Origin of the sequence: Pseudomonas sp. Au-Pse12 (assembly GCF_021341665.1) — a bacterium.
In the GTDB taxonomy this organism is placed as follows: Bacteria; Pseudomonadota; Gammaproteobacteria; order Pseudomonadales; family Pseudomonadaceae; genus Aquipseudomonas.
This window is the reverse complement of record NZ_JAJTTH010000003.1, coordinates 1-57012: the sequence shown is the minus strand read 5'-3', so window position 1 is coordinate 57012 and position 57012 is coordinate 1. Positions and strand designations below refer to the sequence as shown.

The window sequence follows — 57012 nt, the reverse complement described above, 5'->3', positions numbered from 1 at the left end:
TGTGCGAGGTTTCAGGTGACGCGCCATGAATCACCACATTCAGGCCTTCCTCTTCAGTGCCGGAATACTTCTGCTCCAGCGCCTGCTTGCGGTAGTGATCGATGGCCAGGTTGCGCACGATCTGGAACAGGTAGCTGAGCTGGGCCTTGAACGAGGAGGTGATGTGCGGCGCCGATTGCAGGCGGAAGAAGGCGTCTTGAACCACGTCTTCTGCCCGTGACCGGCAGCCGGTAATACGCGCTGCAATCTTCACCAGGATCAGACGGTTGTCGACAAAAGCCTGGAGTAACGGTGAATCGCACCTGCTTGTGGATACTTGTTCCGTCATGGAAATCACCTTGTTGCAAAGAAGTTAGTGGGACGTCAGAAAAATCTGACCCGTCCTACACATCGAGCGACAAATTAGGCTGAATGATAATGATTGTCAATTGAGAAAAAGAACTAATGCTCTTCAGCATTGCAGATTGCGAACGGCTGCTCGTCAGCGGCCTGAATCAGGCCTTGAAGGGCAGGATGCGGACTAATTATTTCAAGACGTCATCCGTTCTCATTGGAGAAAGATTCCGGGTAGCAGACCCGGCCACGGCGCCCTGCGGATGTCCATGATTTTCAGATAACCATTTGATTTTCAAATGGTTGTCGGGGTTGTGGGAGAGCGGGGCCCGCTCTCCATTGCAAGCACAATCCTGGCAGGAAATCCCATGACGGACGCGTTCGAACTCCCCAGCACCCTGGCCCAAGCCCTTCAACGCCGGGCAGTCCTGGCACCTGATCAAGTGGCGTTGCGGTTTCTTGCCCAAGAGCAGGAGCAGAGCGTGGTCCTCAGTTACCGGGACCTGGATCTTCGCGCGCGAACCATTGCCGCCGCCCTGCAAGCCCACGCCGAATTCGGTGACCGCGCGGTGCTGCTGTTCCCCAGCGGCCCGGACTACGTCGCGGCGTTTTTCGGTTGCCTGTACGCCGGGGTGATCGCGGTGCCGGCCTACCCGCCGGAGTCGACCCGCCGCCATCACCAGGAGCGGCTGCTTTCGATCCTGGCCGACGCCGAGCCACGGCTGCTGCTGACCAGCGCCGGGCTGCGCGATTCGCTGATGCAGTTGGACGAACTGCAGGCCGCGGGCGCGCCGCAACTGCTCTGCGTGGACACCCTGGACGCCGCGCTGGCGCAGGACTGGCAGGCCGTGGAGCTCAAGGACCACGACATCGCCTTCCTGCAGTACACCTCCGGCTCCACCGCGCTGCCCAAGGGCGTGCAGGTCAGCCATGGCAACCTGGTGGCCAACGAACTGCTGATCCGGCGCGGTTTTGGCATCGACCTCAACCCGGACGACGTGATCGTCAGCTGGCTGCCGCTGTACCACGACATGGGCCTGATCGGCGGCCTGCTGCAACCGATCTTCAGCGGCGTGCCTTGCGTGCTGATGTCGCCGGCCTATTTCCTCGCCCGGCCCGTGCGCTGGCTGGAAGCGATCAGCGAATACGGCGGCACCATCAGCGGCGGCCCGGATTTCGCCTACCGCCTGTGCAGCGAGCGGGTCAGCGAATCGGCCCTGGAGCACCTCGACCTCAGCCGCTGGCGCGTGGCCTATTCCGGCTCCGAGCCGATCCGCCTCGACACCCTGGAGCGTTTCGCCGAGAAGTTCAGCGCCTGCGGTTTCAGCGAGCAGCATTTCCTCGCGTCCTACGGCCTGGCCGAAGCCACCCTGTTCGTGGCCGGGGGCGTGCGCGGCCAGGGCATCCCGGCCCTGCAGCTGGACGACCAGGCCCTGGCGCAGAACCGCGCCGAGCCGGGGCCGGGCAGCGCGATGATGAGCTGCGGCTTCAGCCAGCCTGAGCACGCCGTGCTGCTGATGGATCCGCAGCAGCTCACGGAATTGCCTGACAACTGCATCGGCGAAGTCTGGGCCGCCGGGCCGAGCATCGCCCACGGCTACTGGCGCAATCCCGAAGCCACGGCCAAGACCTTCGTCCAGCATGCCGGCCGCACCTGGCTGCGCACCGGCGACCTGGGCTTCATGCGCGACGGCGAGCTGTTCATCACCGGGCGCCTGAAAGACCTGCTGATCGTGCGCGGGCACAACCTGTATCCCCAGGACATCGAAAAGACCATCGAGCGCGAAGTGGAAGTGGTGCGCAAGGGCCGGGTGGCGGCGTTCGCGGTCAACGACCAGGGCCAGGAAGGCATCGGCATCGCCGCGGAAATCAGCCGCAGTGTGCAGAAGATCCTGCCCCCCGAGGCGCTGATCAAGGCCATCCGCCAGGCGGTGGCCGAAGCCTGCCAGGAAGCGCCGAGCGTGGTGGTGCTGCTCAACCCCGGGGCCTTGCCGAAAACCTCCAGCGGCAAGTTGCAGCGTTCCGCCTGCCGCACCCGGCTGGCCGATGGCAGCCTGGATCACTACGCGCTGTTCCCCGATGCCAGCCGTGAACCCGCCAGCGTCGCGCCAGGTTCCAGCGACGAACTGCAAGCGCGGATCGGCCGCCTCTGGCAGGAACAACTGCACTGCGCGTCAGTGGCCGCCGACGATCACTTCTTCCTCCTGGGGGGCAACTCGATTGCCGCCACCCAGGTCATGGCCCGCCTGCGGGAAGAGCTCGGCCTGGAGCTGGGCCTGCGGCTGTTGTTCGAAGCGCCGACCCTGGGTGCCTTCACCGCCGCCGTGGCGCGCCAGCAACAGGACGGCGGCGTGGCCCAGGGCAGTATCCAGGCCCTGTCGCGCCAGCAGCCGCTGCCCCAATCCCTGGCGCAGAACCGCCTGTGGATCACCTGGCAACTGGACCCGCACAGCAGCGCCTACAACATTCCCGGCGGCCTGCGCCTGCGTGGCGAGCTGGACGAAGACGCCCTGCGCGCCAGCTTCCAGCACCTGCTGCAGCGTCACGAAGCGCTGCGCACGCGGTTCTTCGAGCGCGACGGCCAGGCCCTGCAACAAGTGGACGCGGCCGGTGAGTTCAACCTGCAGGTGATCGACATCAGCGATCTGCCTGTGGCCGAGCGTGAAGCCCGGGCGCAGCAGATTCGCGAAGACGAGGCGCGCACCCAGTTCGACCTGGAAAAGGGCCCGCTGTACTGGGCGACCCTGATGCGCCTGGACGATGAAGAACACCAGTTGCTGCTGACCCTGCACCACATCATTGCCGACGGCTGGTCGCTGAATATCCTGATCGACGAGTTCTCCCGGCTCTACGCCGCCGCGGTCCAGGGCCAGAGCCTGGAGCTGGCACCGCTGGCCCTGCAATACGCCGACTACGGCAGCTGGCAGCGCCAGTGGCTGGCCCAGGGCGAAGGCCAGCGCCAGCTGGACTACTGGAAGCAGCAACTGGCCGACGAGGCCCCGGTGCTCAGCCTGGCCACCGACCACCCGCGTTCGGCCCAGGTCCGCCACAGCGCCGCGCGCCACAGCCAGCGCCTGAGCGCGAGCCTCAGCGAAGCCGTGCGCCAGGCCGCCCAGGCCCAGCACGCCACGCCGTTCATGCTGTTGCTGGCGGCGTTCCAGACCCTGCTGCAGCGCTACAGCGGGCAGACCGAAATTCGCATCGGCGTGCCCAACGCCAACCGCCCGCGCCTGGAAACCCAGGGCCTGCTGGGCTTCTTCATCAATACCCAGGTGCTGCGCGGCCAGTTGGATGCGCGCCAGACCTTTACCGAGCTGCTGCAACAGACCCGTCGCAGTGTCCTTGAGGCCCAGGCTCACCAGGACCTGCCCTTCGAACAGTTGCTCGAAGCCTTCCCCGAAGCCCGTGAGCAAGGCCTGTTCCAGGTCATGTTCAACCACCAGCAACGCGACCTCAGCGCCTTGCGCCGCCTGCCGGGGCTGCTGGCCGAAGAGCTGCCGTGGCACAGCCGCGAGGCCAAGTTCGACCTGCAACTGCACAGCGAGGAAGACCGCAACGGCCGCCTGAGCCTGGCCTTCGACTACGCCGACGAGCTGTTCGAAGCGGCGACCATCGAGCGCCTGGCCGGGCATTTCATCAGCCTGCTGGAGCACGCCTGCCAGCACCCGGACAGCGCCCTGGGCGACTTGCCGTTGCTCGGCAAGCTCGAAGCGGCGCAACTGCAGCAATGGAGCGTGGCCCCCTGCGCGAGCGCCGAGCGCTGGTTGCCGGAGCGCCTGCAGGAACAACTGCAGCAGGCCCCGGAGCGCACCGCGCTGGTGTGGGACGGCGGGCAACTGAGCTTTGCCGAACTGCACGCCCAGGCCAACCGCCTGGCCCACTACCTGCGGGACAAGGGCGTGGGCCCGGACGTGTGCGTGGCCATTGCCGCCGAGCGTTCGCCGCAACTGCTGATCGGCCTGTTGGCGATCATCAAGGCCGGCGGCGCCTACGTGCCCCTGGACCCGGATTACCCCGCCGAGCGCTTGGCCTACATGCTCGCCGACAGCGGCGTGCAACTGCTGTTGACCCAGACCCAGCTGCTCGGCCAGATGCCCGAAGCCCCAGGCGTCAGCGCCATCGCCATGGACAGCCTCAAGCTCGACAGCTGGCCGAGCCACGCCCCGGGCCTGCACCTGGACGGCGAGCACCTGGCCTACGTGATCTACACCTCCGGCTCCACCGGCCAGCCCAAGGGCGTCGGCAACACCCACCGCGCCCTGATGGAACGCCTGCAATGGATGCAGGACAGCTACCAGCTGCAAGCCGACGATGTGCTGATGCAGAAGGCCCCCATCAGCTTCGACGTCTCGGTCTGGGAATGCTTCTGGCCGCTGATCAGCGGCTGCCGCCTGCTGCTCGCCGCCCCCGGCGAGCACCGCGACCCGCACCGCATCACCCAGCTGGTCCAGGAACACGGCGTGACCACGCTGCACTTCGTGCCGCCGTTGTTGCAGCTGTTCGTCGATGAACCGCTGAGCGCCGAATGCCACAGCCTGCGCCGGGTGTTCTCCGGCGGCGAAGCCTTGCCCGCCGAGCTGCGCGACCGCCTGCTGCAGCAGTTGCCGAATGCGCAACTGCACAACCGTTACGGCCCGACCGAAACCGCGATCAACGTCACCCACTGGCAGTGCTCGCTGGAGGACGGCGAGCGTTCGCCCATTGGCCGCCCGCTGGGCAATGTGCTGTGCCGGGTGCTGGACGCCGAGCTCAACCCGTTGCCGGCCGGGGTTCCGGGCGAGCTGTGCATCAGCGGCCAGGGCCTGGCCCGGGGTTACCTGGGGCGCCCGGCGCTCACCGCCGAGCGCTTTGTCGTCGACCCGCTGAGCGAAGAGGGCGCGCGCCTGTACCGCACCGGCGACCGGGTGCGCTGGTGCGCCGATGGCGTGCTGGAATACCTCGGGCGCCTCGACCAGCAGGTCAAGCTGCGCGGCTTCAGGGTCGAGCCGCAGGAAATCGAAGCGCGGCTGCTGGCCCAGGACGGCGTGGCCCAGGCCGTGGTGCTGGTGCGCGACAGCGTCGCCGGCCCGCAGTTGATCGGCTACTACACCGCCCCTGCCAGCGACGAAGATGAAACCGCACACAGCGCCCGACTGGCCAGCGCCCTGGCCGCCGAGTTGCCGGAGTACATGGTGCCGGCGCAACTGCTGCGCCTGGACGCCATGCCCCTGAGCCCCAGCGGCAAGCTCGACCGCCGTGCCTTGCCGGAGCCGCAATGGCAGCTGCGTGAGCACGTCGAACCGGGCACCGATCTGGAACGGCAGATCGCCGCCATCTGGCGCGAAGTGCTGGGCCAGCCACGGATCGGCCTCAAGGACGACTTCTTCGCCCTGGGCGGGCATTCGCTGCTGGCCACCCAGATCATTTCCCGCACCCGCCAGGCCTGCGACGTCGAGCTGCCGCTGCGGGCGCTGTTCGAAGCCAGCGAGCTGGGGGCCTTTGCCGAACAGGTGCTGCTGGTCCAGCAGTCCGGCGCGCGCAACCAGCAGCCGCCGATTGCCCGGGTCGACCGCAGCCAGCCGGTGCCGCTGTCCTATTCCCAGCAGCGCATGTGGTTCCTCTGGCAGATGGAACCCGACAGCCCGGCCTATAACGTCGGTGGCATGGCGCGGTTGTCTGGGGTGCTCGACGTGGGGCGCTTCGAGGCTGCGTTGCAGGCACTGATCCTGCGCCACGAAACCCTGCGCACCACCTTCCCCAGCGTCAATGGCGTGGCCCATCAGCAGGTGCACGCCGACACCGGCTTGCGCATGGCCTGGAAGGATTTCTCGGCCCTGGCTCCTGAGGCACGACAGCAGCGCCTGCAACAGCTGGCGGACAGCGAAGCGCACCAGCCCTTCGACCTGGAAACCGGCCCCTTGCTGCGCGCCTGCCTGGTCAAGGCCGGGGAGCAGGAGCACTACTTCGTCCTGACCCTGCACCACATCGTCACCGAAGGCTGGGCCATGGACATCTTCGCCCGCGAATTGGGCGCGCTGTACGAAGCTTTCCTCGATGACCGCGAATCGCCCCTGGAGCCACTGCCGGTGCAGTACCTGGACTACAGCGTCTGGCAGCGCCAGTGGCTGGAATCCGGTGAGCGCCAGCGTCAGCTGGACTACTGGACCGGGCAACTGGGCCGCGAACACCCGCTGCTGGAACTGCCCAGCGACCGGCCACGCCCGGCGGTGCAAAGCCACCAGGGCGAGCTGTACCGCTTCGACTTGAGCGACCAGCTGGCGGCCCGGGTGCGCGCCTTCAATGCCGAGCACGGCCTGACCCTGTTCATGACCATGACCGCGGCGCTGTCGGTGCTGCTCTATCGCTACAGCGGCCAGACCGACCTGCGCATCGGCGCGCCGGTGGCCAACCGCATCCGCCCGGAAAGCGAAGGGCTGATCGGCGCCTTCCTCAATACCCAGGTGCTGCGTTGCCAGCTCGACGGGCAGATGAGCGTCGGCCAGTTGCTGGAGCAGGTGCGCCACACGGTGATCGAGGGCCAGTCGCACCAGGACCTGCCGTTCGACCATCTGGTGGAAGCCTTGCAGCCGCCGCGCAGCGCCGCCTACAACCCGCTGTTCCAGGTGATGTGCAACGTCCAGCGCTGGGAGTTCCAGCAAACCCGGCAACTGGCCGGGATGACCGTGGACTATCTGGTCAACGACGCCCGGGCCACCAAGTTCGACCTCAACCTGGAAGTCACCGACCTGGATCAGCGCCTGGGTTGCTGCCTGACCTACAGCACCGACCTGTTCGACGAGCCGCGCATTGCACGCATGGCCGACCATTGGCGCAACCTGCTGGAAGCCTTGCTCAATGATCCGCAACAGCGCCTGTGCGAGTTGCCGTTGCTGCAAGCCGAGGAACAGCAACAACTGCTCGACAGCCTGAGTGTGGAGCCCGGCGAGCAACGCCTGGACCAGTGCATCCACCACCTGTTCAGCGAGCAGGCCCTGGCCCGCAAGGACGCCCCGGCCCTGACTTTTGCCGGGCAGACCCTGAGCTACAGCGAACTGGACAGCCGCGCCAACCGCCTGGCCTGGATGCTCCGCGAGCGTGGCGTGGGCCCGCAGGTGCGGGTCGGCCTGGCCCTGGAGCGTTCCCTGGAAATGGTCGTCGGCCTGCTGGCGATCCTCAAGGCCGGTGGCGCCTACGTGCCCCTGGACCCGGAATACCCGCTGGACCGCCTGCACTACATGATCGAAGACAGCGGCCTCGGCCTGCTGCTCAGTGATGCGCGGATGTTCGCCGCCCTGGGCGAGTTGCCGACGAGCGTCGGTCGTTGGTGCCTGGAGGAGGACGGCGCGCTGCTGGCCGACTACCCGGCCAGCGAGCTGCCTTTCATCAGCCTGCCCCAGCACCAGGCGTACCTGATCTACACCTCCGGCTCCACCGGCCAGCCCAAGGGCGTGGTGGTGTCCCACGGGGAAATCGCCATGCACTGCCAGGCGGTGATCCGCCGTTTCGGCATGCGCCCGGACGACTGCGAGCTGCACTTCTATTCCATCAACTTCGACGCCGCCACCGAGCGCTTGCTGGTGCCGCTGCTCAGAGGCGCGCAACTGGTGCTGCGGGCTCAGGGCCAGTGGGACGCCGAAGAGATCTGCCAGCTGATTCGCCAGCATCGCATCAGCATCCTCGGCTTCACCCCCAGCTACGGCAGCCAGCTGGCCCAGCACCTGGCCAGCCAGCAGCAGACCCTGCCGGTGCGCATGTGCATCACCGGGGGCGAGGCCCTGACCGGCGAACACCTGCAGCGCATCCGCGCGGCGTTCCAGCCGAGCCTGTTCTTCAACGCCTACGGCCCCACCGAAACCGTGGTCATGCCCCTGGCCAGCCTGGCGCCAGAGCACTTGGCCGAAGGCGTGGCCAGCGTGCCGATTGGCAGCATCGTCGGGGCGCGGGTGGCTTACATTCTCGATGCCGATCTGGCGTTGGTGCCACCCGGCGCCACCGGTGAGCTGTATGTCGGCGGCGCCGGTTTGGCCCAGGGCTATCACCGTCGTCCGGGGATGAGCGCCGAACGCTTTGTCGCCGACCCGTTCACCCGCGATGGCGGGCGCCTGTACCGCACCGGCGATCTGGTGCGCCAGTGCGCCGACGGCCAGTTGGAGTACATCGGCCGGGTCGACCATCAAGTGAAGATTCGCGGCTTCCGCATCGAGCTGGGGGAAATCGAAACCCGCCTGCTGGACCATCCAGCGGTGCGTGAAGCGGTGGTGCTGGCCCTGGACACCCCGGCCGGCAAACAGCTGGCCGGTTATCTGGTGAGCGAGGTGGCCGAGCGCAACGAGGTGCAGCAGGCCAACCTGCGGGAAGCCCTCAAGCAGCAGCTGAAAACCCAGCTGCCGGACTACATGGTGCCGACCCACCTGATCCTGCTGGCCAGCATGCCGCTGACCGCCAACGGCAAGCTCGACCGCCGGGCCCTGCCAATGCCGGACCCAGAGCTCAACCGCCAGCAGTACGTGGCACCGAGCAACGCGCTGGAACAGACCCTGGCCGGGGTCTGGGGCGACGTGCTGAACGTGCGGCAAGTGGGGCTCAACGACAACTTCTTCGAACTGGGGGGCGACTCGATCCTGTCGATCCAGGTGGTCAGCCGCGCCCGCCAGCTGGGGCTGCACTTCACCCCGCGCGACCTGTTCCAGCACCAGACCGTGCAGGCCCTGGCGCGGGTCGCCAGCCACACCCAGCGCATCAGCGCCGAGCAGGGCCTGCTCAGTGGCGAAGCGCCGCTGACGCCGATCCAGCACTGGTTCTTCGACGCGGCCATTCCCCAACCGCAGCACTGGAACCAGGCGCTGCTGCTGGAGCCGCTGGGCGTGCTCGATGCCCAGACGCTGGAGCAGGCGCTGCTGGCGGTGCTGGAGCAGCACGACGCCCTGCGCCTGCGTTTCAAACCGGTGGATGGGCAGTGGCGCGCCGAGTACCTGCCGCTGTCCGACGCCCCTGTGCTGTGGCAAGTGCGGGTGCCGTCCATGGCCACCTGCGAGGCGCTGTTCGCCGACGCCCAGCGCAGCCTCGATCTGGAACACGGGCCGCTGCTGCGGGCAGTGCTGGTGGACGGGCCGGAAGGCGAGCAGCGCCTGCTGCTGGCGATCCACCACCTGGTGGTGGACGGCGTGTCCTGGCGCGTGCTGCTGGAAGACCTGCAGAACGCCTACCGCCAGTTGCAAGCCGGGCAGAGCCTGAACCTGCCGGCCAAGACCAGCGCCCTGCGCGACTGGTCGAGCCGCCTGCAGGCCTATGCCGGCAGCGAATCCCTGCGTGAAGAGCTGGGCTGGTGGCAGCAGCAACTGGCCGGCCCGGCCGCGCAACTGCCGGGGCTCAACGCCACTGGCCGCCAGCAGCATCAGCAGGCCCGCAGCCACAGCGTGACCCTGGATGCCGAGCGCACCCGCCAACTGCTGCAACAGGCCCCGGCAGCCTACCGCACCCAGGTCAACGATCTTCTGCTGACCGCCCTGGCCCGGGTGCTGTGCCGCTGGAGCGGGCAGCCTTCGGCCCTGGTGCAACTGGAAGGCCACGGCCGCGAGGCGCTGTTCGACGAGATCGACCTGACCCGCAGCGTCGGCTGGTTCACCAGCGCCTATCCGCTGCGCCTGACCCCGTTGCAGGTGGAGGAAGCGGCCGGGCAGGGCGCTTCGATCAAGGCCATCAAGGAACAACTGCGGGCCGTGCCGCACAAGGGCCTGGGTTATGGCGTGCTGCGCTACCTGGCGGATGAAAGCTGCCGCGAGGCTTTGGCGGTGCTGCCGCTGGCGCCGGTGACCTTCAACTACCTGGGGCAGTTCGACCAGAGCTTCGGCGCCGACGCGCTGCTGCGTCCGCTGGACGAATCCGTCGGCCCGGCCCATGCACCGCAAGCGCCGCTGCCCAACGAACTGAGCATCGACAGCCAGGTGTATGGCGGCGAGCTGGTGCTGCGCTGGACCTACAGCGCCGAACGCTTTGACGCCGAGCTGATCGGCGAGCTGGCGGGCGCCTACCTGGGCGAGCTGCACAGCCTGATCGAGCATTGCCTGAGGGACGAGGCCGGAGGCCTGACGCCGTCGGACTTCCCCCTGGCGCGCCTGACCCAGGCCCAGCTCGATGGCCTGCCGGTGCCGGCGGTGCAGATCGAGGACGTCTACCCGCTGACCCCGATGCAGGAAGGCATGCTGCTGCACACCCTGCTGGAGCCGGGCACCGGCCTCTACTACATGCAGGACCGCTACCGCATCAACAGCGAGCTGGACCCGGAGCGTTTCGCCCAGGCCTGGCAGGCGGTGGTGGCCCGCCATGAAGCGCTGCGCGCGTCCTTCTGCTGGAACGTCGGCGAAGACATGCTGCAGGTTATCCACAAGCCGGGCCGCACCCCGATCGAGTTCCTCGACTGGAGCGCGGTGCCCGAGGCCGAGCAAGAAGCCAAGCTCCAGACTCTGCATAAAGCCGAGCGCGAGGCCGGTTTCGACCTGCTCAACCAGGCGCCGTTCCACCTGCGGCTGATCCGCGTCGGCGCCGCGCGCTACTGGTTCATGATGAGCAACCACCACATCCTCATCGATGCCTGGTGCCGCTCGCTGCTGATGAACGACTTCTTCGAGATCTACACCGCCCTGGGCGAAGGCCGTGAGGCGCAGCTGGCGGTGCCACCGCGCTACCGCGACTACATCGGCTGGCTGCAACACCAGAGCCTGTCCGAGGCGCGGCAGTGGTGGCGGCAGAACCTTGAAGGCTTCGAACGCACCACGCCGATCCCCAGCGACCGGCCGTTCCTGCGCGAACACGCCGGTGACAGCGGCGGCATGATCGTCGGCGACTGCTACACCCGCCTCGACGCCCGGGACGGCGCGCAACTGCGCGAGCTGGCGCAGCAGCATCAGCTGACCGTCAACACCTTCGCCCAGGCGGCCTGGGCCCTGGTGCTGCGGCGCATGAGCGGCGATCGCGACGTGCTGTTCGGCGTCACCGTGGCCGGGCGCCCGGTGCAGATGCCGGAAATGCAACGCACCGTCGGCCTGTTCATCAACAGCATCGCCCTGCGGGTCAAGCTGCCCGAGGAGGGCGAACGTTGCAGCGTGCGCCAGTGGCTCAGCGACTTGCTCGACCGCAACATGCAACTGCGTGAATACGAATACCTGCCGCTGGTGGCGATTCAGGAATGCAGCGAGCTGCCCAAGGGCCAGCCGCTGTTCGACAGCCTGTTCGTGTTCGAGAACGCCCCGGTGGAAGTCTCGGTGCTGGACCGCGCGCAGAGCCTGAACGCCAGTTCGGATTCCGGCCGTACCCACACCAACTTCCCGATCACCGCCGTGTGCTACCCGGGAGATGACCTGGGCCTGCACCTGTCCTACGACCAGCGCTACTTCGAGCAGGCGACCATCGAACGCCTGCTCGGCGAGTTCAAGCGCCTGCTGCTGGCGCTGATGCAGGGTTTGCATGGCGACATGGCCGAACTGCCGCTGCTGGGCGCAGAGGAGCAGGACTTCCTGCTGGCCGGCTGCAACCAGAGCGAGCATGAGTACCCGCTGGAGCGCAGCTACGTGGAGCTGTTCGAGGCCCAGGTGGCGGCCCATCCGCAACGCATCGCCGCCAGTTGCCTGGACCAGCGCTACAGCTATGCCGAGTTGAACCAGCGCAGCAACCGCCTGGGCCATGCGCTGATCGCCAACGGCGTGGGCTTTGATCAGCCGGTGGCCTTGCTGGCCGAACGCAGCCTGGAACTCTTGGGCATGATCATCGGCAGCTTCAAGGCCGGGGCCGGCTACCTGCCCCTGGACCCGGGCCTGCCGAGCCAGCGCCTGGGCCGCATCATCGAGCTCAGCCGGACGCCGATCCTGGTCTGCACCGCGGCCTGCCGCGAACAGGCCCAGGCCCTGCTGGACGAGTTCGCCTGCGCCGGGCGGCCACGGCTGCTGGTCTGGGAAGAACTGCAAGGCGCCGGGCATGCCGAAAGCAACCCGGGGCGCTACAGCGCGCCGGACAACCTGGCCTACGTGATCTACACCTCCGGTTCCACCGGCCTGCCCAAGGGCGTGATGGTGGAGCAGCGCGGCATGCTCAACAACCAACTGAGCAAGGTGCCGTACCTGCACTTAAGCGAGGCTGACGTGATTGCCCAGACCGCCTCCCAGAGCTTCGATATTTCGGTCTGGCAGTTCCTTGCCGCGCCGCTGTTCGGCGCCCGGGTCGACATCGTGCCCAACGCCATCGCCCACGATCCCCAGGGCTTGCTGGCCCACGTCGAGGAACAGGGCATCAGCGTGCTGGAGAGCGTGCCGTCGCTGATCCAGGGCATGCTCGCCCAGGACGCGATAGCCCTCGATGGCCTGCGCTGGATGCTGCCCACCGGCGAAGCCATGCCGCCGGAGCTGGCGCACCAGTGGCTGCTGCGTTATCCACAGATCGGTTTGGTGAACGCCTACGGCCCGGCGGAATGCTCCGATGACGTGGCCTTCTTCCGTGTCGACCTGGCTTCGACCCGGGGCGCCTACCTGCCCATCGGCACGCCCACCGACAACAACCTGCTGTACCTGATGGACGAAGCCCTGGAGCTGGTGCCCCTGGGCGCGGTCGGCGAGCTGTGCGTGGCCGGCACCGGGGTCGGCCGTGGTTACGTCAGCGACCCGTTGCGCACCGCGCAGGCCTTCGTGCCCCATCCGTTCGGTGCCGCGGGCGAACGCCTGTACCGCACCGGTGACCTGGCACGCCGGCGCAGCGACGGCGTATTGGAATACGTTGGCCGGATCGACCATCAGGTGAAGATCCGCGGCTACCGCATCGAACTGGGCGAGATCGAAGCGCGCCTGCACGAACAACCGGAAGTCCGCGATGCGGCGGTGGGCGTGCAGGAAGGGGTCAACGGCAAGCACCTGGTGGGCTATCTGGTGGCCAGTGACTCAAGCCTGAGCCCGAGCGAATGCCTGGAGCGGATCAAGCCGCGGCTGCGCGCCGAACTGCCGGAATACATGGTGCCGCTGCACTGGCTGTGGCTGGAGCGCTTGCCCCTCAACGCCAACGGCAAGCTCGACCGCAAGGCCCTGCCGGCCCTGGAGATCGGCCAGTTGCAGAGCCAGGACTATCACGCCCCGGGCAGCGAACTGGAGCAAACCCTGGCCGACATCTGGGCCGAGGTGCTCAAGGTCGAGCGGGTGGGCGTGCGCGACAACTTCTTCGAGTTGGGCGGGCATTCCCTGCTGGCCACGCAGATCGCCTCGCGGGTACAGAAGACCCTGCAACGCAACGTACCGCTGCGGGCCATGTTCGAGTGCAGCACGGTGCAGGAACTGGCCGCCTACATCGACGGGCTGGGTGCCAATGCAATTAACGAGGAGAAAGTGGACCGGCTGAGTGACCTGATGGCCGAGCTGGAGGGCTTGTAAGCTTTTGTGGCGAGGGAGCTTGCTCCCGCTGGGTGGCGCAGCCACCCCAATGGCTGCCACCTCGTTGCTCCAGGAAGCTTGCGGATTCGGGCATTACGGCCACTGCACAACCGAGCGGTCGTAATGCCTTCCTGTGGCGAGGGAGCTTGCTCCCGCTGGGTGGCGCAGCCGCCCCAATGGCTGCCACCTTGTTGCTCCAGGAAGCTCGCGGATTCAGGCTTTACGGCCGCTGCGCGCCCGAGCGGGAGCAAGCTCCCTCGCCACATTGGGGGGCGGCCACGCCGCTGATCCTTGCTATAGTCCGCCGCGCATTGCCCGACAGCAGCCCTGTCGGGCTTTGTCGTTTCAGACAGTTCAAGGACCGGAACCATGGCAGAACAGCTTTACTGGCACGACATCGAAGACACCCTGGGCAACTGGAGTGGCCTCGGCGTCGAGGTCGGACCGGGCGCCACGGATAAACCGCCGCTGTACCTGCGCACCGGTGCCAATGCCCGGATCAAGCTGATGCACCACGACACACCGTTGTTCTGGGCCACCCTGGCCCGCGACTACGGCGGCGTCTGGCTGGTGCGCAACCCGCTGGCCGAGGGGGCCGAATGCCGGTTGCTGGCACCCATCGACTCACCCACGGTCGAACAGCACGCGGCGCTGGCGCCCGAGCGGCGGATCAAGGCCTGGAGCCGCTATTTCGTCAGCCGCCTGAGTGCAAGTGCCCGGCACTTTCTCACCCCCGGTTACTGGCTGGCCCAGGGCCTGCTGCCGGAGCCGGCCAGCACCGCACGCGGCCTGGATAACTGGCGCTTTTGCTCGCACGACGACGCCCTGACCCACCTGCCCAACTGGCGACTGTATGGCGAGGATTTTCTCGACAACCTGCAACCCCAGGCCCTGGAATGGATCGACTGGTGGCACGGCGGCGGCAAGCTCATCGGCCTGCACCGCGTCGACCCCCAGGCCGGGCGCCTGAAGTGGTGGCGCAAGAAGGCCCGGGAGGGCAGCCTGCCGCCGGTGCTGCTGTGGTACGTCGGCGGGCTGGCGTCCTATGTGGTGATCGACGGCCATTACCGTTTGCAGGCAGCGCTGGCGGAGAATCTTGCGCCGTCGTTCATCGTCCTCAGCGCCACCCGAGTGCGCGACTTCGCGCCGAGCCTGGAACACCAGCAGCGGGTCATGGACTCATTGCGCAAGCGCGGCGACGCAGTGCCGCGCAACCCGGCCCTGAGCACCGACCACCTCAACCGGGTGCTGATCCAGGCCTTCGACGACCGGCCGCAGTACCGCAGTGCCACCCAGGCCTGGGCTGGCCACGAGCCGGAATCGCAGTGGTGCGACGAAGTGCGCCAGTGCCTGGGCGGGCAGGGGCTGGCTGATGAGGTGGAGGCGGTCATCGCCCGGCGAGGGTAAGGCGCTGGCCGCGCGCTCGCAGGCGCCGGCAAACCATTTGCTATAGTCGCGCCCGCTCGCCGCCGGGCCGGTCATTGATTAGGGATTAGGGACAATCGTGGAACAGATTTTCTGGCGTGACATCGAGGACTTGGCCGGCCACTGGAACGGCCTCGGCGTGGACGTCAAACGCCCGGCCAGCGGCAAGCCCAACCTCTGCCTGCTCAGCGGCAACAACAAGCGCATGCAGTTGGTGCTGGGGGAGCAGACCCTGCTCTGGGGCACCATGTCGCGCTGCCTCTACGGCGTGTGGCTGGTGCGCAATCAGCTGCCGGAACAACTGCCGCAAACCCTGGTCGGCCCTATCGATTCCCCTCGGGTGGAACAACAGGCGCGCCTCGATCCGGCCCAGCGCCTCAAGGCCTGGAGCCGCTTCTTCGTCGAGCAACTGATGCAGCACCAGCCGGACTTCTTCTACCCCGGCTACTGGCTGGTGCGGGCCCTGCGCCCGGAGTCCCAGAAACCCCTGCGGCCGCTGCTCAGCGGCAGCGAGGCCTGGTATTTCAAGGGCGGCGAAGACGCCCAGAGCCACATGCCGCAGTGGGCGATCTACGGCCGCAACATCCTCGACAACCAACAGCCCGGCCCGGCGCGCTGGGTCGAGTTGTACGAGGGTGGCGGGGCGGTGGTCGGCCTGCATGCCGTGGACCCGCATTCCGGGCGCTTGAAATGGTGGCGCAAAAAAGCCCGCGAAGGCAGCTTGCCGCCGATCCTGCTGTGGTACGTCAGTGGCCTGAACAGCCACCTGATCCTCGATGGCCATTACCGCCTGCAGGCGGCCATCGATGAAAACCTGCCGCCGGAGTTCCTGGTGCTCAGCTCGCCGCGGCTGCGTCGCTATCGCCCCAACCCGCAAGAACAGCAGAAAGTGCTGGGGGCGCTGCAAGTGCAGGTCCAGCGCAACAAACTGGACACCGGACGCTTCAACCAGTTGCTGATCAGCACCTTCGATGATCGGCCGTATCACGGCTTCGGCAGCCAGTCGTGGGCGGGGATTGCTTCAGAGCAGGAGTGGATCAAGCAGGTCAGCGGCATCCTCGAGGCGCGCGGTGACCTGAGCCACCTCGAAGAAATCCTCGACCGCGAGGGGCCGGAAGAATAAACCGCCGCAAGCCGCAAGCCGCAAGCCGCAAGCTTGGAGCTTGTCGCTTGAGCGGTGTTTAGTCGCTTTCTTTTGTAAGGCATTTCCGAGAAACTGCGGACCGCTTGAATGCGCCGGGTGGGCGGGCTAGGGTTCCGGAGCCATCGCCCAATCGATGGCTCGGATGTGCAAGTCCGACTGTTACCAGACGCATAAGCGCTCAGTCATGCCTGAGCGATTTCATGTTCGCCGTGTTATGGCGGCCGTGCGCGGGAGATCTTCGGATCTGCCGGGGTTCTGGTAACTCGGTCTTGCACACCCGCGTACGGCTGCCACCTTATTCGTGTGCAAGCGAACGGTGTCAGCTCCTTGTCATTACCAGGAGTTTGACCATGAAAAAGCTCGTCCCCGATCCGCCCACGTCCTATCGCGATCCCGCCCTCAAGGCTGCCAACACCACCCTGCGTGTGGCCCTGGCCCAGCAACCGTTGGATCCCGCGCTGTTCCAGCTCACGACCCAGTCCAACCCCGTTTCCCCCGACTCGCTATTCAGCGTGCGCCCCGGCATCAACGCCGAAGAGGCCCTGGTGCATGTGGCGCTGCTGCTCAAGTGCGCCGAGGAGGTCTGTGATGAAATCACCCAGCAGGGCAGCGGCCTGGAGCGCGGGCTGATCTGGTCCATGGTGCATTCGGTGGAGATGGCCCGGGCGGTGGTCGAAGCCTTGCTCGACAACCCACGCGTGCCGCGCGAGCGCTAACCGCCAGCGAGCTACGCGAGTTCGCCGAAGGGCGTACCCGTGTAGTTCGCCGGCTTTCGAGCCCGCCGGGTTCGGCGGTCTGGCTCGATGGGCGCCTGAGTGCTGCGGTCGCTCCGGGGCTTGAGGCGCTCAGGGCCTGAGCCGGGCGCTGCCGGGGCGCAGGTTGCCATCGTCGTCGACTCGGGTGAATTCGACCACGGCCCCGTTGTGGGTGAAGCGCTCAGGTTGCGTGAGCGGCAGGGCTTGTTCGGCAAAGGGCGCAATCATGGTGCCTGGCACGGCCTGGCGGGTGGCGCCCTGTTTCAGTTGGATTTCACTGAGGGTGGCGAAATAGGGCGTCGGGTTTTCGATGCGCAGCAGGGGCCCGCTCGGGCTGTTGTCCAGGTGGAAGCGCAACTGTTGGTTGAGGCTGTCCGGGCTGCCGGGCAGGTGCTCGGGGCGCATCAGTACTTTCATCTGCGTGCGCAGGGTCACGGTCAGGCGGGTGCTGTCCGGTGGCTGCGCTGCGCTGGTGCGTGGGGGGATTTCGTAGAGGTTGAGCCAGAACAGCGATTCGCGGTCGTTGGGCAGTGCTTCGCCGGTGTAGATCAACCGCAGGTTGCGCTGCTCGCCCGGCTCCATGTGGAAAATGGCCGGCAGCGGGAGGATCGGCGCCTGGGCCATGTCCGGTGTCGAACCGGGCTCGCCGTCATCGACCCAGGTTTGTACCACCACCGGGTAGGGGTTCTGGTTCATCACCTGCAGGGCGCTTTCGCTGGCGGGGAGGGAAAACACCACCCGGGTCTTTTCCGCCGTGACTCCGGCGCGGGTATCGGCCATGGCCAACAGCAGGCACAGGCCAAGGAGTTGTCGCGCACGCCGGGGGTTACTGGACACGGATGATCACCTGGGCGGTGGCGTCTATCTGTCCGGGCGTGACGGTCTGGCCCGCGAGTTTTTCCAGGGTGGCGCTGAAGGTTTCGCGGTAGCGCTTGATCCCGCCCTGGGTATCGAGCAGCACCGAGGCCGGCCCTTGTGCGGGGTACCAGCCACCGGCGTTGTTGCTGCCGGTGTTCAGGTGGGTCAGCAGCCGTATGTCCTGATGGTTGCGCTGGATGCGGATGCCCACGCCCGAGGCGATGCCGGGACTGCCGTACTGGTCGGAGAGCAGGTGGGAAGCGCCACCGTTGCTCACCAGCCCAAGCTGGTTGGCCGCGGCCAGGCTCCCGGCCGAGACCAGGATGCCCATGGCCGTGGCGTTGCTGGTCACGCCGGAGACGGCCGCCGCTTCGCACTTGAACTCGATGTCGAAGGGCAACTGGCGGGTGCCCCCGGCGTTCAGTTCGGGGATCGAGATCGTGGGAAAGGTCACCACCGGGGTGACGTTGTTCACCGCGCAGGTGGCGGAGCGACGAATGCTGACTTTGCCGTAGAGGCCAATGGTGCCAGGCCAGTAGTCGGGCCAGCCCGGCCAGCTGTTGAGGTGGTTGGTGCCGGCGACCGGGCCACTGATGCCGGGGCCGGTGAAGGCGATGTAGGCGTTGGGTTGGGTGTAGCCGTAGACCCCCAGGGTGGTGTTGCCGATGCCGTTGGGCACGGCGACGCGATACAGCTCGGTGCGTATCCGGCTCAGGTTCTTGGCCTTGACCAGCAGGAAGCCGCGCGAGTCGACATCCAGGCCGGTGAGGCTGCGGGCTTTCCAGATGTTGCTGAACACCTCGCCGGTTTCCAGGTTGGTGAGGCGGCTGACCACGTCTTTCCAGGCCGTGGCAAAACCGCCGGATACGCCGATGCTGGTGCCGTATTCGTAGTTCTGGTGGCCGCTGTAGGCGTTGTCGCCGTTGGTCGAGTACATCTCGAAGAGTTTGCCGGCATCTTCGGGGGCGCAGCGGTAGAACACCGTGTCCGGGTTGTCCTCGACGTTGTTTCCATACTCCATGAACGTGGCGATTCCCGAGGCCAGCAGGGTGCCGGGTGGCTGGAATTCGGGGCTGGTGACGTTGATCACGTTGGGCAGGCCCAGCGAGCCATTGCAGGTGTCACAGCTGTACATCCGTCGTGCCGAGCCTTCGCCCGGGCGAATCTCATAGAGGTTGGTGGTGTTGGCGGTGCCCACCCGGGTCACCCAGTAACATTGCGCCCGAGCGGTTTCGCTCAGCGCCAGCATGAGCACCGAGCAGAGTATCCAGGCCAGGGCATGCCGACGGGCTCGGCGTGTGCAGACAGGGGGCATGACAGTCGTACCTTTCATGGGGCGGGGCCTTGCTGGCAGGTGGCGTTGAGGCGAATCAAGGCTTGTTCGGCGGCGCTGTCGGTGAGCGCGTAACGCAGCTCGCAGCCCTGGTCCGGGGCATCGCCCCACGTGACGCGCAGCGCGCCCTGGCGGTTTGCCACCCGGGCATAGATCTGGCTGGCCTGGCCGACCATGCCGATGACGGTGCCCTGCTCGTCGGTGACGTTGGCGCCCAGTGGCAGTGGTTCGCCGTTGGCGTGGCGGGCCTTGATCAGCAGCGCATGGCCGACCAGGGTGCGGAACTGCACCTTGACCGCCGCGCCGGCATAAGGCGCCACGCGGCGCTGGTTGTCTTGCAGTTCGGCGTTGCGGTTGAGGCCGGTGGAGTTCAGGCCGACGTCGTTGTAGCGGTAGGCGCTCAACGACGGAATCAGTGCATAGCCGTCCGGGTTGATCTTCGCGCCCTGGCCGTTGCGCACTTCGGCGCCACTGGCACCCTTGGCTTCGATCAGGCCGAAGGTGTCGCTCAGGTACGGGCCCAGGGTCAGGCCGTCGCTGTGCAGCACCGCCGCGCCCCGGGCGTTGGCGCTGGCCTGCCAGTAGTTCTGGCCTTGGGCGAAGTTGCCGCCCAGGGTCGCCAGCGGGCGCCGTTGCTGCAGGCTGCCGCCCCAGGCGGTGACCTTGTCTTGATCGTTGTGCGAGGCATCCACGCCGTAGCTGAGGTTCTGCGCCTCGTCGAGGGTGCCGCTGAGGCTGGATTGATAGGTGTTGCCCCCCGTGGAGTTATGGGTGACCGAGCTGAACAGGTAGGGCGAATTCGGGCTTGAACCCAGCGGCATGGACAGGCTGAGCATCACCATGTTGCTGCGGTTGCTGGTGCTGCGGTTGTAGACGTACTGCGGCTGCTGGTCGTCGTTGAGCAGTTGGGTGCGCCGGGACTCCTGGCGGCTGACCGAAAGGCTGTAGCTGAGTTGTTGCCAGTGGTGGGAATACCCGAGCTGCAGTTGGGTGTCCCGGCTGCTGTCGCTGTAGTAGTCGCTGGTGGAGGCGGACAGGTAGAACTGGCCGAAGTCCCCCAGTGACTGGCTGATGTTGGCCGTCAGCTGGGTGCGCTGCTGGTAGCTTCCCGAGCGCCAGGTGGTGTTGTTCCTGGCGCTTTCGCGCACCCCGAGGACATCGCTGAGGTCACGATAGCCCTGGGTCGAGTAGCGGTAGCCGGCCAGCGAGACGGTGGTCGAGGTGGGCAGGAAGGTTTTGCTGTAGGTGCTTTGCAGGCGCCAGCCGGTGTTGCGCTGCTGGTGTTCGGTGCGGGCGCTGGAAAAGGTGCTGTTGAGGCCGAAGGCACCGTAGGCGGTGGCCAGCACGCCACCGCCCAGCAGCGCCAGGTAGTCGTCCGCCACGCGCACGCCGCTGTTCAATGTCAGGTTGTTGTCCAGGCCGCGCTGGTAGGTGAAGTCGGCAAACAGGTCGTTGTCGCCGACGTAGCGCGCCTGTCCCAGGGTCGCGTTGTAACGCGAGAGGCCGGGGCGCATGGAATCCGGCACGGCCGTGAAAGGCACGGTAAAGGTCCAGAGGCGACCGTCGGCCTCGAGCACTTCGACTTCCAGGTCGCCCTGGTAACTGGTGCCGTAGAGGTCGTCGATGATAAACGCGCCCGGCGCGACGCTGGTTTCGTAGATCGTGCGGCCACTCTGCTTGACCTGCACCCGCGCGTGGGTTTCGGCGATGCCGCGGACCTGGGGCGCATAGCCACGCAGGGATTCGGCTTGCATGCGCTCGTCGGTGCCCAACTGCACCCCGCGAAACGCCATGCTGGCGAACAGGTCGCCGGCGGTGAAGCTTTCGCCCAGGGTCATTTCGCTGTCGAGGGCCGGCAGGGCCCGTTGCGCATAGGTGCGTACGTTGCTCCAGTCCGTTCGCGGCGCGCCGCTGCTGCTGTAACGCGCGCTGGACTGTTGCCGCAGACGCCACAGCCCGAGGTTGATCCCGGAGTTGAGGCCCAGGTAGGCGTTGTCGGTGTTGCTGCCGCGACCGCCGGAGTGTGCCGAATGGTAGTAGTGGGTGTTGTAGTTGAAGAACGCCATGCGAGTGCCGGCGTCCCAGTCGCTGGGGGCGACGTGGTTGCGCGGCACCTGGGTCATCAGGCTCTGGGCGATCGACAGGTCCAGGCGCAGGCGTGACAGGTCGAAGCGGCTGCTGGCGATGCCGTCCAGGCGTTGCGACAGCGGTGCGCAGTTCGCCTCGGTTGCCCGGGAGCCGTTCACGCCAGCCTGGGGATTGAGGCTGCTGGGCTTGAGCCCGGCGTCGAGGAGGAACTGGTCGCTCAGGCATGGCGAGACATCGGCGGCGTCGACCGATTGAAAGTCGACCATGGCGCGCGTCACGAAGGTGTTGTTCAGGTAGATGTCGACCTGGTAACGGCCCGGTTCGATGGCGTTGGCCCGGTTGAAGCGCGACAGGCTGGCGGTTGCCCGAGTGCCGAGGGTCAGCGCGTCATCGAAGCGGTAGTCCGCTGCCGGCTGTGGTGCGTCGGGCCGAGCCGTGGCGGGCAGGCAGCAAGCCGCCAGCAGCGCCGCCAGGCAGGTGCGCTTGAGGCGCCCGCGCGGGACCGGAGCGTTCATCTCAACGCGTGGCCTCATACTCGCGCAGGTCCTGTCCGCCAAAGTCGTTCACCAGCGCCGCGCTGATGCGCAGCGGGCCGCTGGGCAGGGGGCCAGCCTTGAGCATGCGCCATTGGCTTGTGCTGAACGGCGCGAGCATTTCGGTTTTGAAGCCGAGCGCCTGTTTTCCCGCCAGTACCTGCCCTGCCACCAGCGTGGCGAAGTAGCCGCTGGGGTTGCGTGCGGTGATCAGCCAATCCTGGCCTTGCTGAGTGATCTGGAAACTCAGTTGCGCGGCGATGTCGCCGGGCGCTCCTGCGATCCGGCTGGGGCGGTAGAACAGCTTCAGGCGGTTGCGCAGGGTTAACTGCAAACGGTTCTGCTCGTCGTAATCCTTGGCTTTGGGCGGTATCTGCAGGGTGTTCAGGTAAAACACCGACTCGCGATCCTGTGGCAGGTTGTCGGCGGTCAGCATGATGCGCACGGTCTGCCCGGATCGGGGCTCCATACGGAAGATCGGCGGCGTGATGATGAAGGGCGCGTCGGCGTTTTCCGGATCGGACTGGGGGTTATCGATGTCTGCCCAGACCTGGATCAGGTTGGGATGGGCATCGGCGTTGCTCAGTTGCAGGCTGATTTCCCGGGCCTCGGCCGGATAAACAAGGCGCGTTGCCTGCACGATCACACTGGCCGATGCAGGCAGCATCAAGGCGCACAGACTGAGCACCGAGCCCTGCAGGAAGCGCCTTGCGAGGGTATTGAAAAAACGCGTTGCTGCTGTCATGACGTTGGCCTGATTCAAGTGTCGACAGCAATGCGTGCGGGCTCGGGACAGGTGTTTTATTGAGCGCGGGCCTGGCGAAGTATTGACGGTCGGGGGGCTGGCTGGGTTTGTTCGATGGGGCTTTTTAGTCTGCTGTTGCCATCAATAAGAGGTGGGCTCTGATTGATGGCATTTGCATTTTTGGTTCTGGTGGTTGTTTCGGGAAAGTTGCTTTTTCCGATTATGGGTAGCTGATCGAGTACTGTAAGGAACCGGCCACGCTACCCACACTGGCAAGCCCGGTGGCGTAGTAGCGAACGAAGTAGTCACGTTCTGCCGTGGTGCTGTTGGCAGGCAAGGTAATGCCGTCGGCGGCGACTTGAGAGGTCCAGTTGTTGAGGTTCAGGATGGTGCCGTTAGACAAGCTTGAAACCACCAACTCAACGTTGCCGGCGGTGCCGGAGTTGATGAGGTGGCCCGCGGCATTGACATTGTTGCCTACAAAACCGACTTTCAATTCCTTGGCGCTGGTATCACTGGGGCAGTCTGAAACACCGATGGTAAAGTTGGTTTCTCCAGCGGTAGCGCCGAGTGTGGCCAGTTCCGAGGCCGCCACGCTGGGCAGCACGACCAGCGCGGTTGCGCTGTTGTTGACGGTGACCGAGCAGGTCGAGGTGTCGACGCGCCCCTGGAACTTGATGGTGTTGGAAGCCATGGCCAGGCCAGGCGCACTGATAATGCCGAGGGCAAGTAAAACGCTCTTGAAGTTCATCTGACGGTCTATTCCCTGAGAAAGAGTAGGCTGGGTTAATGGCGTGGTTATGTAAGCGAATACCGGCAAATCAATGCCCGCGCTTTATAAGCTCATGATTTGATTTTTCATGTTTCTGCAAAGTTATTTCGGCGATAGCAACTTGCAGGGTTATATCGGCGCGATTAGCGGGTGGTTCTGTTACATGGCCACTGTAAAGTTGGTTGCATCTTGAAGTTGGATCTTAACAAGCCGTCGCTAATGGCGGTTTGAGAATATTCCTAAAGTTAAAATAAATAAGGTCAGCCCTATAGACGGCTTGTCTTGAGCAACTCTCAAGAACCGCGTTGCCGGCGGGTAATGCGTGGCGCTTGCATGGGGTTGCGGGAAGGGGCGGGGGACATGTTTTGACCGATTTTGCCGGTCTGCGTCGATTGACGAGCTTGTTCGCGCGGAACAATCTGTCGGACCTTTTTCGTTGGCCCATACAGGAGCTACCCCATGCCTTTCGCCACCCTCGATGGACAACCGTTGCACTACCTTGACCAGGGCCAGGGGCCGGTGGTGTTCCTGGCCGGCAGTTACTTGTGGGACACGAGCATGTGGGCGCCGCAGATCGAGGCGTTGTCGGCGCAGTACCGGGTGATCGCCGTGGACCTGTGGGGCCATGGCCAGTCCGGGGCGCTGCCGGCAGGCACCGCGTCACTGGACGATGTGGCGCGGCAGATGCTGGCCTTGCTCGACCATTTGCAGATCGAGCGCGTCACGCTGGTGGGCTTGTCGGTGGGCGGCATGTGGGGCGCGCGGCTGGCCCTGGCGGCGCCGCAGCGCATCAACGGCCTGGTGCTGATGGACACTTACCTGGGGGCTGAGCCTGCGCCGACCCGGCAGTATTACTTTTCCCTGTTCCAGCAGATCGAGGACAGCGGCCTGATCGCCGAGCCGCTGCTGGATATCGTGGTGCCGATCTTCTTCCGTCCGGGTATCGATCGGCAGTCGGCGTTGTATCAGGATTTTCGTGCCAGCCTCGCGGCGCTGCCGGCCGAGCGCCTGCGCCAGAGCGTGATCCCCATGGGGCGCATCACCTTCAGCCGGGCGGATGTGCTGGATCAGCTGCAGCACCTGGATGGGGCGAACACCTTGCTGCTGTGCGGTGATCAGGACCAGCCGCGACCGCCGGCGGAAACGATCGAGATGGCCGAGCGCATTGGCTGCCCGTATCAGCTGGTGCCCGAGGCGGGGCATATCTCCAGCCTTGAAAACCCGCCGTTCGTGACCCGGGCGTTGTTGGACTTCCTGGCGGCGCGTCATTCGCATTAACCCGCCAAGGGCTGGCGCTGGCGGGGGGCTTTTGTGGCGAGGGAGCTTGCTCCCGTTGGGGCGCGCAGCGCCCCCGACCATGCTATATGCGGTGCACCTGGTTAAACACGGTGGCAGGTTTTACGACCGCTACGCGGCCGAGCGGGAGCAAGCTCCCTCGCCACATAGGGGGCTTATTTGGGGCCGAGAATCTGCGTCAGCTTGCCCGGGGCCGGGGCACCCTGCTGCTGTTGCAGGTCGCCCTTGGCGTCGAGGTAGAAGATCGCCGGGGTCGCCGACAGTTCCAGTTCTTCCATCAGCTTCATGTTGGCGTCGAGCTTGGCTTGCACCGCCGCAGGAATGCTCGCCAGGGGTTTCAGGGCGCTGCCCTTGCCAGCCTTTTCATGCTCCTGCAGGGCTTGCTGCGGGTCCTTGGCGGCGAGCAGGGCGGCGGATTTGCCAGGGCTGTCTTCGCGGATGATGCCCACCAGGATGTGCCGCAATTGCACCTTGCCGGCGTTCACCCAGGGCCGCGCCTGTTCCCAGAACATGTTGCAGTAGGGACAGTTGGGGTCGCTGAACAGGTAGACGATGCGCGGTGCATCGGCCTTGCCGTCGGCGATCCAGTTGCTCTTTTCCAGGTTGCCCCAGACTTCCTTGGCCATCGGTGCGTAGACCAGTTTCTGCAACGGTTCGGCGCTCAGGTCCTTGCCGTCGGCGTCGTACAGGTTGCCCAGCAGCACGTGCTTGCCGTCAGGGGTGAGGTACAGGGTCATGCCGCGGTTCTGGTACTGCGCAGCGTAGCCCTTGAGGCCATCCGGGGCATCGAAGCTGCCGATGATCTTGGCGCCTTTTTCCTCGATCTTGCGGATCGGCGCGGGCAGTTCTTCGGCCTGCAACAGCGGCACGTTGAGCAACGCGGCGCCCAAAGACAGGCTCAGCAGGTGGCGGATGAAGGGCATGGCAGTTTCCTTGAGGGAGCGACCGAAGTCGGGTGGGCGCCGTCGAAGTTTTCCAGGGCCCGGGCCAGGCTGGCTTCCGAGAGTTCCCCCAGGTGGCTGCCCAGCAGGCGGCCATCGGCGCTATAGAACAGCGTAGTCGGCAGGGCCATGGAGCCCACGGCCTGGCCCAGGCGGCCACTGCCGTCGAACAGCACGTTGTCCAGGTTCAGGTCCTGGGTGGCCAGGAAGGTGGCGACGCTTTGCATGCTTTCGGCCTGGTTGACGAACAGGAAGGTCAGGTCCGGGCGTTGCTGCTGGGCTTTTTCCAGCACCGGCATTTCTCGCCGGCACGGTGGGCACCAGGTGGCCCAGAGGTTGATCACCAGCGGCCCGCCCTGGTAGTCGGTGAGTTGCACGGTGTCGCCGGCAGCATTGCGCAAGGCCACTTCCGGCAGGCGCGTGCCCTGGTCGTAGAGGCTCAGGGACAGGCTGGCCAGCAGCCAGAAGGCCAGGCCGCTGGCCACCCCGGCGCCCAGTGGGCGGCGCAGCGCCGGGCGTTTCCAGCCCCAGGCCAGGGCCGCCAGGAGCATGACGATCACCCCCGGCCAGGCGAGGAAGCCGCCATCGCGCAGGTCGATGATCATCCACGGATCGTGCTGGTAGTGCTTCCAGTAGGCGAGCACGAAGCTGACCCGGGCGACCAGCATGCCCAGCAGAAACAGTGAGAACAGCACCGACTCGGGGTTGTCACCGCCACGCTTGGCCACCCGCCAGCCCACCAGGGTGGCCAGGGCCAGGGCGCTGATCAGCAGCAGGTGGTTGAGGGCGATGGCAAAGGTGCCGATGGTAAAGGTCAGCATCAACGGGCTTCCCGGGTCTGGGTCCAGCGTTGCAGGAAGGTGTTGGCGTCCACTTCACCGGTGATGCGCTGGCTGCGGCGTTCGCTGCCGTCCGGGCCGATCCACAGCATGCTCGGTGGCCCCGGCACTTTGTAGCGGCCCAGGAGTTCGCGGCCGTCGGCGTTGTCCAGGGTCACGTCCAGGCGCAGCAGGCGCACGTCTTTCAGGGCGTCCTGGACCTGAGGCTGGCCGAACACGGTTTTCTCCATGATCTTGCAGGACACGCACCAGTCGGCGTAGTAGTCCAGCAGCACCCACTGGCCCTGGGCCTGGGCGCTGTCCAGGGCGCTTTGCAGTTCGGCGGGGGACTTCACGGTGGTGAAGGCATCGTGGGCCGTGGTGCTGCCGGCCACGCTGCCACCGCTGTAGACCTTCAGCGGTCGCCACAGGTCATCGCTGCCACCGGCGGCGCCTACCAGCAGCACGCTGCCCCACAGGCCGAACAGCACGGCGGCGGCGCCGAACAGGTGCAGCAGGCGCCCGGCAATGGCGCGTTGCTGCCAGGCGCAGTAGGCGAGTACCAGGGCCAGGGCGCCCCACAGGCCGATCCACAGGTTGCTGCTGAGCACCGGGCGCAGCATGTAGATAGCGGTGCCGAGGAACAGGAAGCCGAACACGCCCTTGAGCAGGTTCATCCATGGCCCGGGCTTGGGCAGGAAGCGGTTGCCCACGGTCACCAGCAGCAACAGTGGCAGGCCGATGCCCAGGCCCAGGGCGAACAGCGCCAGACCGCCGAACAGGGCATTGCCGGTCTGGGCGATGTACAGCAGGCCACCGGCCAGGGGCGCGGTCATGCACGGGCCCACCAGCAGCGCGGACAGCGCGCCGAGGACGCCGCAGCCGATCAGGCTGCCGCCCTGGCGCTGGCGGCTGGCGCCTTCCAGGCGGTCACGCAGTACGGCGGGCATTTGCAATTCAAAGAAGCCGAACATCGGCAGCGACAGCAGCACGAACAGCGCGGCGAAGCAGCCCAGCACCCAGGGCTGTTGCAGCCAGGCCTGCAGGTTGCTGCCCAGCAGGGCGGCGATCACCCCCATGCCGGCATACACCAGGGCCATGCACAGCACGTAGCTTGAAGCCAGGGCCAGGCCGCGGCGCGGGCTGGCGCCGCTGCCGACCACCATGCCAGCGAGAATCGGCAGCATTGGCAGCGAGCAGGGGGCGAAGGCCAGCAGCAGGCCAAAGCCGAAGAACGCCAGCAGGCCCAGGCCCCAGGATTTCTGTTGCAGCTCATTGGCCAGCTGTTGATCCTGGGCCGCGCCGTTGACGGTTGCGGCGGTGTTGCTGGCGGCCACTGCCGGCGCGCCGCCCAGGTTGACTTCCAGGGTTTGCGGCGGGTAGCACAGGCCGGCGTCGGCGCAGCCTTGCCAGCCCAGCTTGACCTTGCCGCTGGCGGTTGCCGGCAGCTTCACTTCCAGGCCCTGGCGATACACCGTCTGTTCGCCGAAGAACTCGTCGCTGTGGTGTTCGCCGTCCGGCAGTGGCGGCTGATGGTCCTGGGCCAGGCCGTCGAACTTCAGGCGTTTCTGGTACAGGTAGTAGCCGTCGGCAATCTGCCAGAACAGCTGGGTTTCCCCGGAAGGCAGGCGTTCGGAGGTGAAGTTGAAGGCTTTATCCACCGGCAGGAAGTCGGGCTTGACCTCGAACGGGTTGTTGCCGGCGTGCGCCAGTGTGGTGAACAGCATGAACAACAGGATGAACAATCGACGCATGGTCAAGCCTTAAACCGGTGCAAGATGCGAGCACAATGGCCGGTCCTGATTAACCGATGATTAACCCAGCCTGGCTTGTGGCCAGTGAGCGGCAGGCATAATGTCCGCTTAATCCGCCGCCTGCTTAATCAACGCCTTTGTTACAGGACCGACCATGCACGTACTTGTCTGTGAAGATGATGAGCTGATTGCCAGCGGGATAGTCGCCGGCCTCACGGCCCAGGGCCTGACGGTCGAGCATGTGGCCACCGCTTCGGCAGCGCGGGCCATGCTCGGCGTGGCCGATTTCGACGTGATGGTACTGGATCTTGGCCTGCCGGATGAAGACGGTTTGAAACTGCTCAAGCAGCAGCGCCAGCAGGGCCTGGAGATTCCGGTGCTGATCCTCACCGCCCGCGACTCGGTGACCGACCGGGTCGACGGCCTGCAGGCCGGTGCCGACGATTACCTGCTCAAGCCTTTCGACCTGCGTGAACTGGCCGCGCGCCTGCACACCCTGCTGCGCCGGGTGGCGGGGCGCAGCGTCAACCTGATCGAGCACGGGCGCCTGACCTACGACCCCAGCACCCGGGAAACCCTGCTCGGCGGCCAGCCGGTGGACTTGTCGCGGCGCGAGCAATCGCTGCTCCAGGCGCTGCTGCACAACCGCGGCCGGGTGCTCTCCAGCGAGCAGCTCAAGGACAGCGTCTATGGCTTCAACGATGAGCTGGAGAGCAACGCCCTGAATGTGCACATCCACCACCTGCGGCGCAAACTCGGCAATGGCATCGTCGAAACCGTGCGTGGCCTGGGCTATCGCCTGGGCCCGGCCGACGGCGAGGAGAACCCGTAAGTGAGGAGCCTGCGCCTGCGCCTGAGCATGACCCTCGGCGCCGCCTTCATCCTGATCTGGGCCCTGGCGGCGGCCTGGATGCTCAGCGACCTGCGCAACCAGATGATGTTTTCCCTGGACCAGCGCCTGGTCGCCTCGGCGCGCATGGTCGCCGGGTTGCTGGAGCAGATGCCGGCGCTGCCGTCGCATGGCCCGAGCAACCAGATCAACAGCGCGGCGCTGACCATTCCCGGGGGCATGGCCTGCCAGGTCAGCTCGCTGCGCGGGCAGATCCTGGCCCGCAGCCACAGCACGCCCGAGCATCCCCTTGAAGCCGAGAAACTGGGTTTTCACGACCAGATGATCGACGGCGCGCCCTGGCGCACCTTTACCCTGGTGCGCGGCGACATGCGCATCACCACCGCCGACCGCCAGGTGGAGCGCGAGGCGTTGAACCTGTCGGTGCTGCTCGCCGCTTCGGTGCCGGTGGGCGTGGCCTTGCTCGGTTGCCTGTGGCTGCTGTGGCTGGGCATCGGCCAGAGCCTGGCGCCGTTGAACCGGATACGCGATGCCCTGATGCGCCGCAGCGCCGACTCCCTGGAGCCGTTGCAGATCCAGCCCATGCCCAGCGAATTGCGGCCGTTGCTGGAAACCCAGAACCAGCTGTTCCAGCGCATCGCCAAGACCATCGAGCGCGAGCGCCGGCTCACCGGCGATGCCGCCCACGAGTTGCGCAGCCCGCTGACCGCGATCAAGACCCACCTGCAGGTGGCGCGCATGACCGAAGGCGCGGCCCACGATCAAGCCCTGGCCCGGGCCGAGGAAGGCGCCGACCGCATGCACCGGACCCTGGAGCAATTGCTCTTGCTGGCCCGGGTCGAGGGCAGCCTGTCGTTCGATGACGGCGTGCACTGCAACGCCGAGCAGGTGGCGCGCCTGGCGATTCAGGACGCAGCCGTGGGCGCCCGTAGCCGGGTCAAGGTGCACCTGGAGGGCAAGGCCGGCGAAGCCCCGGTGGCAATGCCCTCGACCTTGGCCATCGCCGCCTTGCGCAACCTGCTGGACAACGCCCTGCGCCATACGCCGGAAGAGTGCCCGGTGGAATTGAACCTGGAGATTGTCGCCGGTCGCCTGCGCTTCCAGGTGCGTGACCATGGCCCGGGCATTCCCCCACAAGATTTGCAGCACCTGACCCAGCGCTTCTGGCGGGACAGCCAGAGCAGCGGCTGCGGCCTGGGCCTGGCGATTGTCCAGGCCATCGTCCAGCGCTGCGGCTGCGAGCTGAACTTCGACAGCCGTCCCGACGGCCTGCGGGTCGAGCTGACCCTGCCTGCCCACCCCGCCTGAACCATCACCGCCCCCTGTAGGCGCCGGCTTGCCAGCGAAGAGGTCCGAAAGATCGCTTTCGCCAGCAAGCGGGCTCCTACGGGGCGATAGGTGCAATTTCCTCGCCTTGGGGTGTAAATCCCGACCTCGCTGGTGCGTTTCCAGAACAGGAAAACCTGTCAGTGCGCACCCGCGCTTGGGCGGCGCATCCGGCCGGTGGCCGTTTTGCACAAATTGCAGCGCGAGGGTTCGAGACATGTCAGCCGTTACCAGCCTTATCGATGCTTCGCCGGTGGGCCTTGCCGCCACCCCGGTGGAGGCGCTTTACCAGTTCGACGAGTCGCCCCTGCTGGCCCGTCAAAGCCGTCAGGAATCCAATGCCCGCAGTTATCCACGGCGCATTCCCCTGGCACTCAAGCGGGCCAGTGGCATTCACGTCGAGGACGTCGAGGGTCGGCGTTTCATCGATTGCCTGGCCGGTGCCGGGACTCTGGCCCTGGGCCACAACCACCCGGTGGTGATCGCCGCGATCCAGCAGGTGCTGGCCGATGAATTGCCGTTGTTGACCCTGGACCTGACCACCCCGGTCAAGGATCAGTTCGTCCAGGACCTGTTCGGCCTGTTGCCCGAGGCCCTGGCCGCCGAGGCCAGGATCCAGTTCTGCGGGCCCACCGGCACCGACGCCGTGGAAGCCGCGCTGAAACTGGTGCGCACCGCCACCGGGCGCAGCACCGTGCTGTCGTTCCAGGGCGGCTACCACGGCATGAGCCAGGGCGCGCTGAGCCTGATGGGCAGCCTGGGGCCCAAGCGCGCCTTGGCCGGTTTGCTGAACAATGGCGTGCAGTTCCTGCCGTTCCCTTATGACTACCGCTGCCCGTTCGGGCTCGGTGGCGCCGAGGGGGTCAAGGTCAACCTGCATTACCTGGAAAACCTGCTGAACGATCCGGAAGCCGGTGTGGCGTTGCCGGCGGCGGTGATCGTCGAGGCGGTGCAGGGCGAGGGCGGGGTGATCCCGGCGGACCTGGACTGGCTGCGAGGCGTGCGGCGCATCACCGAGCAGGCCGGGGTGGCGCTGATCGTCGATGAAATCCAGAGCGGCTTCGGGCGCACCGGCAAGATGTTCGCCTTCGAGCACGCCGGGATCATTCCCGATGTGGTGGTGATGTCCAAGGCCATCGGCGGCAGCCTGCCGCTGGCGGTGATGGTTTATCGCGACTGGCTCGACACCTGGCAGCCGGGGGCTCACGCCGGCACCTTCCGCGGCAATCAGATGGCCATGGCCACCGGTTCCGCAGTGATGCGCTACCTCAAGGAGCAGCGTGTGCCCGAGCATGCCGCGGCCATGGGCGAGCGCTTGCGCGAGCATTTGCTGATCCTGCAACGCGACTTCCCGCAACTGGGCGACATCCGTGGCCGTGGCCTGATGCTGGGCGTCGAGTTGGTGGACCCGACGGGTGCGCCGGACGCCCAGGGCCACCCGCCGCAACATGCGCGGCTGGCGCCGCTGGTGCAGCGTGAATGCCTCAAGCGTGGCCTGATCCTTGAGCTGGGCGGGCGTCATGGCGCCGTGGTGCGCTTCCTGCCGCCTTTGGTGATTACGGCGGCGCAGATCGATCAGGTGGCGGAGATCTTCAGCAAGGCGGTCGCGGCGGCGGTGGCCAGCCTCTAATTTTTTGCAGCCTTGATCCGTTCTTTCTACACAACCGCCGCGCGTGGAGCGCGGCGAACCTTATCAGTGATGGAGACAAGCAATGACTTCAGTATTCGACCGTGAGGACATCCTGTTCCAGGTGGTGGTCAACCATGAAGAGCAGTACTCGATCTGGCCCGACTACAAGGCCGTGCCGCAAGGCTGGCGCACCGTGGGCAAGAGCGGTTTCAAAAAGGAGTGCCTGGCCTACATCGAAGAAGTCTGGACCGACATGCGGCCCTTGAGCCTGCGCCAGAAGATGGACCAGCAGGCCGTGGCCGGCTGATCTGCAAGGCCTGTAGCCGCTGCTGAGCCACGGCGAAGCTGCGCCAAGGGCCGCAGGCCCTTCAGCGTTCTCAAGAGCGGCGCCTCCTTCGGAGCCGTTCGCAGCCTGCGGCAGCGGCTACAAAGGCGCTGGCGTCTTGAGCTTGACGGGTTTTTCATGCCCGGCGATCAGGCGCTGCGCTTGACGGCCTGCAGGGTGTAGCTCAGCGGCAGGCGCCATGGCGCTTGCTTGAGCCGCCACTCACCGTGCTCGTCCATTTCCATCTGCCCGGGCAGGGCCTCCCAGGGAATGCTCTGGTGTTCCACCAGCCCGGTGATTTCCAGGCCCTGGGCCAGCAAGGCGCTGATGATTTCCCCCAGGCCGTGGTTCCATTCGTGGGTCACCGTGGCCTTGAGGGCGCTGTCGGTTTGCACGTAGGTGTTTTCGTCCTCCCAGACCAGGGGCTCGCTGCGTTCGAAGTAGGGGTATTCCACCCGTAGCGAGTCGCTGTGGTCTTCATTGAGGGCCCAGAGCATCGGGTGCCCTTCGCGGATGAACAGCCGGCCACCGGGCTTGAGCAAGGCACCGACGGTCTGTGCCCAGCGCTCGATGCTCGGCAGCCAGCACAGCGCGCCGATGCCGGTGTAGACCAGATCGAAACTGCCCTTGGGCAGCACCTCGGCGGCCAGGAACACGTCGGACTCGTGGTAGTCGATAGGCGCATTGCAGCGTTGGGCCAGGGTCCGGGCTTCAGCCAGGGACGCCGAGGAGAAATCCACGCCGCTCATCTGTGCGCCGAGGCGGGCCAGGGACAAGGTGTCGGTGCCGATATGGCACTGCAGATGCACGCCACGCAGGCCCTGGATGTCGCCCAGCAGGGGGCGGTCGAATTGCACGACTTCGGAGAGAAACTGCGGGTCGTCGACGAAGCGCTGCACCGCGTAGTCTTCCGAGGCCGCGTGCAAGGGCGCGCGTTCGTCCCAATTGGTCTTGTTGAGTTTCAGGTATTCGCTCATGGCGTGGGTGTCCTGTCTGGGCATTTTTGCGATGCGCAGACTAGCACCGGGAAATGGCCGTCATCTTGAGCAAATATGTAAGCGACCCCTGATGCCGGCTGTAGCCGCTGCTGAGCCATGGCGAAGCTGCGCAAAGGTCCTGGCTATCGCCCGCCGAACGCCGCGTCCCTGCGGGCCGTTCGCAGCCTGCGGCAGCGGCTACAAGGCCAGGGCCTGGGTGACTTGCTGCAGGTTGCCTTCCAGTTCCTTCAACGGGTCGTCGCTGTCGGTTTCCAGTACCAGCAACTGGCTGCCACCGGCGCTGATGGCCGCCTTCAGTGCATCGGATGGCTGGCGATGGTGCAGGACCAGGGCCACGTCGTTGTCCTTGAGCCGGGCTTGCAGCTTCTGCAGCGCTTCGGGCGTCCATTCGTTGTCGGCGCGGGCGTCGACTTCCACCAGTTCCAGGTTCAGGCCGCTGACCAGATAGCCGAAATGCTCGGAAAGACTCAGCACGCTGAGGTTGTCGGCCTCGGCCAGGCGCGCTTCGCTGGCGGCGCTGAGTTTCAGCAGGCGCTGCTTGAGCCCTGCCAGGTTGCTTTCGATCTGCGGTTTGGCTTCGGGCGCCAGGCGTGCGAGGTCCGCCGCCAGCACGTCGGCCATGCGCCCCAGGTTGTTGCTGGACAGCCAGGGCTGGGCATTCAGCCCATCGCGCTGGCCCGGTTGCAGGGCCACCCCGGGCAGGGCGCCGTCCACCGGGCGCGCGGCATCGATCTCGACGATGCGGATGTTGCTGCGCCGCGCGTTGGGGTACAGCGGATCGTCCGGCCAGATCGAGCGCAGGCCGATCACCGCGTCGGCCTGCAGCGCCAGCTTGCTCAGGGCCGGGGCGCCGCGCCCGGTGAAATAGGCGGTCTGCCGCGAGCCGGGGAGGTTGGCCGGGGCCGCTCGCTCCAGCTTGATGGGGGTGCCTTGCAGCAGGATCTGCCCGAGGCCGAAGGTCACCGGCAGCGAGGCCAGCACCGTCAGCGGTTGTTGCGCGGTGGCGCTGTGCAGCGCGGTGTTGCCCATGCCGTGGCTGGCCACCACGCGCATCGGTTCGAAGTGGTCGCGCTCGGCCAGGGCCGGGCCGCTGATCAGGCCGCCGAGGGCCAGGGCCAGGCTCAGGCGACGCCATGACGAGTGAGGCAATGAACTGTGCATTTATCCGATATTCCCTTTCAGGCTGGGCACGGTGCCGCGGGCGATGGCGGCCAGGGCGAAGGCCACGCCGGCCACCAGGATGATTGCCGCGCCGGAAGGCACCGGCAGGTCGAAGACGATGGGCAGCAAGATGCCGCACAGGGTGCTGACGGTGGCGATGCTCACCGAGATCCAGAAGAAGCCCTTGAGCGACTGGCTCAGCAGGCGCGCCGCGGCGGCTGGAATCACCAGCAGCGCACCCACCAGGATGGCGCCGATGACCTTGACCGCGGCCACGGTGATCAGGGTCACCAGGATCACGAACAGGTAGTCCAGGGATTTCACCGCCACCCCGCGCACCGCCGCCAGCTGCGGGTTGAAGCTGGCCAGCATGATGCGGTTGTACAGCGGCAGGCTCAGGCCCAGCACCAGGGCGCCGACGATCAGCAGCACCAAGAGGTCGTTGCCGTTGACCGTGAGCACCGAGCCGAACAGCACGTTTTCCAGGATGTGCACGTTGATCTTGCCGGCCAGGATCAGCAGCAGGCTGGCGCCCAGGGCCAGGGACACCGAGAGGAACACCCCGATCAGCGTGTCCGGGGCCAGCCCGGTGCGGTTGCGCAGGTAGTTGAGGAGGATGCCGAACAGCAGGCAGTAGCCGAACAGGCTGCCGTAGGGGCCGGTGTAGGGTTCGCCCAGCAGGATGCCGATGGCCACCCCGGTCAGCGCCGCGTGGCCCACCGCCTCGGAGAAGAAGGCGAAGCGCTTGACCACCACCAGGGTGCCCAGGCCACCGAGCACCGGCCCGATCAGCAGGCCGGCCAGCAGCGCATTGACCACGAACCCGTAGGCCAGGGCTTCGGGCAGGTAGCCGGACGAGGCCCAGCCCTGGACCATCAGGCGAAAAGCTTCATAGCTCATCAGGCGGTACTCCTCAGACAACGGCAGCGCCGGCACGTGGATGGGTGGAGAACAGGCTGAGCAGGCGCTCCGGGGTCAGGGTCTGTTGCGCCGGGCCGTCGAACAGCACCCGGCGGTTGAGGCCGGTGACCCGGTCCGCCAGGCGGCCCACGGCTTCCAGGTCGTGCTCGATCCACAGCAGGGTGATGCCGCTCTGGCGCCAGTCGTGGAGCAGGCGCTCGAAGACCTGGATCCCGGCCTCGTCCAGGGCCGACATCGGTTCGTCCAGTACCAGCAGTTGCGGGGCCGGAATCAGGCCCTGGGCCAGCAGTACCCGCTGGCGTTCACCGCCGGACAGCGCGCCCATGCGCCGCTTGCGCTTGTCCTGCATGCCGACCCGTTCCAGGGCCTCGCCAATCGCCTGGGCGTAGTGCCGGCTGAGGCCGAGGAAGGCCGGGCGGCGCTGGCACATGGCGGCCATGAAGTCGTCGACGGTCATCGGCAGGCCACGGTCGAACTCCAGGGCCTGGGGCACGTAGCCGATGGTGCCGGGAGCACCGGGCCATTGCAGGCGCAACTGGCCCTGGTGCGGCATTTGCCCCAGCAGGGTCTTGATCAGCGAACTCTTGCCGCCGCCGTTGGGGCCCACCAGTGCGTGCACGCTGCCGGGCTGCACCTGGAAGGTCACGCGGTCGAGGATGGTGGTGCGGCCCAGGGTCAGCCCGACCTGGTCGAACTCGACGGCCGGACCGCGCAGCAGGGTTTCGATGGCGGTCATGCGCCGGCCTCCTGGATGGCCCGTACCACGGTGTCGAGGTTGCCCTGCATTTCCTTCTCGTACTTGTCGGCGCTGTAGTCGCCGTAGGAAATGTGCGACAGCGGGTAGAGCTTGACCCCGGATTCGCGCTGGATGGTTTCGACGTAGGTGGAGGGGAAGTCCATCTCCGAGAAGATCACCTTGACGTCCAGCTCGCGCAGTTGGTCGATGGTCTTCTTCAACTGGCTGGGGCTGGGCTCGATGCCGTGGGCCGGTTCCACCACCGCGGTGACTTGCAGGCCGAACTCGCGCAGCAGGTAGTCGTAGGCGGCGTGCACCGTGGCCACTCGCAGGTCGGCGTTGGGCGCCTGGGTCAGCTTGGCCAGGGCGTCGGCGCGCAACTGGCGCAGGCGCTTGCCGTAGGCCCGGGCGTTCTGGGTGTAGGTCTTGGCGTTGGCCGGGTCCAGCTTGCCCAGCTCGCGGGCGATGTTGTTGACCTGGGCGATGGAAGCACTGATGGAGAGGAAGGTGTGCGGGTTGACCACCTTGCCGGCGCCACGGGCGGCGACCCCGGTGGCGGCCAGCAGCGGCACGTTCTCGTTGGCTTCGATCAGCGGGATGTCCGGGCGCTCGCTGGCGGCGATCATGCGGTCGGCGAAGTCATCGTGGCCCACGCCATTGAGGACGATCACGTCCAGGCCGCCGATGCGCTTGATGTCCTCGGCCCGAGGCTCGTAGGCGTGGGGGTTGAAACCGGCGGGAATCAGCGGCACCACCTCGGCCTTGTCGCCGACGATGTTCGCCACGTAGCTGTAGTAAGGGTGCAGGGTGATGCCGATGCGCAGGCGTTTGGCCGGGTCGGCGCTGACCAGCGGGCTGAGCGTCAGGGCCAGCAGGCTGATCAGCAGCCCCCGCAGAAAGGGGCGGCGTTGCGATGAAATGGGCATGGGCAAGCGTTCTTCTCTCGGAATGGGTTCAGTGGCGATGCTGGCGGGTCACTCCGGCATCGAATTGCGCGACCACCTGTTGCCAGCCGGCGGCGGCCAGCCTGGCGTCGCTGAGTTCGTCGGGCACCGCGACCGAAGGCTGGCGGTTGAGCCAGATCGCCACGTTGCCCTGATCTTCGGCGTCCAGGCGCATCAGGAAGGAGCCGGCCACTTGCGGGGCCTGGCTCAGGCCCAGGTAGGCCTGTTCGTGCAATTGCCAGGCGTGGCCGCCACGGCTGACCGAACTGGCGTCCTGGGCGAAGGGGGCGAAGCCTTCCGCGGCCAGTTCCTCGGGCGTCGGCAGGCTCTGGTGTTCGGCGCGCAGCAGGTGGATTTCGTCGAGGGTCACCCGCAGGTCGGCATAGATCCCTTGCTCGCCGGCGCTGAGGTCGCGGCGGGCGTCCAGCTGGTGGCTGGCGACGCTGTGGGTCTCGGTGGTTTCGCCGCGCCACAGCACCACCGTGGCGGCCACGCCGAGAATCAGCGCGCACAGCAACAGCACATAGAGGGTTTCGTGGCCGGCGCCGGCGGGGCGCACGACGTGGGTGGTGGCTGGGTTCATGGGGCCTCGATATCCGCTTGGTCGATCTCGACCACGTGGCCGGGGCCTGCATCGAACAGCACGTAGAACTCGCTGGAGGGCTTCTTGAAGGTCAGGGTCGAGTCGCTGCCGAGCTTGCCCGGCACGAGGATGGTTTCGTCGTAGCCGATCACGTCCAGGGTCACGCCCGGCGCGCCGCTGCCGTCGGAAAAACCGCCGGTGCAGCGGATCTGCTCGGCGTCGATGGCCTTGCATTCGCACATCGGGTTATGGGCCAGGGCGCTGTGGCTGAAGGCGCCGGCCAGCAGCAACAGGGCCAGGGCGCCGAGGCGCCGGGGGGGTACTGCGCGGGTCATCGTGTGCCTCCTTGTTTTTCGAGCCAGGCCACGGTGGCGGGCGAGGCCTGGCTCAGGGGAATGGATGCCTGGTGCATGCTGCCGTCCCAGCCTTCCATGGTGATCCACAGCTCTGAATCGGCCTTGGTCTTTTGCGCAACGGGCAGGCTGGCGCCCATGCGGTACGGGCTGCCGAAGAAGATCACCCCGGCGGCCCGCAGGCTGCGGGGCTTGCCGATGCGCAGGTAGGTGGCCTTGACCGGTTCGATGCAGGCATCGCAGAGGGCGGCGTTGAAGCTCTTCATGTAGCCGGCGGGGCCGTCGTTGCGGGGCGCTTCGTCGCGCATCTCGGCCAGGCGCAGGCTCCAGGGCCCGACCTGGATTTCACCGATCTCCCGTTCCCCCAGGCCGCTGTCGCCGCGAAACAACGAGGCATCGGCCAGGTACTTGGGCATGAAGCCCAGGGGGATCAGCAACAGCAGGATGTTCAGGTGAAAGCGCCATTGGTGCCAAAGCCGGCTCAGGCCCGAAGCCGGGGTGGCGGTGCGGGTCTGACTCACAGGGGGCTCTCCGAGGTTTCGGCGCTCAGCGCCGGAGTGGGCGTGGGGATGGGTTTAGCGGCGGGGCGTGCACGGGCGCTCTTGGCCTCGCGCTTGAGGGCGTTGGCGGTGGCCAGGGCGGTGCGCTTGGTCCAGATCAGCAGGCCGCTGAGGACCATCATGCTCAGCACCAGGCCGAAGAAGAACCAGATCAGCTTGATCCAGATGCCGCCGAAGTCCCCGGTGTGCAGTGGGCGCATGGATTCGGTGACGAATTCCAGGGGCGTGCGGTCGGCCAGCAAGTGCGCGGAGTCCAGGGAGCCGTTGTAGGGGTTGATGTTGGCGGTCTGGTACATCAGCGGGTACCAGCCACGACCGCCCACGTACAGGTGGCTGTAGGCGTTGCCGGGCAGGCTGACGAAGCTGATGTCGAAGCCGGGGATCTTCTGGGTGGCGATGCCGATGGCCTGGTCCAGGCCGATCATCGGGGCCGGGCTGCCATCGGCGGTGGCCGGCACCTGTTCCCGGGCGATCACCGGGACGATGGTTTCGCTGGAGAGGCTGATGTGGTTGTCGGCGAGCACGGCCTGGATCAGGAACCAGGTGCCGGTGATGGAGATCACCGCAATGAACCAGATCGACCAGATGCCGCTCAGGCGATGGAAATCGCCCCAGAAGATCCGCGCGCCATGGCGCAGGCGCAGGGTGGGCTTGAGAAAGCCTTTCCAGAACTTCTTGTAGACCACCAGCCCGGTGATCAGCGAGACCAGCATCGGCAGGCCGAGGAACGACACCAGGTACCAGCCCCAGCTGTAGCCGTTGGTGAAGGGCACCAGCCACCAGCCATGCAGGGCGCGGGTGAACGCCTGGAAGTCGAACGGTGGGCTGGTGCCCTGGATGGCTCCGGTATAGGGGTTGACGTAGAGCGTTGGCGAGCGCCCGTCCGGGTAGCTGACGCTGACACTCAGGGCGAAATGGCTTTCGTCCGGGGTGACGATGGTGTCCACCCGGGTCTGCGGTTCGGCGCGCTTGATGGCCGCCACGATCTGGTCGTAGTTCAGCGCTTGCGCGTCATCGCTGGGCTTGCTGGCGCGCACGTCGGGGTTGGCCAGCCACACGATCTCCTGGCTGACCACCGCCAGGGTGCCGGTGACACAGACGATCAGCACGAAGAACCAGATGGGCAGGGCCAGCCAGCTGTGCACCAGAAACCAGATTTTTGAACGGGACTTCTTCGACATTGAATGGGCGTCTTGATTCGAGGAGTGGAGCGGCACTGGAACCTTCGGCCGGCCCTGGGGCAAAACACCCGGGGCATAGCCGTGGCCAACGCGGCCTGCTGCATCTAATTAAGACGAATGAGAATCGTGAATCCTGAAAGGCGATATGAAAGTAAATGTTACGAAGCTGGGAAAACCTCGTGAAAGCCGCTGTTTTACCGGTTTGGCCAATGCCCTTGGCCCCGTAGGAGCGGGCTTGTCCGCGAACGGGCCACGAGGGCGCCTTCGCCGGCAAGCCGGCTCCTACAGGCCTTGGGTGGCTAGAGGGTTCAGCCGGCCTGTTGCTGGAACATTTCCCGCGCCCGCCGAGCGATTTCCTCGGTACTTAGTGTTTCCTTGCGGCTGGCCAGGAACCACACATGGCCGAACGGGTCACGCAGGCTGCCGCTGCGGTCGCCGTAGAACTGGTCCTTGACCGCCGACACCTCGGTGCCGCCGGCGGCAATCGCTCGGGCGAAGCTGCGATCGACGTCTTCCACATACAGGTGCAGCCCGACCGAGGTCTTGTGGGTGTCCGGGCTGCTCATCGGGGTTTGTTCGCAGGGGCTGCCGAGCATGATGGCCGAACCGCCGATGCGCAGTTCGGCATGGCCGACGCTGCCGTCGGGCATGTCCAGGCGCATGCATTCCTCCGCACCGAAGGCCTGCTTGTAGAACTCAATGGCCTCGGCGGCGCGCTTGATGCCCAGGTAGGGCGTGACGCCGCTGAAGCCTTCGGGAATGGGTTTGACGCTCATCTGGGGTTCTCCTTGATGTTGTCTTGGGCAAACCGGTCCGTCGCCGGATCGAGCAGGTTTCACTCTATACCCGGGCATCCCCGGCACTGGTATGGACCGACGAGGTGTCGTCCAGGCAACAGCGACTCACTGTTGGCCCAACAACAGCCCTTCAGCAATTTGTCTGGCGGCCCGCTGGGCAACCCCCCGGAACGGCCGGTAAACCCTTGAATTCACAGGCCTGATCTTTCGGCACAGAAGCTGCAATGTTTGCCTGGAACCTTCATCCGCCCGAGAGCGCTGTATGCCTTCTTTGCCTGAATCCGCCTTTTATCCCCTGCACACCCCTGCCGCCCATGTGATCCGCGATGGCGCCGAAGCCCTGGCCGTGGCCCGGCAAGTGGCGGCTGTCCTGCTGGAACAGGACGCCGAGCGCGACCGCACCCGGGAAGTACCGGCGCAGGTGCTCGACCTGTATTCCAACAGCGGTCTATGGGGCATCAGCGTGCCTCGCGAATTCGGCGGCGCCGAGGTGTCCTATGCGGTGCTGGCCGAGGTGATCGCGATCATTTCCGCCGCCGACCCTTCCCTGGGGCAGATCCCGCAGAACCACTACTGCCTGCTGGAAGACATCCGCCTGCAGGGCACGCAGGAGCAGCAGGCGCACTTTTTCGCCCTGGCCCTGCAAGGCCATCGCTTTGCCAATGCGCTGTCGGAAACCGGCGGCAAGAACGTGCAGGACATCCAGGCCACTGTGCGCCGCAGCGGTGACGCTTATGTGATCAACGGCCGCAAGGGCTACTGCACCGGTTCGTTGTATGCCCACTGGCTGGCGGTGCTGGCCCTGGACGAGCAGGGCCGGGGCCAGCTGGCCTTCGTGCCCCGGGGCAGCGCGGGGCTGGCGGTGGTCGATGACTGGGACAGCATCGGCCAGCGCACCACCTCCAGCGGCACGGTGCTGGCGCAGGAGCTCCAGGTGCCGGCCTTCAATCTGTTCCCCACTTACCGCTCCTACGAAAGCCCGACCCTGGCCGGGCCCTTCGCCCAACTGACCACGGCCGCCATCGACGCCGGGATCGCCCGGGCGGCGCTGCGCGACACCCTTGCTTTCGTGCGTGAGCACGCCCGGCCGTGGATCGATTCGGGAGTGGAAAAGGCCAGTGAAGACCCGCTGACCATCATTCAGGTGGGGGCCCTGGAGATTCGCCTGGAAGCCGCCGAGGCGCTGCTGGAGCGGGCCGGCCTGGCCCTGGACGCCGCCCGCCCGGCGCCGGACGAAGACAATGTGGCCCAGGTGTCCCTGGCGGTGGCCAAGGCCAAGGTGCTGACCACCGAAATCGCCCTCGAGGCCAGCAACAAGCTGTTCGAACTGGGGGGCACCCGTTCCACCCTCAAGCGGCACAATTTCGACCGCCACTGGCGCAATGCCCGGGTCCACACGCTGCACGACCCGGTGCGCTGGAAATACCACGTGGTGGGCAACTGGTTGCTCAACGGCATCAAGCCACCGCGTCATGACTGGTCCTGAGCCATGGCCGAGCTCTTCAAGAATATCTACTGGGCCGATATCGCCCAGGCCTGCCTCGATACCCTGAGCATGCTTGGCGCGGCGCTGGGGTTTACCGTGCTGCTGGGGCTGCCGTTGGGCGTGCTGCTGTTTCTCACCGGCAAGCGCCAGTTGCACGAGGCCGTGGGCCTGTATCGGGTGTTGTCGGTGCTGGTCAACATGCTGCGTTCGTTGCCCTTCATCATCTTGCTGATCGTGCTGATTCCCCTGACCACGCTGCTGGTGGGCACCTCCCTCGGCGTGCCGGGGACCATCCCGCCGCTGGTGGTGGGCTGCACGCCGTTCTTTGCCCGGCTGGTGGAAACCGCCCTGCGGGAAGTGGACCGCGGGGTGGTGGAAGCCACCCAGGCCATGGGCGGCAGTACCTGGCAGATCATTCGCCATACCTTGTTGCCGGAAGCCCGGGGCGGCCTGCTGGCGGCGGTCACGGTGACCGCCATCGTGCTGGTGGACTACACCGCCATGGCCGGGGTGATCGGTGGCGGCGGCCTCGGCGACCTGGCGATCCGTTACGGCTACCAGCGGTTCCAGACCGATGTGATGGTGGTCACCGTGGTGCTGCTGTTGGTGCTGGTGCAGGGCCTGCAGATGACCGGCGACCGCCTGGTGGCGCACTACAGCCGACGTTGAGTCGATTGCTTTGAACCCAACCCAAAACACGGCCCCACGTGCGCCCCACGACGGCCGCCTGCCTCTGCCTTAGGAGCAAACCATGAAAAAGACCCTGGCCATATTGGCCGCCGTGCTGTCGCTGAGCGTTAACGCCAACGACAAACTGCTGGTGGGCGCGACCCCGGTGCCCCACGCCGAGATCCTCGAATTCGTCAAACCGCAACTGGCCAAGGAAGGCGTGGACCTGCAGATCAAGGTGTTCACCGACTTCATCCAGCCCAACCAGCAACTGGCGTTGAAGAACCTCGACGCCAACTACTATCAGTACCGCCCCTTCCTCGATGACTTCAACAAGACCCGGCACACCGACCTGGTGCCGGTGGTGGGTGTGCACATCGAGCCGTTCGGCGCCTATTCCACCAAGATCCACAACCTCGCCGAACTCAAGGACGGCGCCAGCGTGTCGATTCCCAACGACCCGGTGAACACCGGCCGCGCCCTGGTGCTGCTGCACGAGGCGGGGTTGATCAAGCTCAAGGACCCGAGCAACACCCTGGCCACCCAGCGCGACATCGTCGACAACCCCAAGCACCTGAAGATCCGTGAGCTGGAAGGTGCCTTGCTGGCCCGTTCGGTGAGCCAGGTGGACCTGGCGTTCGTCTTCGCCAACTACGCCCTGGAAGCCGGGATCGACACCAACAGCGCGCTGATCGTGGAGAAGGGCAAGGACCTGTACATCGAATTCCTGGTGGCGCGGCCGGACAACCTCAACGACCCGCGGATCCAGAAACTGGCCAAGGCGTTGAACTCCGACGCCGTGCGTCAATTCATCCTGACCCGCTACAAGGGCCAGATCGCCCCCGGTTTCTGACCGCCTACGGCGCGTCGGTGGGGGCGTCGGGCGCCAGCAGGCGGGCGCCCGGACCGGCTTCACCCAGCACGTCCCCCTGGTTGCGCAACGGGCAACCTTCCATGGACAGGCAGCCGCAACCAATGCACTGGTTCAGGCGTTCGCGCAGCAGGCTCAGTTGGCGGATGCGTTCGTCCAGTTCGCGGCTCCACTGTTCCGACAGGCGTTGCCAGTCCGCCGCGCTGGGCGCGCGGTCGGCGGGCAGGCTGGCCAGGGCCTGGCCAATTTCCGCCAAAGGGATGCCCAGGCGCTGGGCGACCTTGATCAGCGACACGCGACGCAGCACCGAACGCGGGTAGCGCCGTTGGTTGCCGGCGTTGCGGTTGCTCTTGATCAGGCCTTTGCTTTCATAGAAGTGCAGCGCGGTGACGGCTACGCCGCTGCGGGCCGACAGTTGGCCCACCGTCAGTTCTTTGTGCAGGGCATCAGGTTCGATCATGGATGGGTACCGGGATGAAAAACGGGCTTGACCTTGACTTAAGTAGAGGTTTTACCCTGCAGCGCATTCAATCGCAAGATGCTGTCTGACCGCCGTAGGGAGTAGTTCATGAGCGCTTTTGAGAGAAACCGCAGTTTCACCCAATTGATCGAATTCGAGATCGAACCGCACCAGCAGCAGGCCTTGGTGTCGGCCTTGGCCGAGCAGACGGAACGTCTGGCCCAGGGGCATGGCGGCTTTTTGAGTGCCAGCGTGCAGGCCAGCGACGACGGCCGCCGGGTGCTCAATTACCTGCAATGGCAATCCCGGGAAGCCGGCGAGGCGGCCTTCCAGCGCTTCGAGAGCGGCGAGCAGGATTTCTGGCAACTGATCCTGGCGCACCGGGCCAAGACCGTGACCTTCGGCTCGTTCCAGGTGCTCAGCAGCATCGCCCGCAGTCACGACAATGCCTTGCAGTGCCACTTGTTGGGCTAGATCGACAGTTGCAGGCTGCGCTCGTTGGGCGCGTCGACAGGGCGCCGCTTGTTCACCGCCAGTTCGCCGATCTTGATCAGCCGGGTGCGGGTGACGTTGCGGCTCAGGCCCAGCAGGTTGGCAGTGTGCACCTGGTTGTAGTGGCTGAAACGATAGGCCGCGCGCAGCAAGGCATCCTCGACTTGTTCGTGCAGGGCCCCGGCCTGCTCGGCGAAGAGCTTTTCAAAGGCCCGTTGCAGCAGCGCTTCGGCGGAATCGTCGTGGCTCGGGTGGCTGTCGTCGGCGCGTTCGATGCGCATGTTCGACAGGCGCAGGTCGTCGCGCTGGATCACCCCGTTGCGGCAGATCAGCAGGGTGTGGTGGATGACGTTTTCCAGCTCGCGGATGTTGCCCGGCCAGCTGTAACTCTTGAGCTTGTGCTCGGCCTCCGGGCTGATGCTGATGCTGCCGTAGCCCAGGCGCTGGCTGTAGGCCTCGATGAAGTGCCGGGTCAGCGGCAGGATGTCGCCGGGGCGTTCGCGCAGCGGGCTCAGTTCCAGGCTGACCACGTCCAGGCGGTAATACAGGTCCTCGCGAAAATGCCCGGCGTTGATGGCCTTTTCCAGTTGGACGTTGGTGGCCGCCAGCACGCGCACGTCGATGGGGATGCTTTTGCGCGAGCCCAGGCGTACCACTTCCCGTTCCTGCAGCACCCGCAGCAACTTGACCTGGATGGCCATGGGCAGGTCGCCGATTTCGTCGAGGAACAGCGTGCCGCCGTCGGCCTCTTCAAACCAGCCGGCCTTGGCGCTGAGGGCGCCGGTAAAGGCGCCTTTTTCATGGCCGAACAGTTCCGCTTCCACCAGCGATTCGGAGAAGGCGCCGCAGTTCACCGCGACGAACGGCCGGTTGCGTCGGGCACTGAGGTTGTGGATATGGCGCGCCACCAGCTCCTTGCCGGTCCCGGTTTCACCGATGATCAGCACGCTGGCTTCACTCGGTGCCACCTGTTGCAGGTGCGCCAGCAGGGCCTGGGATTTCGGGTCCTCGAACACCTGGGCGGTGGCGCGGATCGAGGTCGCCAGGGCGGGCGAAGGCGGTAGGGTCAGAAGCTGCATCGGCACTCTCCGTGAACAGTAAGGCTAGGAGTAGAAGGTCGGGGTTGGCAGGGACTGGTTCAGCGCCCAGTCGCCCAGCTCGTGAAGCTTGTAGTCCAGCGGGTCGTGCAGGGTCTGGGTGCGCAGGTTGCGCCAGTGCCGGTCCAGGCCCAGAGAGGCGTGGGTCGAGCGCGCGCCGGTCACTTCGAACAGCCGGCTGCACAGCTCCAGGCCCTGGCGGCTGGCGGCGACCTTGGCGGTGGCGATGGCCGTGGCCAGGTGCCCGCGTTCCTCGGCGCTGAGGGCCGGGCCCTTGGCCCAGGCCTGGTCCAGCAGCGCGGCGGCTCGTTCCACCAGCAGGCGGATGCCTTCCAGGGCCACCCAGAACTCGCCGTAGTGGCTGAGTATGTAAGGGTCCTGGCGCACGTCCTGGGCGCTGGATTTGTGCCAGACCCGGGTTTCGCCCAGGGTGTATTGCCGGGCTTCCTCGAAGGCGCCTTCAGCGATGCCGAGGAACATGTGGGTGAAGGTCAGCTGGGCGATCAGTGGGCGCAGGCAGGCGAACGGTGTGCTCAAGGGACCTGGGTCCAGCAGCAGTTCCGACTCTTCAACCCTGACCCGTTCGAAGGTTGCGCTGCCGCTGTCGGTCTGGCGCTGGCCGATGTTGTTCCAGTCGTTGTGCAGGGTGATGCCGCTGCGGCCGCTGGGGATCGCGGCGATCAGCAACTTGCCGCCGTTGTTTTCGTCCACCGCCGAGGCGATGAGCATTTCCGAGTCGCTGGCGCCGGAGCAGAAGGACTTCTTGCCGGAAAACTCGCGCCAACCGCCGAGGTTCCGGACCACGGTGCGGGTGTCCAGCGGGTTCAGGGCGTTGCCCCAGAACCAGTTCTTGCGTGCGGTCTGTTCGAACCAGGGCTGCCACTGCTCGGGCTTGGCGAACAGGCGCACGGTGGCCAGCATCAGGTGGTGGAAGCCGAAGACGTGGGCGATGGAGCTGTCGACCCGGGCGAACTCGCGGACGATGTTCAGGGTGTCGCTCCAGGGCGCGCCGAGGCCGCCGAACTGGCTGGGAATGCTCAGCGCCAGCAGGCCGCTGTGGCGCAGGGCATCGCGCTCGGCCTTGGGGGTGCCGCCGCGCTCGTCGCGTTCGACGGCGCTCAGGGCAAACTCGGCGGCCAGCTGGCGGGCGGTCTGCAGGGGGGACAACAGGGCGCTTTGCGGTTTGGCAGTCACGCGGTGTTCCTCGTGGGGGGCCGTTTGCGGCGGCCCGGAAAAGGGGGCACCTGTCGCGGGAACTGGCTTACCAGCGAGGCGGGCCGCAACGGCGCGTTCGTCGGCAAGCCGGCTCCTGCAACAGCTTGGGGAGTTTCAGGAGCGGTTGGGCAGCACGTCGTTGGCGATCATTTCGCCGAACGGCCCGGTGAGGTTGGTGACGCCACGGCCAGCCAGGCTGGCATAGGGTTCCGGCAGCAGCGGGAACACCAGCTCGGCGAAACGATAGGCTTCTTCCAGGTGCGGATAGCCGGAGAAAATGAAGCTCTCGATCCCCAGCTCGGCGTACTCCTTGATGCGCTCGGCCACTTGCTGCGGGTTGCCCACCAGGGCGGTGCCGGCGCCGCCACGCACCAGGCCGACGCCGGCCCAGAGGTTGGGCGCGATCTGCAACTGGTCTCGGCGCCCGCCGTGCAGCGCGGCCATGCGCCGCTGGCCTTCGGAGTCGAAGCGCGCGAAGGATTGCTGGGCCGCGGCGATGGTCTCGTCGCTGATGTGTTCGATCAGCTTGTCCGCGGCGTTCCAGGCTTCTTCCTCGGTCTCGCGCACGATCACGTGCAGGCGGATGCCGAACTTCACCGTGCGGCCCTTGCGCGCTGCGCGTTCACGCACGTCGGCGAGCTTTTGCGCCACGGCCGCTGGCGGTTCGCCCCAGGTCAGGTAGACGTCCACCTGGTCCGCCGCCAGTTCATGGGCAGCCTCGGAGGAGCCGCCGAAGTACAGCGGCGGGTAGGGTTTCTGCACCGGTGGGTAGAGCGCCTTGGCGTTCTGTACGTGCAGGTGCTTGCCTTCGAAATCCACGGCTTCACCTTGCAGCACCCGGCGCCAGATCTGCAGGAATTCGTCGGTGACTTCGTAGCGTTCGCTGTGGCTGAGGAAGCTGCCGTCGCCACGGTTTTCGTCCGGGTCGCCGCCGGTCACCACGTTGATCAGCAGGCGCCCGTTGGACAGCCGGTCCAGGGTGGCGGCCATGCGCGCCGAGACGGTGGGGGAGATGATTCCTGGACGGATCGCCACCAGGTAGCGCAGGCGTTCGGTCAGGGGCACCAGGGCCGAGGCGATGACCCAGGAGTCCTCGCAGGAGCGCCCGGTGGGAATCAGCACGCCATGGTAGCCCAGGCTGTCCGCGGCCTGGGCCACTTGCTTGAGGTAGTTGAGGGTGACCGGGCGCGCGCCCTGGGCGGTGCCGAGGAAGTGGCCATCGCCGTGGGTCGGAAGAAACCAGAACACATCCATGACAGTTCCTCAGGCGATTTTCAGCAGGTGGGTCGGTTGCGCGCCAAACAGCGGTGCGGCCCGTTCGGCGGCCAGTTGGATACGCGCCCTGAGCAGGTCGCTGGTGATCTGGTAGTCGCTGAAGTCGGCTTCGGTGGCGTACACGCCGATTGGCAGGGTCAGGGCCTGGAAGAAGCTGAACAGCGGGCGTAGCTGGTGATCCAGGACCAGGGCATGGCGCTCGCTGCCGCCGGTGGCGGCCAGCAGCACCGGGGTGTCGATCAGTGCATTGAGGTCGAACAGGTGCTTGAGCAGGCCGGGGTAGGAGCCGCGATACACCGGGGCGGCGACGATCAGCAGGTCGGCGTTCTCGATGGCCTGCAGCTCGGCCTCGACTTCGGCCGGCAGTTCCTGGCGGGACAGGGCGGCGCCGACGGGGCGGGCGATATCCCCCAGTTCGATCAGGTGGCTGTTGAAGGACAGGTGCCCGGACAGTTCAGCCAGCAGGGCCTGGGTCAGTACCAGGGTGCGGGAGGGGCGCCAGGTTCCACCGGAGAGGGCTACGACGTTCAAGGGGCGAGACATGATCAGTTCCTTTTTAAACAGTGGCTCAGTGAGCAGTGGCTGGTGCCTGGTCGGGGAGCAAGAGCTGTACCAAGCGTCTTGAACCCTTGTGCCACGGGGCCTGGCGCTGATCCGAGGGGCGCCGGGTGCTGTTGCTCACCCACTGTTTTGTTGATCGGCTGTTGCCTGGCCAACAGTTGCTCTGGCAACAGTTGAGCGGCGGGATGGGACTGTTATAAAGGCTTGTTGTTATTCCTCAAAAGAGCTTGTTTCCATATTTATAGGTCGTTATGGAATATGAAAGGCGCCTTGCCTCGTGGTTGTCGAATAATCGATAGCCACTATCGAGCTGGGTGATTTTTGCCGCTGATGGCGCGCGAGTAGCCTGTGTCCATCGTTCGCAACCCGCCCCAGGTGTTCGCCATGAAGGCTTTCTCTGCTGTCTTGCTGTTGTTGCTTTCCAGTGTGCTGGCCGGCTGTGCCAGCCCCGGCGCACCGGAACTGCGACCGTACACCGCGCAGGAAAGCCGGGAGCTGGCGATGGAAGCGTTGAACCGCCGTGGCCTGTCGTTCGACGAATACCAGCAGAAAAAGGCTGAGTTGCTCGGCCAGCCGGCGACCTTCGACAGCCAGGGTGAAATGAGCGCGCAGCGCAATATCAGTCGCCATCAACCTGCGGGTTGATTGAAACTGTACCGGTCCAAGTTTTCAGCAACTGTCCGTGGGTTTCAGCCAGAGGCTGGGTTAGGGTCGAAGCCTGATCGACCTGCCTGCGGACCTTGCCCCCATGAGCCTTTCCCCCGACCTGCTGTTGGCTTTCGCCCTGTTTGCCCTGGTCACGTCCATTACCCCCGGCCCCAACAACACCATGCTGCTGGCATCGGGGGTGAACTTCGGTTTCAACCGTTCGATTCCCCATATCCTTGGCATCAGCTGCGGTTTCTTTGTGCTGGTGCTGGCGGTCGGCCTGGGCCTGGGGGCGGTGTTCGAGGCCTATCCGCTGTTGTACAGCGTGCTGCGCTACGTCGGCGCGGCGTACCTGTTGTACCTGGCCTGGAAGATTGCCCGCTCCGGGCCGCTGTCCGATGAATCGCAGCACCATGGCCGACCGCTGGGCTATTGGGGCGCCGCGGCGTTCCAGTGGGTCAACCCCAAGGCCTGGGTCATGGCGGTGGGCGCCATCAGTACCTACACCCCGTTGCAGGGCTATTTCACCAATGTGCTGGTGATTGCCGCGGTGTTCGCGCTGATCAATGCGCCGACGGTGAGTCTCTGGGCCGCGTGCGGCAGCCTGCTGCGCAATGTGTTGCGCAACCCGCGCTGGTTGCGTCTGTTCAATCTGCTGATGGCCGCCTTGCTGGTGCTTTCCCTGGCGCCGCTGTTGTTCGAAAAGATGGGTTGAACGGCGCTTCATGGCCGTGCCCCGAGCCTGTAAGCTGCGATGCAGGAGCGTTCCTACGCACTTTTAAACGAAGATGTTTTTCTTTAACTGCATCCGATCGGGTATTGCTCAAGGCCAGCAGTTGCCGCGCCGCCTATGTATGGCGCGTTGCTGCGTTGCCTGTTCGCTAGCTCATGCCGATCCTGGAACAAGCTCTGCGGGTTTTCAGTCATGAACAAGCGTCCTCTTTATTTCGACTACGCCGCCACCACGCCGGTGGATGAGCGGGTCATCCAGGTGATGCTGGAGTGTTTGGGTTTCGATGCCCATTTTGGTAATCCGGCGTCCAGCTCTCATGCCTTCGGCCAGGAAGCGCGTGGCTACGTAGAAGGCGCCCGACGGCAAGTGGCGCAGTTGGTTGGCGCGCTGCCCGAGCAGATTGTCTGGACCTCGGGCGCCACCGAATCCAACAACCTGGCCCTCAAGGGCGTGATGCAGGCCCGGGCTGTGGGCGGCGGGCACATCATCACCAGCCAGATCGAACACAAGGCGGTGCTCGATACCGCCCGGCACCTGCAAGCGGCCGGGGTGGCAGTGACCTACCTGGCGCCGGATGCCGATGGCCTGATCAGCGCGCGGGCGGTCCGCGAAGCCCTGCGCGAGGACACCTTTCTGGTGTCGTTGATGCTGGTGAACAACGAACTGGGCACCCTCAACGATATTCCGGCGATCGCTCAAGCGGTGCGTGAACACGGTGCCCTGCTGCACGTGGATGCCGCCCAGGGCGTGGGCAAGGTGGCCATCGATCTGGCGCAGTGGCCGGTGGACCTGATGTCTTTTTCTGCCCACAAGCTGTATGGCCCCAAGGGCATTGGCGCGCTCTATGTAGGGCCGCGGGCGCAGCAGCGCTTGCAGGCGCAGATTCACGGCGGCGGCCATGAGCGTGGGTTGCGTTCCGGGACCCTGGCCACCCACCAGATCGCCGCCATGGGCGCGGCCTTTGCCCTGGCCGGCGAGCTGTTCGAGGCTGAAACCGCGACCATCGCCCGCCTGCGCGCGCGGCTGTTGGAGCAACTGGCGGGCATTACCGGCCTGCGCTTGAATGGCAGTGTTACCCAGCGCATTCCCCACACCCTGAGCCTGACCTTCACCGAGGGTGGTTTCGATGGCGCGGCGCTTGGCGCGGCGCTGGCGTTTTCTGCAACCTCGGCCTGCAACTCGGCGAGCAATGCGCCTTCCCATGTCTTGCTGGCGCTGGGGCATGATGCCGGGCTGGCCGCCCGCACCATCCGCCTGAGCCTCGGGCGCTTCACCCGCGAAGAGGACGTGGACCGCGCGGCTCAGCTGATCAAGGCGTCGACCGCCACGGCCCCCGCATTCTGGGCCACAACACAACCTTGAGGGTCGAGTGATTTCGATCTTCCATAACAATGATTAAGCCGGTTAAGGAGACACAATGAGTACCCAGCCTTCGACCCATGGAGTGGTCCCCCAGCGTTTGGCGCATGTCCGTCAATTGATGAGCCGCGAAGGCATTCATGCCTTGCTGGTGCCTTCGGCCGACCCGCACCTGTCCGAGTACCTGCCGGGCTACTGGCAGGGCCGCCAATGGCTGTCGGGGTTCCATGGTTCGGTGGGCACCCTGATCGTGACCGCGGATTTTGCCGGCGTCTGGGCTGATAGCCGTTATTGGGAGCAGGCCACCAAGGAGCTCAAGGGCAGCGGTATCGAACTGGTGAAGTTGCAACCGGGCCAGCCAGGGCCGCTGGACTGGTTGGCCGAGCAGACCCCGCAAGGCGCGGTGGTGGCGGTGGATGGCGCGGTCATGGCACTGGCCTCGGCCCGTACCCTGGGCGGCAAGCTGCAAGAGCGTGGGGCCAGCCTGCGTACCGATATCGACCTGCTCCAGCAAGCCTGGAGCGATCGTCCATCGCTGCCGGATCAGCCGGTCTATCAGCACCTGCCACCCCAGGCGACCCTGAGCCGGGTAGAGAAGCTCGCCACGCTGCGTGAAACCCTCAAGGAGCGCAGCGCGGACTGGCATTTCATCGCCACCCTCGACGACATTGCCTGGCTGTTCAACCTGCGCGGCGCCGACGTGTCCTTCAACCCGGTGTTTGTCTCCTTTGCCCTGATCAGCCAGCAGCAAGCCACCTTGTTCGTGGCCTTGAGCAAGGTCGATGAGGCATTGCGGGCGCAACTGGAAGTGGACGGTATCAGCCTGCGCGACTACTCGCAGGTGACCGCAGCCCTGCGAGCCGTGCCGGAAGGCGCATCGCTGCTGATCGACCCGGCGCGCGTGACCGCCGGCTTGCTGGAGCATCTGAACCCCGCGGTGAACCTGCTGGAGGGGCTCAACCCCACCACCCTGGCCAAGTCGCGCAAGAGCCTGGCGGACGCCGAGCACATTCGCCAGGCGATGGAACAGGACGGCGCGGCGCTTTGCGAATTCTTTGCCTGGCTGGACAGCGCCCTGGGCCGTGAGCGCATCACCGAACTGACCATCGATGAGCACCTGACGGCTGCGCGTGAGCGGCGTCCGGGGTATGTGTCGCTGAGCTTCAATACCATCGCTGCGTTCAACGCCAATGGCGCCATGCCCCATTACCACGCCACGCCTGAAGAGCATGCGGTGATCGAAGGTGATGGCCTGCTGCTGATCGATTCCGGCGGCCAGTACCTGGGAGGCACCACCGATATCACGCGCATGGTGCCGGTGGGTACGCCGAGTGCCGAGCAGAAACGCGATTGCACTCGGGTGCTCAAGGGCGTCATTGCCTTGTCCCGGGCGCAGTTTCCGCGGGGCATTCTGTCGCCATTGCTGGATGCCATCGCGCGGGCGCCGATCTGGGCCGAAGGCGTGGATTATGGTCACGGCACCGGGCACGGCGTCGGCTATTTCCTCAACGTTCACGAAGGCCCGCAAGTGATCGCCTACCAGGCCGCGGCGGCGCCACAAACGGCGATGCAGCCGGGGATGATTACCTCGATTGAACCTGGGACCTACCGTCCTGGCCGCTGGGGTGTGCGGATCGAGAACCTGGCGCTGAACCGTGAGGCGGGCAAGACCGAGTTCGGCGAGTTTCTGAATTTCGAAACCCTGACCCTGTGCCCGATCGATAGCCGCTGCCTGGAGCCGTCCTTGCTCACCGAGGAGGAGCGCGAGTGGTTCAACGGCTATCACGCCGAGGTGCGTGAGCGTCTCAGCCCGCTGCTCGAGGGCGAGGCCCTGGCGTGGCTGCAGGTTCGCACCGCAGCGATCTGAGGAATGGCGTCACCCGCGCAAGGCGGGTGACGTTGCTTGATCCCCTGGCCAGGCGGCTTGCTGCCAGGGGCGTTGCCGGTTATTGCGCGCTCAAGGCTTCGCGAACGAAGTCGAGGCGGTCCTGACCGAAAAACAACTCGTCTCCCACGAACAGGCTGGGGGCGCCGAATACGCCCTTTTGCAAGGCCTGTTCAGTCTTGTTCTTGAGCGCGGTCTTGACCTCTTCGTCATTGCTCAGGTCGAGGATCTGCTGCGGATCGAAGCCTCCCTGCTCCAAGACCTGGGTGATGGTGGCCGGGTCGTTGAGGTTGCGTTTGTCGACCCAGAGCGCGCGGAACAGGCAGTCGAGAAACTCGACGAAACGTTCCGGCAGGCGCAACTGCACCCCGGTGGTGGCGCGCATCAGCAGCAGGGTGTTGATGGGAAAGTGCGGATTGAAATTGAGCTCGACCTGATAGCGCCGGGCAAAGCGCGCCAGGTCCTGGAGCATGTAGCGGCCCTTGGCGGGAACGCTGATGGGGGAGGCGTTGCCGGTGCTCTTGAACACCCCACCCAGAAGCATGGGTTGGTACACCAGTTGGCTGTTGGTTTGAGCGCAGATTTTCGGCAATTGGGTGTAGGCCAGGTACGAGGTCGGGCTGCCCAGGTCGAAGAAGAATTCCACCTTTTTGCTCATGATTCAGATTCCTTGCTTGTTGTTATGGCTGGGGGTGGGCTTACCAGCGTTCGTTCCACGGACGCAGGTCCAGCTCGAAGGTCCAGGCGTCCCGCGGCTGGCTGTGCAGGTACCAGTAGTTTTCGGCGATGTGCTCAGGATTGAGGATGCCGTCCTGATCCTTGAGGGCGTATTTCTCGGGAAAGCTGGTGCGGATGAAATCGGTGTCGATGGCGCCGTCGACGATGATGTGGGCGACATGGATGTTCAGTGGCCCCAACTCCCGGGCCATGCTCTGGGCCAGGGCACGAATGCCGTGCTTGGCTCCGGCGAAGGCGGCGAAACCGGCGGCGCCACGGACCCCGGCAGTGGCGCCGGTGAACAGGATGGTGCCGCGTTGGCGGGTTGCCATGCGCCTGGCTACCTCGCGGGCATTGAGAAAGCCCGAGAAGCAGGCCATTTCCCAGATCTTGAAATACTTGCGTGCGGTTTCTTCAAGAATGCTGCAGGGCACGTTGGCGCCGATGTTGAAGACGAACGCTTCGATCGGGCCGACCTGGCTTTCGATCTGCTCGATCAGGGCGATCACTTCCTCTTCTTTGCGTGCGTCGCAGGCAAAACCGTGGGCCTGGCCGCCGTCCTGCTGGATGGCATCCACCAGGGGTTGCAGCTTGTCCGCGCTGCGACGGGTCACGCAGGCGATATAACCTTCGGCGGCGAAACGCTTGGCAATGGCGCCGCCGGTAGCGTCGCCGGCACCGACCACCAGTACGACTTTGTTGTTCGAGGTTGCAGTCATGGGAGGTTCGCTCTTTGGTAAACGATCGTTAACTAAACGAACGTTATGCTATGATTTTTCCATCGTCAAGAGCGTTTGGGAGCCCACCAGGGAATGCGTTATTCAGCCAGTCATAAGCAGGAAACCCGTGAGCGCTTGTTGCAAAGCAGCGCGGCACAGGCCAAGAACGAAGGTTTTTCCACCGTGGGGGTGGATGCCTTGATGAAGGCTATTGGCTTGAGTGGCGGGGCGTTCTATAGCCACTTCACGTCCAAGGACGAGTTGTTCAGCTCGATTGTCGAGCGCGAATTGAGCCAGAGCCTGGAGCGCCTGGGCGGGGAGGGGCAGCACAGTCAGGAAAAATTGCGGCGTTGCCTGAAGCAGTACCTGAGCGTGGCGCACGTGCAGCAGCCAGGCGCAGGCTGTGCGCTGCCGGCGTTGGGGGCGGAGATTTCCCGGGGGAGCCTCGAGGTGCGCCAGGAGGCGGAGGACTGGATCTGTCGTTTGCAGCAGGCCTGGGCGCAAACCCTGGGCAGCGAGAGCCTGGCCTGGTCAATTCTGTCGCAGTGTGTCGGGGCGCTGGTGGTGGCGCGCATGCTGGTGAACCCGAGCATTCAGCATCAGGTTCTGGCGGCCAGCCATGAACAGATCATCGGGCAGTTGGAGCAACTGCCTGAAAGTTGACCCGCGCTATTTGCAGATGACGATCATGCTGCGACTGGTGTAGCCGGCAGGATTCAGACCGAAGGGGTAGTCTCCCGGATCTTCCACGGCATCACCGGATTTGGCGACGACCTTGTAGCCTTTGGGGCCGCAGGACTCGGTCGCCTTGGTGTAGCACTTTTCCCAGGATGAAGATAAACCCGAGCAGTTGATGTGGAGTCCTTTCTTGCCCCGTTTGACTTCGGTTTTCGCGGTCGCCGCGCAGCCTGCAATGGCAAGTACGGCCAACAGTATCAAAAATCGTTTCATCCCCGTCCTTATCGCTAGCCCCGGATCTAACGTCCGGGTGTGACTGCATTACCTGTCGTCTTTTGCGTGTGCGATATCCCTGTCCGGCAACTCCCTGGGCGACGTTGAGTAGCCGGCTAAACATGGCCTAATTGAGCGCTAATTACCAGAGTTGAATCTCAATCAACTGCAACCAACGGTTTGGACTCGCGGCGCATGGTCATGGTTGCGCCTACTGAGGCCAGGATAATGCAGGCGATTGCCATCCATTGGGACAGGGACAGGTATTCGTGCAGGAACAGCAGGCCGGAAAGGGCGCCGAAAGCAGGCTCGATACTCATCAAGGTGCCGAAGGTACGGGCCGGCATGCGGGTCAGGGCAACCATCTCCAGGCTATAGGGGAGGGCTGTCGACAATACAGCGACGCCCAGGGCGACCGGGATCAGGGATGGCGTAAGCAGCGCTGCACCAGCGTGCACGATGCCGATGGGGGCAACGAACAGCGCTGCGATCATGACCCCCAGTGCGGCGGTCTGAATCCCGTTCTCGGCGCCGGCCTTCTGCCCGAACAGTATGTACAGCGCCCAGCACACTCCGGCGCCCAGTGCGTAGCCTGCACCTACCAGGTCAATGGCTGTTTCCGTGGCTCCGGTGGGAATAAGCAACAGCAGGCCGACGATGGCCAGTGCGATCCACAGGAAGTCTATGGCCTTGCGCGATGCATAGATGGCCACTGCCAGTGGCCCGGTGAATTCGAGGGCAACGGCGATGCCCAGAGGGACGCTTCTGAGGGACATATAAAAGAGGAAGTTCATGCCGCCCAAGGCCATTCCGTAGACGATCACGGTGCGCAGGGTATTGGTGGTGAACTTGGCGCGCCATGGCCTTAATAGAAGCAGCATGATGATGCTGGCAAAAATCAGTCGAAGGGTTGTGGTGCCCTGTGCTCCAACGACAGGGAACATGCTCTTGGCCAGCGAGGCTCCTGATTGAATCGAGGCCATGGCAATAAGCAGCAGCCCTACCGGAAACAAGGTCGAGGCAAGGCTGCGTGGTTGGTCGTTCATGCAGAGGGTCATCCAGAATTTTTGGGGGAGTGGATCCTGGAGCATGATGCTCAACTAATAGCGGATGAGCAATATAGTGCACATAGTCTTTTTCGCGCTTCTATATACAAGCCCGTGGAGGGTGGTTTTGCGTTGGATCATAGAAAATTCAAATTAAGGGTTGACGGCAGATTCTACAGGCCTATAATTCGCCCCACTTCCGGCGCAGTCGAAACGGAAAGCTCCTTGAGATTCAATGAGTTACACGATTTTCGACAGCGGTTACGCTTCAGTTCATCGAAGC

The 57012-nt window shown here is 65.5% G+C and carries 46 protein-coding genes (1 of these 46 only partly in view); 18 read left to right on the top strand and 28 right to left on the bottom strand.

Features of this window, described 5'->3' with window-relative positions:
* Positions 1 to 328 carry the 5' portion of an RNA polymerase factor sigma-70 gene (locus LXM55_RS08555; protein ID WP_233320001.1) on the bottom strand. 221 nt of this gene lie to the left of the window's left edge, so 328 of the gene's 549 nt are visible here — the first part of the coding sequence; the start codon lies at positions 326 to 328; its stop codon lies beyond the left edge, outside the window.
* Positions 329 to 701: 373 nt separating this feature from the next.
* On the opposite strand from LXM55_RS08555, the gene LXM55_RS08550 reads away from it, so the two are divergent.
* The 4 genes from LXM55_RS08550 to LXM55_RS08535 all read left to right on the top strand — a co-directional run bounded on the left by LXM55_RS08550 (position 702) and on the right by LXM55_RS08535 (position 17003).
* Entirely contained in the window at positions 702 to 13718 is a 13017-nt protein-coding gene (locus tag LXM55_RS08550) for a non-ribosomal peptide synthetase (protein WP_233320000.1), read from the top strand.
* Positions 13719 to 14087: 369 nt separating this feature from the next.
* On the top strand, positions 14088 to 15125 hold the full coding sequence (locus LXM55_RS08545) for a hypothetical protein (protein WP_233319999.1): 1038 nt from the start codon (positions 14088 to 14090) through the stop codon (positions 15123 to 15125).
* A 97-nt stretch (positions 15126 to 15222) separates the two neighbouring features.
* A complete protein-coding gene (locus LXM55_RS08540; RefSeq protein WP_233319998.1) occupies positions 15223 to 16266 on the top strand; it encodes a hypothetical protein in 1044 nt (347 codons plus the stop codon).
* Between the two features lie 371 nt (positions 16267 to 16637).
* The gene (locus LXM55_RS08535) at positions 16638 to 17003 is read left to right on the top strand and encodes a DUF6124 family protein (protein WP_233319997.1); all 366 of its coding nucleotides are present in this window, start codon (positions 16638 to 16640) and stop codon (positions 17001 to 17003) included.
* 129 nt (positions 17004 to 17132) lie between these two features.
* Here LXM55_RS08535 and LXM55_RS08530 read toward each other — a convergent pair whose 3' ends face one another.
* The 5 genes from LXM55_RS08530 to LXM55_RS08510 all read right to left on the bottom strand — a co-directional run bounded on the left by LXM55_RS08530 (position 17133) and on the right by LXM55_RS08510 (position 23350).
* On the bottom strand, positions 17133 to 17879 hold the full coding sequence (locus tag LXM55_RS08530) for a fimbrial biogenesis chaperone (protein ID WP_233319996.1): 747 nt from the start codon (positions 17877 to 17879) through the stop codon (positions 17133 to 17135).
* Complete coding sequence (locus LXM55_RS08525) at positions 17869 to 19215, bottom strand: fimbrial protein (protein WP_233319995.1); 1347 nt, start codon at positions 19213 to 19215, stop codon at positions 17869 to 17871. Before LXM55_RS08525 ends, LXM55_RS08530 begins: the two co-directional genes overlap by 11 nt.
* Before the next feature lie 14 nt (positions 19216 to 19229).
* The gene (locus LXM55_RS08520) at positions 19230 to 21836 is read right to left on the bottom strand and encodes a fimbria/pilus outer membrane usher protein (protein WP_233319994.1); all 2607 of its coding nucleotides are present in this window, start codon (positions 21834 to 21836) and stop codon (positions 19230 to 19232) included.
* 1 nt (position 21837) lies between these two features.
* The gene (locus tag LXM55_RS08515) at positions 21838 to 22599 is read right to left on the bottom strand and encodes a fimbrial biogenesis chaperone (protein ID WP_233319993.1); all 762 of its coding nucleotides are present in this window, start codon (positions 22597 to 22599) and stop codon (positions 21838 to 21840) included.
* A gap of 220 nt (positions 22600 to 22819) precedes the next feature.
* Positions 22820 to 23350 (bottom strand): fimbrial protein, encoded by a 531-nt coding sequence (locus tag LXM55_RS08510; RefSeq protein ID WP_233319992.1) that lies wholly within the window; start codon positions 23348 to 23350, stop codon positions 22820 to 22822.
* 480 nt (positions 23351 to 23830) lie between these two features.
* Between LXM55_RS08510 and LXM55_RS08505 the strand changes: the two genes are divergently transcribed.
* Positions 23831 to 24649 (top strand): alpha/beta fold hydrolase, encoded by an 819-nt coding sequence (locus LXM55_RS08505; RefSeq protein WP_233319991.1) that lies wholly within the window; start codon positions 23831 to 23833, stop codon positions 24647 to 24649.
* 173 nt (positions 24650 to 24822) lie between these two features.
* Here the strand turns inward: LXM55_RS08505 and dsbG are convergent, their stop codons facing one another.
* Genes dsbG through dsbD form a run of 3 tightly spaced genes read right to left on the bottom strand, consistent with a single transcriptional unit; the run spans position 24823 to position 28180 of the window.
* On the bottom strand, positions 24823 to 25590 hold the full coding sequence (gene dsbG, locus LXM55_RS08500) for a thiol:disulfide interchange protein DsbG (RefSeq protein ID WP_233319990.1): 768 nt from the start codon (positions 25588 to 25590) through the stop codon (positions 24823 to 24825).
* Positions 25566 to 26429 carry a TlpA disulfide reductase family protein gene (locus tag LXM55_RS08495; RefSeq protein WP_233319989.1) on the bottom strand — a complete coding sequence of 288 codons (864 nt, stop codon included), beginning with the start codon at positions 26427 to 26429 and terminating at the stop codon, positions 25566 to 25568. Before LXM55_RS08495 ends, dsbG begins: the two co-directional genes overlap by 25 nt.
* Positions 26429 to 28180 carry a protein-disulfide reductase DsbD gene (dsbD, locus tag LXM55_RS08490; protein WP_233319988.1) on the bottom strand — a complete coding sequence of 584 codons (1752 nt, stop codon included), beginning with the start codon at positions 28178 to 28180 and terminating at the stop codon, positions 26429 to 26431. The genes LXM55_RS08495 and dsbD overlap by 1 nt, the downstream gene beginning before the upstream one ends.
* A gap of 154 nt (positions 28181 to 28334) precedes the next feature.
* Between dsbD and LXM55_RS08485 the strand changes: the two genes are divergently transcribed.
* The 4 genes from LXM55_RS08485 to LXM55_RS08470 all read left to right on the top strand — a co-directional run bounded on the left by LXM55_RS08485 (position 28335) and on the right by LXM55_RS08470 (position 32293).
* On the top strand, positions 28335 to 29012 hold the full coding sequence (locus tag LXM55_RS08485) for a response regulator (RefSeq protein WP_041119327.1): 678 nt from the start codon (positions 28335 to 28337) through the stop codon (positions 29010 to 29012).
* Positions 29013 to 30338 carry an ATP-binding protein gene (locus LXM55_RS08480; protein ID WP_233319987.1) on the top strand — a complete coding sequence of 442 codons (1326 nt, stop codon included), beginning with the start codon at positions 29013 to 29015 and terminating at the stop codon, positions 30336 to 30338.
* A gap of 235 nt (positions 30339 to 30573) precedes the next feature.
* Positions 30574 to 31986, top strand: a complete 1413-nt coding sequence (locus LXM55_RS08475; protein WP_233319986.1) for an aspartate aminotransferase family protein — start codon at positions 30574 to 30576, stop codon at positions 31984 to 31986.
* 82 nt (positions 31987 to 32068) lie between these two features.
* On the top strand, positions 32069 to 32293 hold the full coding sequence (locus LXM55_RS08470) for an MbtH family protein (protein ID WP_016965112.1): 225 nt from the start codon (positions 32069 to 32071) through the stop codon (positions 32291 to 32293).
* Positions 32294 to 32460: 167 nt separating this feature from the next.
* On the opposite strand, the gene LXM55_RS08465 is transcribed toward LXM55_RS08470, so the two are convergent.
* The 10 genes from LXM55_RS08465 to LXM55_RS08420 all read right to left on the bottom strand — a co-directional run bounded on the left by LXM55_RS08465 (position 32461) and on the right by LXM55_RS08420 (position 40524).
* Positions 32461 to 33288 (bottom strand): class I SAM-dependent methyltransferase, encoded by an 828-nt coding sequence (locus LXM55_RS08465; protein ID WP_233319985.1) that lies wholly within the window; start codon positions 33286 to 33288, stop codon positions 32461 to 32463.
* A 198-nt stretch (positions 33289 to 33486) separates the two neighbouring features.
* Entirely contained in the window at positions 33487 to 34470 is a 984-nt protein-coding gene (locus LXM55_RS08460) for a metal ABC transporter solute-binding protein, Zn/Mn family (RefSeq protein WP_233319984.1), read from the bottom strand.
* Complete coding sequence (locus LXM55_RS08455) at positions 34471 to 35370, bottom strand: metal ABC transporter permease (RefSeq protein ID WP_233319983.1); 900 nt, start codon at positions 35368 to 35370, stop codon at positions 34471 to 34473. It lies immediately after the preceding gene.
* Between the two features lie 13 nt (positions 35371 to 35383).
* Entirely contained in the window at positions 35384 to 36127 is a 744-nt protein-coding gene (locus LXM55_RS08450; RefSeq protein ID WP_233319982.1) for a metal ABC transporter ATP-binding protein, read from the bottom strand.
* A complete protein-coding gene (locus LXM55_RS08445) occupies positions 36124 to 37053 on the bottom strand; it encodes a metal ABC transporter substrate-binding protein (protein WP_233319981.1) in 930 nt (309 codons plus the stop codon). The genes LXM55_RS08450 and LXM55_RS08445 overlap by 4 nt, the downstream gene beginning before the upstream one ends.
* Before the next feature lie 28 nt (positions 37054 to 37081).
* Entirely contained in the window at positions 37082 to 37654 is a 573-nt protein-coding gene (locus tag LXM55_RS08440; protein WP_233319980.1) for a DUF6162 family protein, read from the bottom strand.
* Complete coding sequence (locus LXM55_RS08435) at positions 37651 to 37989, bottom strand: hypothetical protein (protein ID WP_060844243.1); 339 nt, start codon at positions 37987 to 37989, stop codon at positions 37651 to 37653. Before LXM55_RS08435 ends, LXM55_RS08440 begins: the two co-directional genes overlap by 4 nt.
* Entirely contained in the window at positions 37986 to 38528 is a 543-nt protein-coding gene (locus tag LXM55_RS08430; RefSeq protein WP_233319979.1) for a thiamine pyrophosphate-binding protein, read from the bottom strand. The genes LXM55_RS08435 and LXM55_RS08430 overlap by 4 nt, the downstream gene beginning before the upstream one ends.
* The gene (locus tag LXM55_RS08425; protein ID WP_233319978.1) at positions 38525 to 39748 is read right to left on the bottom strand and encodes a PepSY-associated TM helix domain-containing protein; all 1224 of its coding nucleotides are present in this window, start codon (positions 39746 to 39748) and stop codon (positions 38525 to 38527) included. Before LXM55_RS08425 ends, LXM55_RS08430 begins: the two co-directional genes overlap by 4 nt.
* A gap of 308 nt (positions 39749 to 40056) precedes the next feature.
* On the bottom strand, positions 40057 to 40524 hold the full coding sequence (locus LXM55_RS08420; RefSeq protein ID WP_233319977.1) for a VOC family protein: 468 nt from the start codon (positions 40522 to 40524) through the stop codon (positions 40057 to 40059).
* 283 nt (positions 40525 to 40807) lie between these two features.
* Between LXM55_RS08420 and LXM55_RS08415 the strand changes: the two genes are divergently transcribed.
* The 3 genes from LXM55_RS08415 (at position 40808) to LXM55_RS08405 (ending at position 43553) form a co-directional block, all read left to right on the top strand.
* Complete coding sequence (locus LXM55_RS08415) at positions 40808 to 42031, top strand: SfnB family sulfur acquisition oxidoreductase (RefSeq protein ID WP_233319976.1); 1224 nt, start codon at positions 40808 to 40810, stop codon at positions 42029 to 42031.
* Between the two features lie 3 nt (positions 42032 to 42034).
* Positions 42035 to 42700: a methionine ABC transporter permease gene (locus LXM55_RS08410; protein ID WP_233319975.1), complete on the top strand. Its 666-nt coding sequence runs from the start codon at positions 42035 to 42037 to the stop codon at positions 42698 to 42700.
* 82 nt (positions 42701 to 42782) lie between these two features.
* Positions 42783 to 43553: a MetQ/NlpA family ABC transporter substrate-binding protein gene (locus LXM55_RS08405; protein ID WP_233319974.1), complete on the top strand. Its 771-nt coding sequence runs from the start codon at positions 42783 to 42785 to the stop codon at positions 43551 to 43553.
* Positions 43554 to 43557: 4 nt separating this feature from the next.
* Here the strand turns inward: LXM55_RS08405 and soxR are convergent, their stop codons facing one another.
* Entirely contained in the window at positions 43558 to 44031 is a 474-nt protein-coding gene (soxR, locus tag LXM55_RS08400; protein ID WP_110724826.1) for a redox-sensitive transcriptional activator SoxR, read from the bottom strand.
* A gap of 108 nt (positions 44032 to 44139) precedes the next feature.
* Here soxR and LXM55_RS08395 point away from each other — a divergent pair, with 108 nt between their 5' ends.
* Positions 44140 to 44505, top strand: coding sequence for an antibiotic biosynthesis monooxygenase (locus tag LXM55_RS08395; protein WP_233319973.1), 366 nt, complete (start codon positions 44140 to 44142; stop codon positions 44503 to 44505).
* Here the strand turns inward: LXM55_RS08395 and LXM55_RS08390 are convergent.
* The 4 genes from LXM55_RS08390 to msuE form a co-directional block, all read right to left on the bottom strand.
* Entirely contained in the window at positions 44502 to 45602 is a 1101-nt protein-coding gene (locus LXM55_RS08390) for a sigma-54 interaction domain-containing protein (RefSeq protein ID WP_233319972.1), read from the bottom strand. The genes LXM55_RS08395 and LXM55_RS08390 overlap by 4 nt on opposite strands.
* Before the next feature lie 24 nt (positions 45603 to 45626).
* Positions 45627 to 46814, bottom strand: coding sequence for an acyl-CoA dehydrogenase family protein (locus tag LXM55_RS08385; RefSeq protein WP_233319971.1), 1188 nt, complete (start codon positions 46812 to 46814; stop codon positions 45627 to 45629).
* A 135-nt stretch (positions 46815 to 46949) separates the two neighbouring features.
* The gene (ssuD, locus tag LXM55_RS08380; RefSeq protein WP_233319970.1) at positions 46950 to 48089 is read right to left on the bottom strand and encodes an FMNH2-dependent alkanesulfonate monooxygenase; all 1140 of its coding nucleotides are present in this window, start codon (positions 48087 to 48089) and stop codon (positions 46950 to 46952) included.
* Between the two features lie 9 nt (positions 48090 to 48098).
* Positions 48099 to 48653, bottom strand: a complete 555-nt coding sequence (gene msuE, locus LXM55_RS08375) for an FMN reductase (protein WP_233319969.1) — start codon at positions 48651 to 48653, stop codon at positions 48099 to 48101.
* 402 nt (positions 48654 to 49055) lie between these two features.
* On the opposite strand from msuE, the gene LXM55_RS08370 reads away from it, so the two are divergent.
* The 4 genes from LXM55_RS08370 to LXM55_RS08355 all read left to right on the top strand — a co-directional run bounded on the left by LXM55_RS08370 (position 49056) and on the right by LXM55_RS08355 (position 53278).
* Entirely contained in the window at positions 49056 to 49316 is a 261-nt protein-coding gene (locus LXM55_RS08370; RefSeq protein WP_233320500.1) for a hypothetical protein, read from the top strand.
* A 103-nt stretch (positions 49317 to 49419) separates the two neighbouring features.
* Complete coding sequence (locus LXM55_RS08365) at positions 49420 to 50034, top strand: LysE family translocator (RefSeq protein ID WP_233319968.1); 615 nt, start codon at positions 49420 to 49422, stop codon at positions 50032 to 50034.
* A gap of 210 nt (positions 50035 to 50244) precedes the next feature.
* A complete protein-coding gene (locus tag LXM55_RS08360) occupies positions 50245 to 51414 on the top strand; it encodes a cysteine desulfurase family protein (RefSeq protein ID WP_233319967.1) in 1170 nt (389 codons plus the stop codon).
* Positions 51415 to 51469: 55 nt separating this feature from the next.
* Complete coding sequence (locus LXM55_RS08355; RefSeq protein WP_233319966.1) at positions 51470 to 53278, top strand: aminopeptidase P family protein; 1809 nt, start codon at positions 51470 to 51472, stop codon at positions 53276 to 53278.
* A gap of 79 nt (positions 53279 to 53357) precedes the next feature.
* Here LXM55_RS08355 and LXM55_RS08350 read toward each other — a convergent pair whose 3' ends face one another.
* Positions 53358 to 53954: a 2-hydroxychromene-2-carboxylate isomerase gene (locus tag LXM55_RS08350; protein WP_233319965.1), complete on the bottom strand. Its 597-nt coding sequence runs from the start codon at positions 53952 to 53954 to the stop codon at positions 53358 to 53360.
* A 40-nt stretch (positions 53955 to 53994) separates the two neighbouring features.
* Positions 53995 to 54732, bottom strand: coding sequence for an SDR family oxidoreductase (locus tag LXM55_RS08345; RefSeq protein WP_233319964.1), 738 nt, complete (start codon positions 54730 to 54732; stop codon positions 53995 to 53997).
* Between the two features lie 93 nt (positions 54733 to 54825).
* On the opposite strand from LXM55_RS08345, the gene LXM55_RS08340 reads away from it, so the two are divergent.
* Complete coding sequence (locus LXM55_RS08340; RefSeq protein WP_233319963.1) at positions 54826 to 55395, top strand: TetR/AcrR family transcriptional regulator; 570 nt, start codon at positions 54826 to 54828, stop codon at positions 55393 to 55395.
* 6 nt (positions 55396 to 55401) lie between these two features.
* On the opposite strand, the gene LXM55_RS08335 is transcribed toward LXM55_RS08340, so the two are convergent.
* Positions 55402 to 55683 carry a hypothetical protein gene (locus LXM55_RS08335; protein ID WP_233319962.1) on the bottom strand — a complete coding sequence of 94 codons (282 nt, stop codon included), beginning with the start codon at positions 55681 to 55683 and terminating at the stop codon, positions 55402 to 55404.
* 158 nt (positions 55684 to 55841) lie between these two features.
* Positions 55842 to 56729 (bottom strand): threonine/homoserine exporter RhtA, encoded by an 888-nt coding sequence (gene rhtA / locus LXM55_RS08330; protein ID WP_233319961.1) that lies wholly within the window; start codon positions 56727 to 56729, stop codon positions 55842 to 55844.
* Positions 56730 to 57012 lie beyond the last annotated feature (283 nt).

What these genes read in the sequence shown, in the direction of transcription:
- LXM55_RS08550 (WP_233320000.1), top strand. Translation starts at nt 702, where the DNA reads ATGACGGACGCGTTCGAACTCCCCAGCACCCTGGCCCAAGCCCTTCAA.
- LXM55_RS08545 (WP_233319999.1), top strand. Translation starts at nt 14,088, where the DNA reads ATGGCAGAACAGCTTTACTGGCACGACATCGAAGACACCCTGGGCAAC.
- LXM55_RS08535 (WP_233319997.1), top strand. Translation starts at nt 16,638, where the DNA reads ATGAAAAAGCTCGTCCCCGATCCGCCCACGTCCTATCGCGATCCCGCC.
- LXM55_RS08525 (WP_233319995.1), bottom strand. Translation starts at nt 19,215, where the DNA reads ATGCCCCCTGTCTGCACACGCCGAGCCCGTCGGCATGCCCTGGCCTGG.
- LXM55_RS08520 (WP_233319994.1), bottom strand. Translation starts at nt 21,836, where the DNA reads ATGAACGCTCCGGTCCCGCGCGGGCGCCTCAAGCGCACCTGCCTGGCG.
- LXM55_RS08515 (WP_233319993.1), bottom strand. Translation starts at nt 22,599, where the DNA reads ATGACAGCAGCAACGCGTTTTTTCAATACCCTCGCAAGGCGCTTCCTG.
- LXM55_RS08510 (WP_233319992.1), bottom strand. Translation starts at nt 23,350, where the DNA reads ATGAACTTCAAGAGCGTTTTACTTGCCCTCGGCATTATCAGTGCGCCT.
- LXM55_RS08505 (WP_233319991.1), top strand. Translation starts at nt 23,831, where the DNA reads ATGCCTTTCGCCACCCTCGATGGACAACCGTTGCACTACCTTGACCAG.
- dsbG (WP_233319990.1), bottom strand. Translation starts at nt 25,590, where the DNA reads ATGCCCTTCATCCGCCACCTGCTGAGCCTGTCTTTGGGCGCCGCGTTG.
- LXM55_RS08495 (WP_233319989.1), bottom strand. Translation starts at nt 26,429, where the DNA reads ATGCTGACCTTTACCATCGGCACCTTTGCCATCGCCCTCAACCACCTG.
- dsbD (WP_233319988.1), bottom strand. Translation starts at nt 28,180, where the DNA reads ATGCGTCGATTGTTCATCCTGTTGTTCATGCTGTTCACCACACTGGCG.
- LXM55_RS08485 (WP_041119327.1), top strand. Translation starts at nt 28,335, where the DNA reads ATGCACGTACTTGTCTGTGAAGATGATGAGCTGATTGCCAGCGGGATA.
- LXM55_RS08475 (WP_233319986.1), top strand. Translation starts at nt 30,574, where the DNA reads ATGTCAGCCGTTACCAGCCTTATCGATGCTTCGCCGGTGGGCCTTGCC.
- LXM55_RS08470 (WP_016965112.1), top strand. Translation starts at nt 32,069, where the DNA reads ATGACTTCAGTATTCGACCGTGAGGACATCCTGTTCCAGGTGGTGGTC.
- LXM55_RS08465 (WP_233319985.1), bottom strand. Translation starts at nt 33,288, where the DNA reads ATGAGCGAATACCTGAAACTCAACAAGACCAATTGGGACGAACGCGCG.
- LXM55_RS08460 (WP_233319984.1), bottom strand. Translation starts at nt 34,470, where the DNA reads ATGCACAGTTCATTGCCTCACTCGTCATGGCGTCGCCTGAGCCTGGCC.
- LXM55_RS08455 (WP_233319983.1), bottom strand. Translation starts at nt 35,370, where the DNA reads ATGAGCTATGAAGCTTTTCGCCTGATGGTCCAGGGCTGGGCCTCGTCC.
- LXM55_RS08450 (WP_233319982.1), bottom strand. Translation starts at nt 36,127, where the DNA reads ATGACCGCCATCGAAACCCTGCTGCGCGGTCCGGCCGTCGAGTTCGAC.
- LXM55_RS08445 (WP_233319981.1), bottom strand. Translation starts at nt 37,053, where the DNA reads ATGCCCATTTCATCGCAACGCCGCCCCTTTCTGCGGGGGCTGCTGATC.
- LXM55_RS08440 (WP_233319980.1), bottom strand. Translation starts at nt 37,654, where the DNA reads ATGAACCCAGCCACCACCCACGTCGTGCGCCCCGCCGGCGCCGGCCAC.
- LXM55_RS08435 (WP_060844243.1), bottom strand. Translation starts at nt 37,989, where the DNA reads ATGACCCGCGCAGTACCCCCCCGGCGCCTCGGCGCCCTGGCCCTGTTG.
- LXM55_RS08425 (WP_233319978.1), bottom strand. Translation starts at nt 39,748, where the DNA reads ATGTCGAAGAAGTCCCGTTCAAAAATCTGGTTTCTGGTGCACAGCTGG.
- LXM55_RS08420 (WP_233319977.1), bottom strand. Translation starts at nt 40,524, where the DNA reads ATGAGCGTCAAACCCATTCCCGAAGGCTTCAGCGGCGTCACGCCCTAC.
- LXM55_RS08415 (WP_233319976.1), top strand. Translation starts at nt 40,808, where the DNA reads ATGCCTTCTTTGCCTGAATCCGCCTTTTATCCCCTGCACACCCCTGCC.
- LXM55_RS08410 (WP_233319975.1), top strand. Translation starts at nt 42,035, where the DNA reads ATGGCCGAGCTCTTCAAGAATATCTACTGGGCCGATATCGCCCAGGCC.
- LXM55_RS08405 (WP_233319974.1), top strand. Translation starts at nt 42,783, where the DNA reads ATGAAAAAGACCCTGGCCATATTGGCCGCCGTGCTGTCGCTGAGCGTT.
- soxR (WP_110724826.1), bottom strand. Translation starts at nt 44,031, where the DNA reads ATGATCGAACCTGATGCCCTGCACAAAGAACTGACGGTGGGCCAACTG.
- LXM55_RS08395 (WP_233319973.1), top strand. Translation starts at nt 44,140, where the DNA reads ATGAGCGCTTTTGAGAGAAACCGCAGTTTCACCCAATTGATCGAATTC.
- LXM55_RS08390 (WP_233319972.1), bottom strand. Translation starts at nt 45,602, where the DNA reads ATGCAGCTTCTGACCCTACCGCCTTCGCCCGCCCTGGCGACCTCGATC.
- ssuD (WP_233319970.1), bottom strand. Translation starts at nt 48,089, where the DNA reads ATGGATGTGTTCTGGTTTCTTCCGACCCACGGCGATGGCCACTTCCTC.
- msuE (WP_233319969.1), bottom strand. Translation starts at nt 48,653, where the DNA reads ATGTCTCGCCCCTTGAACGTCGTAGCCCTCTCCGGTGGAACCTGGCGC.
- LXM55_RS08370 (WP_233320500.1), top strand. Translation starts at nt 49,056, where the DNA reads ATGAAGGCTTTCTCTGCTGTCTTGCTGTTGTTGCTTTCCAGTGTGCTG.
- LXM55_RS08365 (WP_233319968.1), top strand. Translation starts at nt 49,420, where the DNA reads ATGAGCCTTTCCCCCGACCTGCTGTTGGCTTTCGCCCTGTTTGCCCTG.
- LXM55_RS08360 (WP_233319967.1), top strand. Translation starts at nt 50,245, where the DNA reads ATGAACAAGCGTCCTCTTTATTTCGACTACGCCGCCACCACGCCGGTG.
- LXM55_RS08355 (WP_233319966.1), top strand. Translation starts at nt 51,470, where the DNA reads ATGAGTACCCAGCCTTCGACCCATGGAGTGGTCCCCCAGCGTTTGGCG.
- LXM55_RS08350 (WP_233319965.1), bottom strand. Translation starts at nt 53,954, where the DNA reads ATGAGCAAAAAGGTGGAATTCTTCTTCGACCTGGGCAGCCCGACCTCG.
- LXM55_RS08345 (WP_233319964.1), bottom strand. Translation starts at nt 54,732, where the DNA reads ATGACTGCAACCTCGAACAACAAAGTCGTACTGGTGGTCGGTGCCGGC.
- LXM55_RS08340 (WP_233319963.1), top strand. Translation starts at nt 54,826, where the DNA reads ATGCGTTATTCAGCCAGTCATAAGCAGGAAACCCGTGAGCGCTTGTTG.
- LXM55_RS08335 (WP_233319962.1), bottom strand. Translation starts at nt 55,683, where the DNA reads ATGAAACGATTTTTGATACTGTTGGCCGTACTTGCCATTGCAGGCTGC.
- rhtA (WP_233319961.1), bottom strand. Translation starts at nt 56,729, where the DNA reads ATGAACGACCAACCACGCAGCCTTGCCTCGACCTTGTTTCCGGTAGGG.